This is a genomic window from Aliiroseovarius subalbicans, from assembly GCF_022678625.1.
GTDB lineage: Bacteria > Pseudomonadota > Alphaproteobacteria > Rhodobacterales > Rhodobacteraceae > Aliiroseovarius_A > Aliiroseovarius_A subalbicans.
The window spans coordinates 113,811-167,510 of sequence record NZ_JALBYQ010000001.1; the positions used below are offsets into that span (position 1 = coordinate 113,811).

Annotated in this window: 62 protein-coding genes (2 of these 62 running past the window's edge); 28 read left to right on the plus strand and 34 right to left on the minus strand. The window is 61.6% G+C overall.

The genetic code is table 11. The features are described from left to right. Nucleotides 1-198: the 3' portion of a succinate dehydrogenase assembly factor 2 gene (locus tag MN188_RS00535; RefSeq protein ID WP_242107310.1), read on the plus strand. The gene continues 24 nt to the left of window position 1, outside the view; the window shows 198 of its 222 coding nt (coding positions 25-222); its start codon lies beyond the left edge, outside the window; it ends in the stop codon at nucleotides 196-198. A gap of 93 nt (nucleotides 199-291) precedes the next feature. Beyond that, entirely contained in the window at nucleotides 292-789 is a 498-nt protein-coding gene (locus tag MN188_RS00540; protein WP_242104840.1) for a MarR family winged helix-turn-helix transcriptional regulator, read from the plus strand. Here MN188_RS00540 and MN188_RS00545 read toward each other — a convergent pair. From MN188_RS00545 to MN188_RS00560, 4 genes are read right to left on the minus strand one after another with little or no spacing between them, the layout of a single operon-like run. Continuing rightward, nucleotides 783-1,532, minus strand: coding sequence for a DUF1194 domain-containing protein (locus MN188_RS00545; RefSeq protein WP_242104841.1), 750 nt, complete (start codon nucleotides 1,530-1,532; stop codon nucleotides 783-785). The two genes, MN188_RS00540 and MN188_RS00545, sit on opposite strands and share 7 nt — an antisense overlap. Then, nucleotides 1,499-1,927: a VOC family protein gene (locus MN188_RS00550; protein WP_242104842.1), complete on the minus strand. Its 429-nt coding sequence runs from the start codon at nucleotides 1,925-1,927 to the stop codon at nucleotides 1,499-1,501. Before MN188_RS00550 ends, MN188_RS00545 begins: the two co-directional genes overlap by 34 nt. 56 nt (nucleotides 1,928-1,983) lie before the next feature. After that, nucleotides 1,984-3,345, minus strand: coding sequence for a tetratricopeptide repeat protein (locus tag MN188_RS00555; RefSeq protein WP_242104843.1), 1,362 nt, complete (start codon nucleotides 3,343-3,345; stop codon nucleotides 1,984-1,986). A gap of 10 nt (nucleotides 3,346-3,355) precedes the next feature. Next, nucleotides 3,356-4,333, minus strand: coding sequence for a hypothetical protein (locus MN188_RS00560; protein WP_242104844.1), 978 nt, complete (start codon nucleotides 4,331-4,333; stop codon nucleotides 3,356-3,358). 233 nt (nucleotides 4,334-4,566) lie between these two features. Here MN188_RS00560 and MN188_RS00565 point away from each other — a divergent pair, with 233 nt between their 5' ends. Beyond that, the gene (locus MN188_RS00565; protein WP_242104845.1) at nucleotides 4,567-5,370 is read left to right on the plus strand and encodes a thymidylate synthase; all 804 of its coding nucleotides are present in this window, start codon (nucleotides 4,567-4,569) and stop codon (nucleotides 5,368-5,370) included. 1 nt (nucleotide 5,371) lies between these two features. Next, nucleotides 5,372-5,854: a dihydrofolate reductase gene (locus tag MN188_RS00570; protein WP_242104846.1), complete on the plus strand. Its 483-nt coding sequence runs from the start codon at nucleotides 5,372-5,374 to the stop codon at nucleotides 5,852-5,854. A 93-nt stretch (nucleotides 5,855-5,947) separates the two neighbouring features. Here MN188_RS00570 and MN188_RS00575 read toward each other — a convergent pair whose 3' ends face one another. Further along, nucleotides 5,948-6,157, minus strand: a complete 210-nt coding sequence (locus MN188_RS00575; protein WP_242104847.1) for a cold-shock protein — start codon at nucleotides 6,155-6,157, stop codon at nucleotides 5,948-5,950. 218 nt (nucleotides 6,158-6,375) lie between these two features. Continuing rightward, entirely contained in the window at nucleotides 6,376-6,585 is a 210-nt protein-coding gene (locus MN188_RS00580; RefSeq protein WP_242104848.1) for a cold-shock protein, read from the minus strand. Between the two features lie 182 nt (nucleotides 6,586-6,767). Here MN188_RS00580 and MN188_RS00585 point away from each other — a divergent pair, with 182 nt between their 5' ends. Together MN188_RS00585 and MN188_RS00590 are read left to right on the plus strand one after the other, a co-directional pair. After that, nucleotides 6,768-7,103 carry an arsenate reductase family protein gene (locus MN188_RS00585; RefSeq protein WP_242104849.1) on the plus strand — a complete coding sequence of 112 codons (336 nt, stop codon included), beginning with the start codon at nucleotides 6,768-6,770 and terminating at the stop codon, nucleotides 7,101-7,103. Nucleotides 7,104-7,139: 36 nt separating this feature from the next. Then, nucleotides 7,140-7,496, plus strand: a complete 357-nt coding sequence (locus MN188_RS00590; protein ID WP_242104850.1) for a hypothetical protein — start codon at nucleotides 7,140-7,142, stop codon at nucleotides 7,494-7,496. Here MN188_RS00590 and MN188_RS00595 read toward each other — a convergent pair. From MN188_RS00595 to thrS, 5 genes are all read right to left on the minus strand, one after another. Next, nucleotides 7,474-8,043, minus strand: a complete 570-nt coding sequence (locus tag MN188_RS00595) for a DoxX family membrane protein (RefSeq protein ID WP_242104851.1) — start codon at nucleotides 8,041-8,043, stop codon at nucleotides 7,474-7,476. The two genes, MN188_RS00590 and MN188_RS00595, sit on opposite strands and share 23 nt — an antisense overlap. A gap of 6 nt (nucleotides 8,044-8,049) precedes the next feature. Then, nucleotides 8,050-8,799: an HvfC/BufC N-terminal domain-containing protein gene (locus tag MN188_RS00600; RefSeq protein WP_242104852.1), complete on the minus strand. Its 750-nt coding sequence runs from the start codon at nucleotides 8,797-8,799 to the stop codon at nucleotides 8,050-8,052. After that, entirely contained in the window at nucleotides 8,796-9,650 is an 855-nt protein-coding gene (gene bufB, locus MN188_RS00605; protein ID WP_242104853.1) for an MNIO family bufferin maturase, read from the minus strand. The genes MN188_RS00600 and bufB overlap by 4 nt, the downstream gene beginning before the upstream one ends. Before the next feature lie 54 nt (nucleotides 9,651-9,704). Then, nucleotides 9,705-10,007 carry a BufA1 family periplasmic bufferin-type metallophore gene (locus MN188_RS00610; protein WP_242104854.1) on the minus strand — a complete coding sequence of 101 codons (303 nt, stop codon included), beginning with the start codon at nucleotides 10,005-10,007 and terminating at the stop codon, nucleotides 9,705-9,707. 201 nt (nucleotides 10,008-10,208) lie between these two features. Continuing rightward, nucleotides 10,209-12,155 (minus strand): threonine--tRNA ligase, encoded by a 1,947-nt coding sequence (thrS, locus tag MN188_RS00615; protein ID WP_242104855.1) that lies wholly within the window; start codon nucleotides 12,153-12,155, stop codon nucleotides 10,209-10,211. A 165-nt stretch (nucleotides 12,156-12,320) separates the two neighbouring features. On the opposite strand from thrS, the gene MN188_RS00620 reads away from it, so the two are divergent. The 3 genes from MN188_RS00620 (at nucleotide 12,321) to MN188_RS00625 (ending at nucleotide 13,980) form a co-directional block, all read left to right on the plus strand. Continuing rightward, nucleotides 12,321-13,070, plus strand: coding sequence for an alpha/beta fold hydrolase (locus tag MN188_RS00620; RefSeq protein ID WP_242104856.1), 750 nt, complete (start codon nucleotides 12,321-12,323; stop codon nucleotides 13,068-13,070). Beyond that, entirely contained in the window at nucleotides 13,070-13,192 is a 123-nt protein-coding gene (locus MN188_RS17560; RefSeq protein ID WP_275116066.1) for a hypothetical protein, read from the plus strand. The genes MN188_RS00620 and MN188_RS17560 overlap by 1 nt, the downstream gene beginning before the upstream one ends. A 77-nt stretch (nucleotides 13,193-13,269) precedes the next feature. Further along, nucleotides 13,270-13,980, plus strand: coding sequence for an alpha/beta fold hydrolase (locus MN188_RS00625; protein WP_242104857.1), 711 nt, complete (start codon nucleotides 13,270-13,272; stop codon nucleotides 13,978-13,980). Nucleotides 13,981-14,013: 33 nt separating this feature from the next. Here the strand turns inward: MN188_RS00625 and phaZ are convergent, their stop codons facing one another. Next, nucleotides 14,014-15,297, minus strand: a complete 1,284-nt coding sequence (gene phaZ, locus MN188_RS00630; protein WP_242104858.1) for a polyhydroxyalkanoate depolymerase — start codon at nucleotides 15,295-15,297, stop codon at nucleotides 14,014-14,016. Nucleotides 15,298-15,404: 107 nt separating this feature from the next. Here phaZ and MN188_RS00635 point away from each other — a divergent pair, with 107 nt between their 5' ends. The 4 genes from MN188_RS00635 to MN188_RS00650 all read left to right on the plus strand — a co-directional run bounded on the left by MN188_RS00635 (nucleotide 15,405) and on the right by MN188_RS00650 (nucleotide 19,655). Then, the gene (locus tag MN188_RS00635; protein WP_242104859.1) at nucleotides 15,405-17,213 is read left to right on the plus strand and encodes a PHA/PHB synthase family protein; all 1,809 of its coding nucleotides are present in this window, start codon (nucleotides 15,405-15,407) and stop codon (nucleotides 17,211-17,213) included. Between the two features lie 134 nt (nucleotides 17,214-17,347). Further along, nucleotides 17,348-17,791, plus strand: coding sequence for a Phasin (locus MN188_RS00640; RefSeq protein WP_242104860.1), 444 nt, complete (start codon nucleotides 17,348-17,350; stop codon nucleotides 17,789-17,791). A 183-nt stretch (nucleotides 17,792-17,974) separates the two neighbouring features. Further along, nucleotides 17,975-18,538 (plus strand): polyhydroxyalkanoate synthesis repressor PhaR, encoded by a 564-nt coding sequence (phaR, locus tag MN188_RS00645; protein WP_242104861.1) that lies wholly within the window; start codon nucleotides 17,975-17,977, stop codon nucleotides 18,536-18,538. 154 nt (nucleotides 18,539-18,692) lie between these two features. Next, nucleotides 18,693-19,655, plus strand: coding sequence for a LysR family transcriptional regulator (locus MN188_RS00650; RefSeq protein ID WP_242104862.1), 963 nt, complete (start codon nucleotides 18,693-18,695; stop codon nucleotides 19,653-19,655). Here MN188_RS00650 and MN188_RS00655 read toward each other — a convergent pair. The 13 genes from MN188_RS00655 to secG all read right to left on the minus strand — a co-directional run bounded on the left by MN188_RS00655 (nucleotide 19,643) and on the right by secG (nucleotide 30,851). Next, on the minus strand, nucleotides 19,643-20,860 hold the full coding sequence (locus MN188_RS00655) for a DegT/DnrJ/EryC1/StrS family aminotransferase (RefSeq protein ID WP_242107312.1): 1,218 nt from the start codon (nucleotides 20,858-20,860) through the stop codon (nucleotides 19,643-19,645). The two genes, MN188_RS00650 and MN188_RS00655, sit on opposite strands and share 13 nt — an antisense overlap. Nucleotides 20,861-21,013: 153 nt before the next feature. Then, nucleotides 21,014-22,372 carry a glutamine synthetase family protein gene (locus MN188_RS00660; RefSeq protein ID WP_242104863.1) on the minus strand — a complete coding sequence of 453 codons (1,359 nt, stop codon included), beginning with the start codon at nucleotides 22,370-22,372 and terminating at the stop codon, nucleotides 21,014-21,016. Continuing rightward, complete coding sequence (locus tag MN188_RS00665) at nucleotides 22,372-23,052, minus strand: type 1 glutamine amidotransferase (RefSeq protein WP_242104864.1); 681 nt, start codon at nucleotides 23,050-23,052, stop codon at nucleotides 22,372-22,374. Before MN188_RS00665 ends, MN188_RS00660 begins: the two co-directional genes overlap by 1 nt. Before the next feature lie 173 nt (nucleotides 23,053-23,225). Beyond that, a complete protein-coding gene (locus MN188_RS00670; protein ID WP_242104865.1) occupies nucleotides 23,226-24,029 on the minus strand; it encodes an ABC transporter permease in 804 nt (267 codons plus the stop codon). Next, nucleotides 24,026-24,892 carry an ABC transporter permease gene (locus MN188_RS00675; protein ID WP_242104866.1) on the minus strand — a complete coding sequence of 289 codons (867 nt, stop codon included), beginning with the start codon at nucleotides 24,890-24,892 and terminating at the stop codon, nucleotides 24,026-24,028. The genes MN188_RS00670 and MN188_RS00675 overlap by 4 nt, the downstream gene beginning before the upstream one ends. A 62-nt stretch (nucleotides 24,893-24,954) precedes the next feature. Next, nucleotides 24,955-25,665 (minus strand): transporter substrate-binding domain-containing protein, encoded by a 711-nt coding sequence (locus MN188_RS00680; RefSeq protein WP_242104867.1) that lies wholly within the window; start codon nucleotides 25,663-25,665, stop codon nucleotides 24,955-24,957. Nucleotides 25,666-25,703: 38 nt separating this feature from the next. Then, nucleotides 25,704-26,474: an ABC transporter ATP-binding protein gene (locus MN188_RS00685; RefSeq protein ID WP_289053002.1), complete on the minus strand. Its 771-nt coding sequence runs from the start codon at nucleotides 26,472-26,474 to the stop codon at nucleotides 25,704-25,706. A 122-nt stretch (nucleotides 26,475-26,596) separates the two neighbouring features. Then, the gene (locus MN188_RS00690; RefSeq protein ID WP_242104868.1) at nucleotides 26,597-27,334 is read right to left on the minus strand and encodes a phosphate/phosphite/phosphonate ABC transporter substrate-binding protein; all 738 of its coding nucleotides are present in this window, start codon (nucleotides 27,332-27,334) and stop codon (nucleotides 26,597-26,599) included. Further along, entirely contained in the window at nucleotides 27,331-27,771 is a 441-nt protein-coding gene (locus MN188_RS00695) for a tellurite resistance TerB family protein (RefSeq protein ID WP_242104869.1), read from the minus strand. Before MN188_RS00695 ends, MN188_RS00690 begins: the two co-directional genes overlap by 4 nt. A gap of 33 nt (nucleotides 27,772-27,804) precedes the next feature. Next, a complete protein-coding gene (locus MN188_RS00700; protein ID WP_242104870.1) occupies nucleotides 27,805-28,098 on the minus strand; it encodes a DUF1330 domain-containing protein in 294 nt (97 codons plus the stop codon). A gap of 14 nt (nucleotides 28,099-28,112) precedes the next feature. Next, the gene (locus MN188_RS00705; protein WP_242104871.1) at nucleotides 28,113-28,556 is read right to left on the minus strand and encodes a tellurite resistance TerB family protein; all 444 of its coding nucleotides are present in this window, start codon (nucleotides 28,554-28,556) and stop codon (nucleotides 28,113-28,115) included. Between the two features lie 87 nt (nucleotides 28,557-28,643). Further along, a complete protein-coding gene (locus MN188_RS00710; RefSeq protein WP_242104872.1) occupies nucleotides 28,644-30,287 on the minus strand; it encodes a CTP synthase in 1,644 nt (547 codons plus the stop codon). 192 nt (nucleotides 30,288-30,479) lie between these two features. After that, nucleotides 30,480-30,851, minus strand: a complete 372-nt coding sequence (gene secG / locus MN188_RS00715; protein WP_242104873.1) for a preprotein translocase subunit SecG — start codon at nucleotides 30,849-30,851, stop codon at nucleotides 30,480-30,482. Between the two features lie 200 nt (nucleotides 30,852-31,051). On the opposite strand from secG, the gene MN188_RS00720 reads away from it, so the two are divergent. Together MN188_RS00720 and MN188_RS00725 are read left to right on the plus strand one after the other, a co-directional pair. Continuing rightward, nucleotides 31,052-32,347, plus strand: coding sequence for an adenylosuccinate synthase (locus MN188_RS00720; protein ID WP_242104874.1), 1,296 nt, complete (start codon nucleotides 31,052-31,054; stop codon nucleotides 32,345-32,347). 30 nt (nucleotides 32,348-32,377) lie between these two features. Next, complete coding sequence (locus MN188_RS00725) at nucleotides 32,378-32,650, plus strand: DUF2842 domain-containing protein (protein ID WP_242104875.1); 273 nt, start codon at nucleotides 32,378-32,380, stop codon at nucleotides 32,648-32,650. A 240-nt stretch (nucleotides 32,651-32,890) separates the two neighbouring features. On the opposite strand, the gene MN188_RS00730 is transcribed toward MN188_RS00725, so the two are convergent. Continuing rightward, the gene (locus tag MN188_RS00730) at nucleotides 32,891-34,906 is read right to left on the minus strand and encodes a hypothetical protein (protein ID WP_242104876.1); all 2,016 of its coding nucleotides are present in this window, start codon (nucleotides 34,904-34,906) and stop codon (nucleotides 32,891-32,893) included. Between the two features lie 225 nt (nucleotides 34,907-35,131). Between MN188_RS00730 and MN188_RS00735 the strand changes: the two genes are divergently transcribed. After that, nucleotides 35,132-35,797 carry a thiamine diphosphokinase gene (locus tag MN188_RS00735; RefSeq protein ID WP_242104877.1) on the plus strand — a complete coding sequence of 222 codons (666 nt, stop codon included), beginning with the start codon at nucleotides 35,132-35,134 and terminating at the stop codon, nucleotides 35,795-35,797. On the opposite strand, the gene MN188_RS00740 is transcribed toward MN188_RS00735, so the two are convergent. Continuing rightward, complete coding sequence (locus MN188_RS00740; RefSeq protein ID WP_242104878.1) at nucleotides 35,775-36,671, minus strand: DMT family transporter; 897 nt, start codon at nucleotides 36,669-36,671, stop codon at nucleotides 35,775-35,777. The two genes, MN188_RS00735 and MN188_RS00740, sit on opposite strands and share 23 nt — an antisense overlap. 181 nt (nucleotides 36,672-36,852) lie before the next feature. Further along, a complete protein-coding gene (locus MN188_RS00745) occupies nucleotides 36,853-38,232 on the minus strand; it encodes an L-serine ammonia-lyase (RefSeq protein WP_242104879.1) in 1,380 nt (459 codons plus the stop codon). Between the two features lie 164 nt (nucleotides 38,233-38,396). Between MN188_RS00745 and MN188_RS00750 the strand changes: the two genes are divergently transcribed. After that, a complete protein-coding gene (locus MN188_RS00750; protein ID WP_242104880.1) occupies nucleotides 38,397-39,032 on the plus strand; it encodes a DUF4332 domain-containing protein in 636 nt (211 codons plus the stop codon). Here MN188_RS00750 and MN188_RS00755 read toward each other — a convergent pair. The 3 genes from MN188_RS00755 to MN188_RS00765 all read right to left on the minus strand — a co-directional run bounded on the left by MN188_RS00755 (nucleotide 39,029) and on the right by MN188_RS00765 (nucleotide 40,861). After that, a complete protein-coding gene (locus MN188_RS00755; protein ID WP_242104881.1) occupies nucleotides 39,029-39,394 on the minus strand; it encodes a YbaN family protein in 366 nt (121 codons plus the stop codon). The genes MN188_RS00750 and MN188_RS00755 overlap by 4 nt on opposite strands. Nucleotides 39,395-39,503: 109 nt before the next feature. Continuing rightward, nucleotides 39,504-40,190 carry a glutathione S-transferase family protein gene (locus tag MN188_RS00760; protein ID WP_242104882.1) on the minus strand — a complete coding sequence of 229 codons (687 nt, stop codon included), beginning with the start codon at nucleotides 40,188-40,190 and terminating at the stop codon, nucleotides 39,504-39,506. Nucleotides 40,191-40,222: 32 nt separating this feature from the next. Continuing rightward, complete coding sequence (locus MN188_RS00765; protein WP_242104883.1) at nucleotides 40,223-40,861, minus strand: hypothetical protein; 639 nt, start codon at nucleotides 40,859-40,861, stop codon at nucleotides 40,223-40,225. 157 nt (nucleotides 40,862-41,018) lie between these two features. Between MN188_RS00765 and rpiA the strand changes: the two genes are divergently transcribed. Then, a complete protein-coding gene (rpiA, locus tag MN188_RS00770; RefSeq protein ID WP_242104884.1) occupies nucleotides 41,019-41,801 on the plus strand; it encodes a ribose-5-phosphate isomerase RpiA in 783 nt (260 codons plus the stop codon). Between the two features lie 324 nt (nucleotides 41,802-42,125). Here rpiA and MN188_RS00775 read toward each other — a convergent pair whose 3' ends face one another. Genes MN188_RS00775 through MN188_RS00785 form a run of 3 tightly spaced genes read right to left on the minus strand, consistent with a single transcriptional unit; the run spans nucleotide 42,126 to nucleotide 43,520 of the window. Next, nucleotides 42,126-42,527 (minus strand): carboxymuconolactone decarboxylase family protein, encoded by a 402-nt coding sequence (locus MN188_RS00775; RefSeq protein ID WP_242104885.1) that lies wholly within the window; start codon nucleotides 42,525-42,527, stop codon nucleotides 42,126-42,128. An 11-nt stretch (nucleotides 42,528-42,538) separates the two neighbouring features. Beyond that, nucleotides 42,539-42,832 (minus strand): DUF1330 domain-containing protein, encoded by a 294-nt coding sequence (locus MN188_RS00780; protein WP_242104886.1) that lies wholly within the window; start codon nucleotides 42,830-42,832, stop codon nucleotides 42,539-42,541. Further along, a complete protein-coding gene (locus MN188_RS00785) occupies nucleotides 42,825-43,520 on the minus strand; it encodes a GntR family transcriptional regulator (protein WP_242104887.1) in 696 nt (231 codons plus the stop codon). Before MN188_RS00785 ends, MN188_RS00780 begins: the two co-directional genes overlap by 8 nt. A 103-nt stretch (nucleotides 43,521-43,623) precedes the next feature. Between MN188_RS00785 and MN188_RS00790 the strand changes: the two genes are divergently transcribed. From MN188_RS00790 to MN188_RS00835, 10 genes are all read left to right on the plus strand, one after another. After that, the gene (locus MN188_RS00790) at nucleotides 43,624-44,226 is read left to right on the plus strand and encodes an amino acid synthesis family protein (protein ID WP_242104888.1); all 603 of its coding nucleotides are present in this window, start codon (nucleotides 43,624-43,626) and stop codon (nucleotides 44,224-44,226) included. After that, nucleotides 44,198-45,007: an alpha/beta fold hydrolase gene (locus MN188_RS00795; RefSeq protein ID WP_242104889.1), complete on the plus strand. Its 810-nt coding sequence runs from the start codon at nucleotides 44,198-44,200 to the stop codon at nucleotides 45,005-45,007. The genes MN188_RS00790 and MN188_RS00795 overlap by 29 nt, the downstream gene beginning before the upstream one ends. Continuing rightward, complete coding sequence (locus MN188_RS00800; RefSeq protein ID WP_242104890.1) at nucleotides 45,004-45,921, plus strand: flavin reductase family protein; 918 nt, start codon at nucleotides 45,004-45,006, stop codon at nucleotides 45,919-45,921. The genes MN188_RS00795 and MN188_RS00800 overlap by 4 nt, the downstream gene beginning before the upstream one ends. A 3-nt stretch (nucleotides 45,922-45,924) precedes the next feature. Next, a complete protein-coding gene (locus MN188_RS00805; protein WP_242104891.1) occupies nucleotides 45,925-46,962 on the plus strand; it encodes an LLM class flavin-dependent oxidoreductase in 1,038 nt (345 codons plus the stop codon). A gap of 21 nt (nucleotides 46,963-46,983) precedes the next feature. Next, nucleotides 46,984-48,447: an aldehyde dehydrogenase gene (locus MN188_RS00810; RefSeq protein ID WP_242104892.1), complete on the plus strand. Its 1,464-nt coding sequence runs from the start codon at nucleotides 46,984-46,986 to the stop codon at nucleotides 48,445-48,447. Nucleotides 48,448-48,836: 389 nt separating this feature from the next. Next, nucleotides 48,837-50,210, plus strand: coding sequence for a glutathione-disulfide reductase (gene gor, locus MN188_RS00815; RefSeq protein WP_242104893.1), 1,374 nt, complete (start codon nucleotides 48,837-48,839; stop codon nucleotides 50,208-50,210). 61 nt (nucleotides 50,211-50,271) lie between these two features. Next, nucleotides 50,272-51,423, plus strand: a complete 1,152-nt coding sequence (hflK, locus tag MN188_RS00820; protein WP_242104894.1) for an FtsH protease activity modulator HflK — start codon at nucleotides 50,272-50,274, stop codon at nucleotides 51,421-51,423. Next, the gene (hflC, locus tag MN188_RS00825; protein ID WP_242104895.1) at nucleotides 51,423-52,292 is read left to right on the plus strand and encodes a protease modulator HflC; all 870 of its coding nucleotides are present in this window, start codon (nucleotides 51,423-51,425) and stop codon (nucleotides 52,290-52,292) included. The genes hflK and hflC overlap by 1 nt, the downstream gene beginning before the upstream one ends. Nucleotide 52,293: 1 nt before the next feature. Continuing rightward, the gene (locus MN188_RS00830) at nucleotides 52,294-52,479 is read left to right on the plus strand and encodes a DUF2065 family protein (protein ID WP_242104896.1); all 186 of its coding nucleotides are present in this window, start codon (nucleotides 52,294-52,296) and stop codon (nucleotides 52,477-52,479) included. A gap of 255 nt (nucleotides 52,480-52,734) precedes the next feature. Then, nucleotides 52,735-53,700: the 5' portion of a Do family serine endopeptidase gene (locus MN188_RS00835; protein ID WP_242104897.1), read on the plus strand. 495 nt of this gene lie beyond the right edge of the window; only the first 966 of its 1,461 coding nucleotides appear in the window; it begins with the start codon at nucleotides 52,735-52,737; its stop codon lies off the right edge, out of view.

A 53,700-nucleotide genomic window follows, 5' to 3' on the forward strand; every position in this document is an offset into this window, starting at 1 on the left:
AAGGAAATGGATATTATCCTGTCGGCCTACGGTGACGCGCACCTTGCGGCGATGGATGACGCGGGGCTCACGCTTTACGATGCGCTTCTGAACGAAAATGATCAGGATCTGTATCAATGGGTCACGGGCCAGATTGGCGCGCCGGACCGTTTTGCCGCGCTGATCGAGGACATCGCGCAGCACGCTGGCGCGCGCTGACCGGAAAACTTTTCTACAATTTCCGGTCGCATTTAACTGAATGTTCTGATTCCTCCCCCAATGTCCCTTGCACGGATAAAGGCGGAGAAACGAATGAGTATGCATTCCCCTATCGGGCAGATCGCGAACAAGGGGTTCGTGGGGCAGTATCTTGATGCCCTGGCCCTGGTCGAACGATTGCACCGGCTGCTGCTGGATGTGATCAAGGATGAGTTCGAGCGGGTTGGCGTGTTGGAGATCAATGCCGTTCAGGCGCTGCTCCTGTTCAACATCGGCGAGAACGAAGTGACGGCGGGTGAATTGAAATCGCGCGGCTACTACCAGGGTTCGAACGTCAGCTACAACCTCAAGAAACTGGTCGAGATGGGCTATATGCACCATCAACGCTGCGAGATTGATCGTCGGTCAGTCCGGGTGCGCCTGACCGAAAAAGGGCGTGGTATTCGCGACGTGGTGGCGGGGCTGTTCGAACGCCACGCTGAAGGGCTGCAAGGCAAGGGTGTCTTGGGGCCAGAGGGGATTGAAGAGATCAACTCCTCCCTGAAACGTGTCGAACGCTATTGGACCGACCAGATCCGTTATATTTACTGAGCGTCGGGCAGGGTCTGAGACAGGGCCATGCCTTCGACCTCACGCAGAAGTTTGCGGATCATCGCGGCCTGGTAATCTGCGAAATCCTCGGCCACTTCGACAAAGGCGGCAGGGCCGCGGATGACGAGGCTGCGGAAATAGGTCTCAAGATCGCCGATCTCACCCGTGCGCACGCCGCCGCCTGGGGTGTCCGAGCCGATCACCAGCGCGTTCACCGTGATCCCGGCCAGAACCGGCTGATCGGCCACGTCCTGTGGACGCGGGCCGGTGTTCGATTTGCCGTCCCCAGAAATGTCCAGCGTGCGCTTCCAGCAATCAGGCTGCTGTGCCAGTTTTTGCGCGCCCCAGATTATCGCGGTGCCCAAAGCGGTCGACGGGTTCGCAGGTGTGCGCGTTGTGCCGCGCAGGGTTGCGGTCAGCTGGGCCAGCGTCGCGCTGTCAGGCACTGGCGTCCAGTCCAGCAACAGCCGCTGATCACGCGGGCCGCTCCATTCAAAGACCATGACCCGCACAGGGGTGCCGGGCATCGCCAGGATCGCGCTGGCCACGTCTGGGTGGTCCAGCGCTGCGGCCAGCCCGTCCAGTTGCAGCCGGTATTCGCGTTCGTTCACCGAGCCCGACACGTCCAGCCCCAGCGCCAGCGCCTGGCGGCAGGGATCTGCCAGCGCGGCGCCAACCACGCCACAGGTCAACGCAAGCGCTGCGGCGCCTACCAGTGCCCGGTATTTTCCATGCTGGCCCATGGCTCTATTGGCTCCTTCGCCTCGCCTGCCTGCAAAAGCTCGACCGAGATGTTGTCCGGCGAACGCACAAAGGCCATGCGCCCGTCGCGCGGCGGGCGGTTGATCACAACACCATTGTCCTGCAAATGCTGGCACATGGCATAAATGTCTTCGACCTCATAGGCGAGGTGGCCGAAATGACGACTGTCCGACGGCAACCCGTCGTCACCATCCCAGTTATATGTCAACTCCACCGGGCAATCGGGCTGCCCGGGCGGCGCCATGAAGATCAGCGAAAACCGCCCGGCCTCATAGTCGCTGTGTCGGGTTTTTTCGAGCCCCAACAGCTCGAAGAACCGGATCGTGGCGTCCAGGTCTTTCACCCGAACCATCGTGTGCAGATATCGGACTTGCATAGGTCTCTCCCGTGGTTTGCCATCACCCTATCAGAGGGCGCGCGGAGGAAAAGGGGTTAGAAGCTGGAGCGAAACCCGAGGGCCAGGCTGTTGGTCTGACTGGTGTAGAGCGACACGTTCGAGCGGATGCGAGTGTGATCGAGCGTCAGCACCGGCGAGAACCCGAAGTATTCCACCTGGGTCAATGTCATGTCGGCGCGCAGCGACACGCTGGTGTCCTTGCGCCCGACCGAAGTGTAGCGCGACACGTCATAGGACTTGTGCCCCATTTCGACCCCAACGGTCACGCGAGTGCCCAGGATCGGCTTGCCCAACAGGTAATCGGCGCCAAAGCTTGCCTGGCGGTATTCGCTGAAGACATCATTTGACAGCGCGGCGCGCAGGCCCAGGTTCAGGCGAATGGCATTGCCGTTGCCGGTAGGATGCAGAAGCTCCAGCCCCAGATCACCGACCGCGACGGCGGGAGTTGCGGCCGAGGCTGTGTCTTGTAGGTCGGCGCGGGCGGACAGGGTCAGGCGGTCTTTTTGGGCGACCGGCAGGCGCAGATCAACCCCCGCGCTGACAAAGTCGGACAGCCGCACACCGCCATACCAGTTCCGTCCGATACTGGCCGAAAACGAGAGCTTGCGCCCGCGTTTTTGCAACGCGCGGTCATGGTGAAATGTCAGTGCGACGGATTGGTAATCATAGGCCCCGGGGGGTACATCCGGGGCGGCGGCGCGGGCGCTGTCGGACAGCCACGTCTCGCGCGCATAGGCTTGAAGCCCGACCCGGCTTTGTGATCGTGCGGTTTCGGCGATGCGAAATGACAGGTCGACCGCGCCATGAACCTGGTATCCGGACAGGGCCTGGGCATCCGGTGACAGATCGAATGGCAGGCCGAACAGGGTGATTGTATCCTCGACGCTGCCCCCGTTGACGTTCGAGCTGGGGCTGGCCCCGAAATCGACTTCAAATCGCCAAGGGTTGCGCGCGCGAACATAGTTGAAATCGCGGCGCACCAGCGCACGTTCGCCGTCGCTGCGCGCGTTCTGGGCGGCGCGGCGGAGCCAGATCTGTGCCAGGGTCTGGTTTCCGCCCGAGGCGGTGGCCTGCGCCATGAGAAGCGCGACGGGAAACCTTTGTGCGGGCGTTTCGGCCAGCGCCCAGGCGCGTTTTGCCGCCACGCGGGCGTCGTCATTGCGCCCCATGTCCCGCAGGGCACGCGACATCAGAAGAAGTGCGCCCAGATTGTCAGGGTTCTGGGCCAGGACGGCCTGGGTCAGGGTCAAGGCCGCGCGGGGTTGATGTCCGGCGACGGCGCGCGCGGCCTCTTCGACCATCTGGGTCGGGGTCAGAATGATGATCTCCGCACGCGCACCTGTGCCGGCACCGGTGGCCAAACAAAGGGCGAGGGCAAGGGCATGAACCCAGCGCATCGGGCGGTCCTTATCGATAAAGGATGAAACCGCCGGTTTCGCGGAAGATGACGCCATCAGCGCGCGGGTCTTCCCCGGTCACAACGATGATCCCGGCGACTTCCATGTCAGCACCTGAGCCTGCAAGAACGGCGTAGTAGCTGCCTTCTTCATAGGTTTCCAGCGCACCGCCCAGGTTCACAAAGGCCGACGAGGCCGACCCGGTGATTTCACCGTTGGCGTCAATGGCGTCAGCCGTGACGGTCAGGTGCAGGGTGGGCAAAGATGCCACCCCCAACGCTGCCGTGACAGAATTCGTAACATCGACTCCATCCACGTTAAAGATAGCCCGGTTGCTTACCGTGCCCCTGACCGCATCGCCCGAATTGAAGTCGGAAAAGTCGATGGCCAAGTCCATGTCGCCAGTTGTGTATTCAAGCCCACCCTGGTTTTGGAAGTCACGAATACCGGCATAGGCGCCGGTGAAGCCTGCTTCGCCCTGGTCTGGAAGAACCACGCCGTCCGACCGCTTGTACATGAAGCCGCCGAAGCCAAAGCCGACATAGGCGCCGGTCCGCACGATCGCGAATTCCGTCACCGGCTCACCATCGCCATTCACATTGGTGCTGACACCGTAAAGGGCTTTGTGCGGCAACTGGTTGATCGGGGTGCCGGTCACATCGTCATTGTACACTTCGGCGTTTTCATAAACCCGGAACGGTCCAAGGCTCGGCACGACATCGTCGCGTGCATAGACGTTGTCGGCATCAAAGGGCAGGTTGTCGACCGAGAACGTATCGGCGCCGGCGTTGTAGGTGATCGACTCGGCATACCCGCTGCCGTTGTCATCGCGCGCTTCATAGCGCTCAACGTCCGAGTTCGAGGTGGGATTAAGGGTGCCCGGCGGAAGATCAGGGTTTTCCTGAGGGGGCGGACTGGTAAGCGGGTTGGTGTCGCCACAGGCGACCAGACCGAGGGCAAGAAGCCCGATGCCGAAAAAACGTTTCATGATGTTCTGCCTCATCAGTTTTTCTTTTTAGATTTGTTTTGCGCAATCAATCCATTGCCTGCGGTTTCTGTCAATGTTTCAAGGCCACGCGACGCTTTTTCGCGGGGGGTGTTGTTCTTTGGCTGCTACGCCATGTAGAGGCCCGGGTGGGAGTGGGTGCTATATATGGTGGTCATCGCCCCATTTCATGGGCTACACAGTGGCAGAGATTCCACCGACAAGCGGAGAAGCCCGTGCAGCAATATCACGACGCCTTGAGGACCATTCTGGACAAGGGCGAGGTCTCGACCGACCGGACCGGCACCGGCACGGTCTCATATTTCGGGCTACAGGCGCGCTATCCGCTGGCCGATGGCTTTCCGATGGTGACGACGAAAAAGCTGCACGTGCGCTCGATCTTTCATGAACTTTTGTGGTTCCTGTCCGGGGACACGAACATCAAGTATCTGAAGGACAACGGCGTTTCGATCTGGGATGAATGGGCGGACGAAAACGGTGACCTGGGGCCGGTCTATGGCCATCAATGGCGCCGCTTTCCCAAGGTCGGGCCGGACGGGATCGGTCATGTCGATCAGATTGCCGAACTGGTTGAGAACATTCGCAAAACCCCGGACAGCCGCCGGTTGATCGTGTCGGCCTGGAACCCCGGTGATGTGCCCGACATGGCGCTGCCGCCGTGTCACACGTTGTGGCAGGTGCGCATTCTGAACGGCAAACTGCATTTGCAATTGTATCAACGCTCGGCGGACATGTTTTTGGGCGTGCCGTTCAACATCGCATCGTACGCGTTGTTGCAGCATATGCTGGCCCATGTGACGGGCTATGAGGTGGGCGATTTCGTCCATGCGATTGGCGATGCACATATCTATTCGAACCACATGGAGCAGGTTGATGTGCAGCTGTCGCGCAGGCCCAAAGCGCTGCCAACCCTGACGATCAACCGGAATGTCAGCTCGATCTTCGATTTCAAATACGAGGATTTCGAGATCACCGGCTATGACCCGGACCCGGCGATTTCCGCGCCGGTGGCGGTGTGACATGCTGACCCTGATCGTTGCGCGCGACCGCAATGGCGCCATTGGCAAGGACAACGACATTCCCTGGCACGCGCCCGAGGACCTGGCGTTCTTCAAGCGTGAAACCCTGGGCGGTGCCATCATCATGGGCCGCAACACCTGGGACAGCCTGCCGTTCAAGCCTTTGAAAGATCGTCTGAATTTGGTCGTGTCCACGCGCGGGGTTGCGGCCGAGCACGTGTTCCCGTCACTTCCCGAGGCGATCCATGCGGCGCAGGGCATGGGCTATCAGCGGCTTTATGGTATTGGCGGGGCGCGGGTTTACGGCGAGCTGTTGCCGATCGCCGACCGGCTGTTGATCACCGAGGTCGATCTTGAGGTCGAGGGGGCCGACACCTTCTTCCCGATTGTGCCGGAGCAGGCGTGGGAGATCACCGGGCGCAGCCTTTTGCGCGCCGCAGATCCGCGCTGCGAAGTGGTGGAATACCAACGCCGCCGGGCCTGAGCCCACACGGCGATCCAGCACAAAAAACCCACAAAAAAACCCCGCGCGGCCGAAGCTGCACGGGGTTTCGTTTTCCCTTGCGGGAAGAAACGCTTAGTCGACCAGCGTCAGGTTGGTCGCGCTTTCGCGGCCGTCACGGCCTGCTTCCAGCTCGAACTCAACCTTCTGGTTGTCGGCCAGGCCGGTCAGGCCCGAACGCTCGACTGCCGAGATGTGCACGAACACATCTTTGCCGCCTGCGTCAGGTGCGATGAAGCCGAAGCCTTTGGTGGTGTTGAACCATTTTACGGTGCCAGTGGCCATATCCGTATCTCCTTTGGTGTGCCACCCACAGAATGCGGCGGCCCGGTAGCGCAGTCTTTTTTGGTATCAAGCCGACTGCTAGCAAAAGGAGGCGGGTAGATAGATCTGTCGTCACAGGGGTCACATGGGGCCATTGCTCGACGATTGCAAGGTTTATTGTTAGCGCCAGCGAAAAACGGCCCCGCATGCGAGGCCGTCTTCTTGTCTGTCAGGCCGGGTCAGTCGACCAGTTGAAGCTCGCCCGCCGATTGGCGCCCGTCGCGCCCTTCGATCATTTCGAAGCTGACTTTCTGATTGTCAGCCAGACCGGTCAACCCGGCGCGTTCGACCGCCGAGATGTGCACGAACACATCGTTGCCGCCTCCGTCCGGTGCGATAAAGCCGAAGCCTTTGGTGGTATTGAACCATTTCACGGTGCCAGTGGCCATTCCCGTATCTCCCTTGTCAGTAACCCGTACGCGCCATTGCGACGGGGTGGTGCAGCCATGTATCAGAAGTTCCGGCTGCCCCTTGCAAAGGAGGCGCTCGTCTGGAAAAGCTGGTCTCACGCGCGAAAGTCTGGACCTATGGGTCAAAAAATCAAGAAAAAGTTGAATGGGGGGGCTTTGTCATGCGGCTTTGGGGGCTAAAAAACTGCGACACCTGTCGCAAGGCGATGAAGGAGCTGCGTGCGGCGGGGTATGCGGTGACGCTTGTCGATGTGCGGGCGGATGGCATCGAAACCTCTGACCTGGAACGATTTTTCGAGACGTTCGGCGATGAGATCGTGAACCGGCGCTCGACCACCTGGCGCGGGTTGTCCGACGATGAGCGCGCCGGCGCGCCGGTTGCGCAAATCCTTGCCCATCCCGCGCTGATGAAACGCCCGGTGATCGAGGGCGGCGAAAAAATGACGCTGGGATGGGGTCAGGAAACCCGGACCCTATGGCTGGACAATGCCGGCTGAACTTCCTACCTGATCCCTCAGAGCAGGAGGACAAACATGCGCAACGCAGCATTGGTATTGGGCATCATCGCCGGTCTTTGGGGCATGTTGGTGGGTTTTTTCGGGTATGGATACACGGAATTCATCGCCTGGTTCGGCGAAGTGCCGGACATCGCAGAGCAGGTCGATCACCCTGGCCGGATCCGGTCGCTGGGCCTGATCGCGCCGATCCTGGCCATCGCTGGCGGCGCCATGGCACGCTCGCAGGCAATGCTGGGCGGGATCTTCATGATCCTGTCGGCGGTCGGCATGTTCTGGGCCTTCGGCTATGGCGTGTTCACCATGTTCCCGATCGCGATGGCCGGGCTGGGTGGGGTGCTTTCGATCGCCGCTAAGCAGCCAGACCCGTATTGACCCGCGACGCCAGCAGGCGATCCAGCGACAGGGGGCCTGCGCCCTTCACCACAAGGACGATCAGGATCGCAACCCAGAACAGGCGCTGATCCAGGATCAGGCTGTCGGAAAACCGGTCGAACCAGGCGCCCAGCGTGCCTTCGTGGGCAATGCCGCCGTGGGCGAACAGGTCGGTCAGGCTTTGCACCACGATGAAACCAATCATGCCAAGCGCGGCCAGGCGGGTGAATAGACCCAACAGGATCGCGAGCGGCAGCAAGACTTCGGCCCAGGTGCCGGCCAGCACGACCAGCGTGTGGAAGCCCGACAGGTTGTCGACGTTCCAACCCGCGGCCTCCATCGCGCCGGGGAATATCTGCGCATAGGCGCCCAGCGAGGGCGAAAACAAACCGGCGAGCCCATCGCCGAATTTCAGCGTCGCGGAGTGCCAGAAGTAGACCAGAAGCGTCGCAGCGAAGGTGAAGCGGGCGAGGGTCGGCAGCTGGTCCTCTAACCGCCGCTCAACTTGCGCGACAACGGAATTATAAAGCGTGATCAAGGCGTTCATGGCGTCTTATCCCTCGGAAATCTTGGTGATGGCTGCGCCGGAAATCAGCGTGCCCAGTGTTGTGGTCAGATCAAAATTCGCGGCCTGCGCGGTGGCCAGACCCAGCGCGGTGCCAAAGCTTTGCCCCTGCTGCAATGCGATGATGAACGCAGCCCCTCCGTCGGGCAGCGGGGTCAGAACCGGGTCGAAATCGGGCCGCGTGATCAGCACGTCCTGCCCCTGCATCTGCGGTTGCGGAGCACCTTGCATGTTGAACGCCCAGATCCCGTGGATAGGCCATTTCGACCGCACCAGACGCAGCGCAGGCGCCAGGATGATCCGCGCCGTCATCAATCGATCGGGCGGCAGGGATTGCAGCACGGCAGGCTCTGTGGGCGTGCCGTCCGCGGCGTGGTAGCTTTCGCGCATCGCCAGCTCCAGGCGCGCAATGTCGGGCAGATAGCCCAGGTGCTGCGCTGGCTCGAAGCCTTCCAAGAATCCCGGGAACGCGTCGCCATAATGCATCATCAGCGGGGATTTCGGCGGATGAATGCGCAGGTAAACCCCTGCCATCGCGCGAAAAAATTCCTCTCCCACCAATTTCAGAATGACGGGAAAGGCCGCTTCCATCGCCTCGGTCAGGCTGACCGCGACATTGTTGCGATAGACGTTGAACCGAGCACCGGCGGGGGCGCCCAGGGCATCCGTCAATCCGTTCGGAACCGGCAGGGCCGGGTCCAGCATTGCGGTGCGAAACTGGGTCTGATCAACGCTCATGCCGGCACCTGTTGGAGGTGCTTGGCAGCGCGGGCAGCTTCGGCCTCCAGCACCGGAAAATCGGGCACGTCGTTGTCCCATTCGATCAGGGTCGGACGTGCACCGCCTTGCGCAAGGGTATAGTCATACAGCGCCCAGACCGGATCGACGATCTCGGCGCCGTGGCTGTCGATCAACAGCGGGCGACCGTGGTCGTCTTCATCTTCGTCATGTCCGCCCAGATGAATTTCCTGCACCAGATCAAGCGGATAGGCATCGACATAGGCGCGCGGTTCAAAGCCCAGGTTGGTGGCCGAAACGAAGACGTTGTTCACGTCCAACAGCAGGCCGCAGCCGGTGCGCCGGGCAATTTCGCGCAGGAAATCGGGTTCGGACCAGGTGCTTTCGGCAAAGGCCAGGTAGGAGGACGGGTTTTCCAGCAACATCTGGCGGCCAAGCACCTCTTGCAGCTGATCAATGTGGTCGCCCACGCGGGTCAGCGTCGCGTCGGTATAGGGCAGGGGCAGCAGGTCGTTCAAAAAGGCGCTGTCATGGGTGGACCAGGCCAGATGTTCGGAAAAGCTGGCCGGTTGCAGCCAGTCGCACAGGTGTTTCAACCGCGCCAGATGGTCCGGATCCAGCGGGGTTTCGCCGCCGATCGACAGGCCCACGCCGTGCACGGAAATCGCGAACCGCTCGGCCAGGTGGCGCAGTTGCGCCAGCGGCCGACCCCCGTCGCCCATATAGTTTTCTGCATGGATTTCCAGCCACTTGACCGATCCGGGATCCTGCATCAAAGCGGCGAAGTGCTGCGGTTTGTAGCCGATGCCGGCGGCCGGGGGCAGGGGGGTGAAACGGGTCGCGTCAAGCATGGGGATCTCCGAAAAAAAGCGCCCCCGGAACGGATTCCGAGGGCGCGAAGGGGGTTAGCCCGCCATGTCACGCTCAAGCGCTTCAAGCGAGCCCATGCGTGCGGTACCGTCGGCCATTGCCGGCAGTTCCATGGTGGTGCAGGTGCCAGCGGCAACCACTTTCCAGGCATTGCCCTGGTAATCGACGGTCGAAGAGCCGGCGCAGGTGGTGCCGGGGCCGGCGGCGCAATCGTTCTGGCCAGCCAGAGCCACGCCAAAGCACTTTTCAGTGTCGGCAGCGGCGGCAGGCAGAGCGTGGGCAACAACAGCGGCAGCAACGGCACCGGCGACGGCGATGGTTTTCACGGGTTTGGTCATTGGGACATCCTCTTTTTCACATCCAGTAATTGGGTATCGCTGATTTGCGATGTGAAAGAGGTAGTCCGCCAAACCGATCACTGACCAATCACAGGCCCGTGCAGCACGCGCCTGTTATGGTTTTGAAACAAACGATTTTGTGAGTTGCATGTGAAAAGGGCGCCTCATGGACGCCCTTTCGTGTTTATTTTCAAATGGTTATTATTTCAGGTCCGGCGGCGTTGCTTCATCCGCAAGCTGCCTCACAACCTCGTCCAGCGACAGGACCTGCGATTGTTTCTGGCCCAGGCGGCGCATTGAAATAGTTCGGTCTTCGACTTCTTTCATCCCGATCGCCAGAATCGCGGGTACCTTGCCCAGCGAATGTTCGCGGACCTTGTAGTTGATCTTTTCGTTGCGGGTGTCGGCCTCGGCGCGCACACCGGCGGCCTTCAGCGCGGCGACGACGTCGTGCACGTAATCGTCCGCATCCGACACGATCGAGGCAACCACGACCTGGCGCGGCGCGATCCAGAACGGCAGTTTGCCTGCGAAGTTCTCGATCAGGATACCCAGGAACCGTTCGAAGCTGCCCAGGATGGCGCGGTGCAGCATGACCGGGCGGTGTTTCGCGCCGTCTTCGCCGATATAGGTCGCGTCCAGCCGTTCGGGCAGGACGAAATCGGCCTGGAACGTGCCCAGCTGCCATTCGCGCCCAATGGCGTCGGTCAGTTTGAAATCCAGCTTCGGGCCGTAAAAAGCGCCTTCGCCGGGATCAAGTTCGAAATCGTCGGTCACGGACCGGATCGCCGCCTCAAGCGCTGCCTCCGCCTTGTCCCAGACTTCGTCCGAACCTGCGCGGACTTCGGGGCGAGTCGAGAACTTGATCTCAAAGCTTTCAAAACCAAGGTCCTTGTAGATCGACGACAGCATTTGCAAAAACTGCGCCGTTTCGCTTTCGATCTGGTCCTCGGTGCAGAAGATGTGCGCGTCATCCTGGGTGAACCCGCGCACGCGCATCAGCCCGTGCAGCGCGCCTGACGGCTCATACCGGTTACAGGCGCCAAACTCCGCCATCCGCAAGGGCAGATCGCGATAGGATTTTAGCCCCTGGTTATAGATCTGCACGTGGCAGGGGCAGTTCATCGGTTTCAGCGCGTTGATCGATTTTTCACGCGCATGTTCCTCGTCCACTTCGACGATGAACATGTTTTCCTGGTACTTGTCCCAGTGGCCCGAGGCCTCCCACAATTTGCGGTCGACGACCTGGGGCGTGTTCACCTCGACATAGCCATAGTCGTGCTGGCGCCGCCGCATATAGTTTTGCAGGCCGGTATAGATGGTCCAGCCGTTCGGGTGCCAGAACACCTGGCCCGGCGCCTCTTCTTGCATGTGGAACAAGTCCATTTCGCGGCCCAGCTTGCGGTGGTCGCGCTTGGCGGCTTCTTCCAGCATATTCAGGTGCTTGCGCAGCCCGTCCTTGGACTGAAACGCGACGCCATAGATGCGTTGCAGCATGGCGCGATCTGAATCACCACGCCAATAGGCGCCGGCGACGTTCATCAGCTTGAACGCGTCGCCGGGCACCTGGCCGGTGTGCTGCAGGTGCGGGCCGCGGCACAGATCCTGCCAATGGCCGTGCCAATACATGCGCAGCGGCTCGTCGCCCGGAATGGCGTCGATCAGCTCGACCTTATAGGGCTCACCATTGGCCTTGTAATACTCGACAGCGCGATCGCGCTCCCAGATTTCGGTGGTGACCGGGTCGCGGCGGTTGATGATCTCTTTCATCTTTGCTTCGATCTCGGCCAGGTCTTCGGGCGTGAACGGCTCTTCGCGGTCGAAATCGTAATACCAGCCGTGCTGAATCACCGGGCCGATCGTGACCTTCACGTCGGGCCAGATCTCCTGCACCGCGCGGGCCATGATGTGGGCGGCGTCGTGGCGGATCAGTTCCAGCGCCTGTTCGTCGTCCTTCATCGTGTGAATGGCAATGCTGGCATCTTCGGTGATCGGCCATTGGAGGTCCCAATGCGCGCCGTTCACGGTTGCGGAAATCGCCTTTTTCGCCAGCGAGTTCGAGATCCCGGCGGCGATTTCGCCGGCTGTGATGCCGGCGTCGAAGTCACGTGCATTGCCATCGGGGAAAGTAAGGGAAATCTGGGTCATGCCCAAGCTCCTCGTCAGTTTGGCGCCCACGGAACGCCCGGTTGCGGGTTATGTGTCTGCGCTATTTGGCAATGGGTGGGGGGCAAGTCAACGGCGGTTTTCGCCTTTCGGGGGATTGCGGCGATTTGGCCACCGGGTAAGGTGGCGCAAAGTCAGGAGGGCAGCATGGCCACATCGTTTCTGGAAACGCCGCAAGGTCGGCGAATCGCCTATGTGAAAACCGCCGGCAAGGGGCCGTGCATCGTTTTTCTCAGCGGGCTGAAAAGCGACATGGAGGGCACCAAGGCCGTGGCGCTGGAGGCCTGGGCCCGCGCGCAGGGCCGCGCGTTTCTGCGGTTCGACTACTCTGGCCATGGGCAAAGCTCGGGCAGCTTTTCCGAGGGCAGCATTGGGGATTGGCATCAAGATACGCTGGCGGTGGTGGACGCGTTGACCGACGGGCCGATCGTGCCAGTGGGGTCGTCGATGGGCGGCTGGCAGGCGCTGCTTTTGGCGCGCGCGCGGACGGATCGGATCGCGGGCATGGTCACGATTGCGGCCGCACCGGATTTCACCGAAGACGGATACTGGGCCACTTTCAGCGACGACCAAAAGGCGGCGCTGGCGCGGGACGGGCAGGTCAGCCTGCCGTCGGAGTATGACGAGGATTATATCATCACCCGCCGCCTGATCGAGGATGGGCGCGATCAGTTGGTGTTGCGCACGCCGCTGACCCTGCCGTTTCCCGTGCGGTTTCTGCAGGGCACAGAGGATACCGCCGTGCCGACCGCAACCGCGATCCGGTTGCTCGACCATGCCGAAGGGCCGGACATGCGCCTGACCCTGGTGAAAGGGGCGGATCACCGGTTCTCGGACGACACCTGTTTGACTCTGATCGAAAAGACGGTGGAGAAAACCCTGGCACGGGCCGGGTGATGCGCCAGTTTGTGTGGCGCAGCGTGATCCTTCTGACCGCTATCACAGCGGCTTATCTGACCTTCACACCGCAAGGGGCCAGGCTGCTGGAGCGGGCCGGAATCGGCGCGGCGGGTGACTGAGCGCGGGCGGGTAATTCGCCCTTGCGTGCCGGCACGCGTGCGGGCAGGGTGCGCAAAACTCAACGAATGAGGCAGGCATGAGCGACCCCCTGGTTCTGGTCCCCGGAATGATGTGTGATGCGCGGCTTTTTATGCCGCAAATCAAGGACTTGTCTCGGGATATGGCAGTGCAGGTTGCCGCCATTTCCGACGGCGCCACGATCCGTGAAATGGCCAGTCTGGTGCTTGCCGCCGCACCCGAACGCTTTGCGCTCGCAGGGCTGTCGATGGGCGGTATCGTGGCAATGGAAGTGCTGCGCCGCGCGCCTGAGCGGGTCTCGCGGATTGCGATGATGTCGACCACGCCGCTGGCGGAAACGCCGGAACAGGCGGCCTGGCGTGAACCGCAGATCGTGAAGGCCAATGCGGGCCGATTGGATGAGGCGATGGTGGCAGCGATGTCGGCCGACAATCTGGCGCCGGGTGTCGGGCGCAACGCGATCCTGCACCAGATCATCGACATGGCCTATGACTTCGGCCCGACGGTGTTCATCCGTCAGTCCCGCGCGCTACAACGCCGCCCGGACGCGCAGAAAGTGCTGCGTCAGATGAAGGTGCCGACACTGGTTCTGTGCGGCGCGCATGACAAACTGACCCCGGTGAAACGCCATGAATTCATGGCCGAGCTGATTCCGTTTGCCGAGCTTGAGGTGATCGAAGACGCCGGTCACCTGCCAACGTTGGAAGCGCCAGAGCAGGTGAATGCAGCGCTGCGCCGGTGGATGGCGCAGCCGTTGGTGTTGCGCTGAGGCGCGCGCGCTTCGCTGCGATGTGGTCGGGTCTCAGACCGCTTTCAATCGCGCCTTTTTCTTCTTCTCGGCCTGGGCCGCGTGACGACCGGCGTTGGCGTCGATGAAATCCAGTACCAGCGGCCGGATGTTGCGGCGCCAGGATTTGCCCGCGAAGATGCCGTAATGTCCGGCGCCGTCCTCAAGGTGGTTGGCCTTCTTGTCCTCGGGCAGGCCGGTGCACAGATCCAGCGCCGCGACGCATTGGCCGGGGGCCGAGATGTCGTCTTTCGAGCCTTCGACGGTCTTCACCGCCACATCGGTGATCTTGCCGATGTCGATCTTGTGCCCGTTCACGGTGAACTCGTTCTTCGCCACTTCGAGGTTCTTGAAGATCCGCTCCACCGTCGACAGGTAGAATTCCGCGGTCATGTCCATCACGGCCAGGTATTCGTCATAGAACTTGTTGTGCTTGTCGTGGTCCGACGCTTCGCCCTTGGCGACGCGCATGATCTGGTTCTGGAACGCCTTGGAGTGGCTCTCCATGTTCATCGACATGAAGCCCGCAAGCTGCAGCAGGCCCGGATAGACCATGCGCCCGGCCCCGGCGTATTTGAAGCCGACGCGCTGAATCGCGAGCTCTTCAAGCTGGCCCATCGTGACGCGCGCGCCGAAATCGGTGACGTCGGTCGCCGCGGCGTCCGGGTTGATCGGCCCGCCGATCAGGGTCAGGGTGGCCGGCTGCGCCTCGGGGTCGATCTCGGCCAGGTAAGCGGTGGCGGCCAGCGTCAGCGGGGCCGGCTGGCAGATCGCGATCACGTTGATGTCCGGGCCCAAGGCGCGCATGAAATCAACAAGATAGAGGGTATAGTCTTCGACGTCGAACTTGCCTTCCGACACCGGGATGTCGCGCGCGTTGTGCCAGTCGGTGACATAGACTTCGCAGTCAGGTAGCAGGCTGGCCACGGTCGAATGCAACAGCGTGGCATAGTGGCCCGACATCGGGGCAACCAGCAGCACCCGGCGCTCTTTCAGCGGGCGGTCGTTCACGTTGAAATGGATCAGGTCGCCGAAGGGGCGTTCGACCAGCTTGTGCACGGTCACGACGTGGTCGCGGCCGTCTTCGCCGACGATCGTGTCGATGCCCCAGTCGGGCTTGCACACCATGCGGTGGAAACTGCGTTCAGTCACTTCGCCCCAAGCCGCCATCATCTGGAAGATCGGGGAGGGAAACAGCGCAGTGGCCGGATAAGAGCCCATGGCGGTCGCGGTCGCGCCCAGCCATTGATTCGTGTTGCGAATGGTCTCCATCAGATCGTAAGTGGCCATGTATCGCATGCATTTACCCTTTGCTTTTTCGCCCGTAGCTCCGCTATGCCTTATTTGAACCAAGGCAGTGTTTGACGATGCTGCAGTTGCAGCAAGACTAGTGCGGAAATCTGAATATGACAACTGATCAAAATGAATCGGGCACCGAAACAGGGGGCGACACCGAGAAGTTGACCGCCAATTTGGCCCGAATTGAAGAGCTGACCGCGCGTTTGACCGCTGCAATGCAGAATCGCCAGCCAGTGCGCCAAAGCCTGCAGGGACCGAACCAGGACCTCTATATGAAGGCCGCCGCCGCCTACATGTCCGAAATGCTGTCCAATCCGGGCAAGATGCTGGAACATCAGATATCCTATTGGGGTAAGACGCTGAAACACGCCGTAGAGGCGCAACATGCCCTGGTCGCGAAAGAGGCAGCCCCCGAGGATCCGACCCCGAAGGATCGCCGGTTCGCCAACCCGTTGTGGGAAACCAACCCTTACTACAACTTCCTTAAGCAACAGTATCTGTTCTCGGCCGAGGCAACGATGGGTGCGGTGAAGGACCTGGACGGGCTGGAGCAGAAGGACCGCAACCGGCTGGAATACTTCAGCCAGCAGATTGTTGATCTGATGGCGCCGACCAATTTCCTGGCCACCAACCCCGAGGCGCTGGAGCGCGCGGTGGAGACCGACGGGCAATCGCTGGTCGATGGGCTGCAGAACCTGGTGCGCGACCTTGAGGCGAACGAGGGCGAGCTGGTGGTCAGCCTGGCCGATGACAGCGCCTTCACGGTCGGCGAAAACATCGGCGCTACGCCCGGCGAGGTGGTGTTTCGCAACCGGATGTTGGAGCTGATCCAGTACACGCCGACGACCGAGCAGGTGTACACCACGCCGCTTTTGATCTTTCCGCCCTGGATCAACAAGTTCTATATCCTGGACCTGAAGGCGCAGAACAGCCTGATCAAGTATATCGTGGATCAGGGCTATACCCTGTTTGTGGTCAGCTGGGTGAATCCCGATGCGTCCTATGCCGATGTGGGCATGGGCGATTACATCGAAGACGGGTTCCTGACCGCGATCGATCAGGTCAAGACGATCACCGGGCAAAAGCAGATCAATGCGGTGGGCTATTGCATCGCTGGCACCACCTTGCAGTTGACCCTGTCGCTGATGAAGAAACGCGGTGACAAATCGCTGAAGTCCGCCACGTTCTTCACCACCATGTCCGATTTCTCGGACCAGGGCGAAGTGGGTGTGTTCCTGGATGACGATTTCGTCGACGGGATTGAAGAAGAGGTGAAAGAAAAGGGCGTGCTGGAAAGCTTCTTTATGTCGCGCACCTTCTCCTACCTGCGTTCGAACGACCTGATCTATACCCCTGCGATCAACAGCTACATGCTGGGCAAGGCGCCGCCCGCCTTCGATCTTCTGTACTGGAATGGTGACGGCACCAACCTGCCGGCTAAAATGGCGGTCGAGTACCTGCGTAACCTTTGCCAGAAGGACCGGTTCGCCAAGGAAGGCGACGCTTTCCCCCTGTTGGGCGAGGCATTGTCGATCGAGGACGTGGACATCCCCCTGTGCGCCATCGCCTGCGAGACCGATCACATCGCCGCGTGGAAATCGTCCTATCGCTCGATGTTCAAGACCGGGTCGAAGAACAAGACCTTCATCCTGTCTGAATCGGGCCATATCGCCGGGATCGTGAATCCGCCGTCTAAGAAGAAGTACGGTCATTATACCAATGACGATTGGCAGGAGACGCCCGAGGAATGGCTGCGCCACGCCCAGTTCCACGACGGGTCGTGGTGGCCGCGCTGGGAAGGGTGGCTGCGCAAGCGCTCGGGCAAGAAGATTGCGGCTCGCGTTCCGGGCGATTCGGGCGTGGAACCACTCGCCCCGGCGCCGGGCACCTATGTGGTGGCAAAGCCAAAGGTCTGATTTCTAACGATTTCCGAAAAATCTTCATGCTGCAGTGCAGAAAAAGCTTGAAATGCTGCACTGCAGCACGCATATTGTTTGCAGTTGCAGAAAACACGGAGCCATACCGGTTCCCCCGAAGCTGGAGATGACCAATGACCAAGACGCAAGATTATAGCAAGATGATGCAGGAAATGATGGGTTCGTTCCCCGTGGACATGACCGCCATCACCGATGCGTTCAAAAACCAGGCCGCCATGGGCGAGAAAATGTCGAAAGTCGCGCTGGAAGCTGCTGACAAGTCGGCCGAGATCTCGACCGCATGGACCAAAGAAACCATCGCCAAAATCGGTGTTGTGTCGACCGCCAAGGACGACGCTGCCGACTACACCAAAGCGATGACCGACTTCGCTTCGGCTCAGGCCGAGCTGGCCGCACAGAACATGGCTGCCTTCGCCGAAGTTGCGAAAAAAGTCCAAGCTGAAACGGTTGAGCTGATGCTGGCCGCTGGCAAAGAAATGGGCGACGAAGCCCAGGCTGCTGTCAAGAAAGCCACCGACGACGTGTCGAAGGCCGCCAAGAAAGCGACCACCAAGTAAATTGGTTTGAGATCGCTGGCGCCCTCCTCCCTGCCGGCTTGATCTTCTGGGCGACCCTCTTGGGTCGCCCTTTTTCGTTTGCGGTATGCCGCGACTTGCTGCCGCAGGGCTTGCCTTTTCTTTCTGCACTGGCGTAGGCTTTTTCTGCACTGCGCAGATGGCGCAGAAATTGGGGGGAAAGACATGGCCGCGAAACAAGATCCGTTGCTGATCAAGCGCTATGCAAGCCGGCGGTTGTACAACACCGAAACGTCCGATTACGTTACGCTGGACGATATTGCCGGGTTCATCCGGGAAGGCCGTGAGGTTCAGATCATCGATCTGAAATCCGGCGACGACCTGACGCGGCAATACCTGTTGCAGATCATTGCCGAACACGAAAGCCGTGGCGAAAACGTCTTGCCAGTGGATGTGCTGACCGACCTGGTCCGGTCCTATTCGACCCAGGCGCAAAGCGTGGTGCCGCAATTCCTGGCGGCAAGTTTTGACATGCTGCGTCAAGGCCAGTCCAAGATGATGGAAGGTTTCGGCGGCATGCCCAACCCGATGGCGCAAATGCCCGGGTTCGATGCGATGCAGGCCCAGCAAGAGGCTTTCATGAAGGCGATGATGGGCGGTTGGACCCCCGGCAGCGCGCAAGAAGGCGAGGCCGAGGACAGCGCGGGCGCGGGCGGGAAGTCCGAAGAGCTTGACGCGATCAAAAAACAGCTGGCCGAATTGCAGTCGAAACTGTCCGGGCTGGGCTGAGAATACCCGCCCGGACGTCGGGCGCTTTGCGCGTTCCTGTCCGGTCGGGCGCCTCGTCGCATCCGGCGCCGGGGACCGCTTCGCAGCACATTGTGCCTTCGGCGAAGAAACTTTTTGAAAAGTGTATGACCGAAGCTGCCGTCAGGGAGGGATCATGGTCGAGACAGCCGGGCGCATCACCCTGTGGGGGATCGAGGTTTTCGTGGCCACCGCCGATGAGCGGTCGATCTCGGCCGCGGCGCGGCGTCTTGGGGCAAGCCCGTCGGCTGTGTCACAGCAGTTGAGCAACCTGGAAAACGCGGTGGGGGCGGTATTGCTGGACCGGTCGGCCCGCCCGGTGTCACTGACCCCGGCGGGTGAGTTGTTTCGCAGGCGGGCGCAGTCGATCCTGAACGAAGCCGAACAGGCGCGCGCCGAGCTGGCGATGCAGGACCTGTCCAGCCTGACGCGGTTTCGCCTGGGCGTGATCGAAGATTTTGATGCCGATGTGACGCCGCGCCTGTTGTCGGACATGGCGGGGGAGCTGAAATCGACGCAATTCCTGTTGGAAACCGGCGCCTCGCATCGCCTGTTTGATTTGCTTGATGCGCGGGCGTTGGACGTTGTCGTAGCGGCGGAAATGGGCGCGGCGGCGGAGTGGATGGAAGTTCATCCCTTGATGGAGGAGCCGTTCGTGGCGGCCGTGCCAAAGGGGCACGGAGCCCGGTTGACCGATCTGCGAACCTTGCCGCTGATCCAATACACCGCGCGTCACCACATGGGGCGCCAGATTGCCAGCCACCTGGCGCAGCTGAACCTGCGGTTGGATCACCGGTTTGAACTGGACAGCTATCACGCGATCATGGCGATGGTGGCGGCGGGCGCGGGTTGGACGATCCTGACGCCTCTGGGGTTTCTGCGCGCGCAGCGGTTCCGCGCCCAGGCCGACCTTGTGGCGCTGCCGTTCGATGCGTTTTCACGGCGCATTTCCCTGACCGCGCGGCGCGAGGTGCTGGGTAAGATGCCGCGAGAGGTGGCCGCACGGCTGAGGCCTGTGTTGCAGGAGATGATCGTCGACCCGGCGCGCGAAAAGATGCCCTGGCTGGGCGAGGACCTGCGCCTGCTTCAGGTGCCGTAGGCGCGCGCGTCGCCCTTCACGTCTTCGGCGGCGGCGACAAGTGCACCTGCGATAAAATCCAGATCTGGCTGTTTCAGGCGCACGGGCAGCCGTGTGTCACAGGCGCGCATCAGCATGTCGCGGGTCTGGGGCAGCGGGCCGGGGTCAGCGATGAACTGCCAGTTCCAGAAGGCCCGCGCATTGTCTTCGTTCAGGCCGAACACCTGCACCGACACCCCTCGTGCCTTGGCGGTATCGGCGAAGGCGAAAACTTCCTCATCCGACATGCCGACCAGGTTGAACTGAATCGAATCCGGGGCGCGGGTTTCCGGCGCCAGCGGCGGCGGCACGTCGATCCAGGGGCTTTGGTTCAACAGCTCGGCGACATAATCGTGGTTCTTCAGCCCGTCGGTCACACGGCGGGTCAGCTCGCCCAGCTGCGGGCGGATGACGGCGGCGGACAGGTTCGACAGGCGGGTGTTGTAAAGCGGCAGTTTGTTCTGCCAGCGGGCGAAGGCGTCGGCCAGGTCCGCGGTGTTGTCGCCACGCGGTGTCTTGTGCTTTTGCCAGTTGTGTTCATAGGCGCCCGACATGATGACCGCGCGCGCGATCAGCTCAGCGTCGTCGGTGATCAAAATGCCACCTTCGCCCGCGTTCAGCATCTTGTAGCTTTGGAACGAGAAACAGCCGATCTTGCCAATCGTGCCGATCTTGCGCCCGTGCCACAGCGTGCCCAGAGAATGCGCCGCGTCTTCGATCACCGGCACGCCGGCGGCGTCGCACAGGTCCATGATCGCGTCCATGTCGGACGTGTGCCCGCGCATGTGGCTGATGATGACCGCGCCGATCTCATCGGTCAGCTTGGCCGCGAAATCCGCCATGTCGACGCGGTAATTCGGGCCGACATCAACCAGCACCGGCTGGCAATCGGCATGCACGACCGAGGAGGGCACCGCGGCGAAGGTGAAGGCCGGGATCAGAACCTTGGCATCGCGCGGCAGGTCCAGCGCCTTTAGCGACAGAAACAGCGCGGCGGAACACGAGGCCACGGCCAGCGCGTATTTCGCGCCCATCAACTCGGCGAACTCGGCTTCCAAAAGGGCCACCGGCGCATCCTGGGGCGCAGTATAGCGAAACAAGTCGCCCGATTGCAGCAGGCGGTCGATTTCGGCGCGGGCGGCTTCGGGAATGGGTTCGGCGTCATAGACGTTGGGGGCAAGGGTCATGGCGGCTCCGTTCTTGGCGTCGTTCATGCATCTTTGGATAACATGAAAACATCTTTCAGGAAATCCGTAAGTTACTCCACCCCTGAATGCGAGCAAAAAATGCCCGCCGGACGCAGGGTCGGGCGGGCATTTGGACGCAATTTGTCGTGCGTGTCAGACGTTGAGCAGCAGGTGCTCGCGTTCCCACGGGCTGATCACCTGCAAAAACTCGTTGTGCTCGGTGTGCTTCACGATCGAATAGACGCGGGCAAATTCCGGGCCGAGGATCTTGTGCATCTCGGTGGCCTCGTCGAACATGTCCAAGGCGCGGCCCAGACCCGAAGGGATCGCCTCTTCACCCTCATAGGCGTCGCCCTTGAACTGGGCAGTCGGGCGTTCTTCCTCGATCAGGCCCAGGTATCCGGCGGCGAGCGAGGCAGCGATGCCCAGGTAGGGGTTACAATCCATCCCGGCGATGCGGTTTTCCACCCGACGCCCTTTGGGCGAGGACAACGGCACACGGATGCCCGTGGTGCGGTTGTCGCGCGCCCATTCCAGGTTGATCGGCGCTGCGTTGTCTTTCACATAGCGGCGATAGGAATTCACGTAAGGCGCCAGCACCGCGATCACGCTGGGCAGGTGGTTCTGCATGCCCGCGATGAAGTGGAAAAAGGCATCTGTATCGCCGCCCTGCGGGCCGGAAAAGATGTTATCTCCGGTCTCGCGATCAAGGATCGAGTGATGGATGTGCATCGCAGATCCCGGCTCTTCGGCGATCGGTTTGGCCATGAAAGTGGCGAAACAATCGTGGCGCAGCGCGGCCTCGCGGATCAGGCGTTTGAAGTAGAACACGTCATCGGCCAGTTTGATCGGGTCGCCGTGGACCAGGTTGATCTCTAACTGCCCGGCGCCACCTTCCTGGGTGATGCCGTCGATCTCGAACCCCTGCGCTTCGGCGAAATCATAGATGTCGTCGATCACCGGGCCGAATTCGTCCACTGCCGTCATCGAGTATGCCTGACGTGCGGCGGCGGGGCGGCCTGAGCGGCCCATCATCGGCTTGATCTTTTCCGCCGGATCAATGTTGCGCGCCACCAGGTAGAATTCCATTTCCGGCGCGACGACGGGTTCCCAGCCCTTCTTGCGATACAGCTCCACGACGCGCTTGAGCACATTGCGCGGGGCGTATTCGATCGGGTCATCGTTGCGGTCATAGGCGTCGTGGATCACCTGCAGGGTCCAGTCGCCGGTCCAGGGCGCGGCGGTGGCGGTGGACATGTCAGGTTTCAGCACCATGTCGCGTTCGATGAAGCCTTCATCGCCCGCCGCTTCGCCCCAGTCCCCGGTGATGGTCTGGTAATAGATGCTGTCGGGCAGGTGGAAATAATCCTGCTTGGCGAACTTGTTGGCCGGCACGGCCTTGCCACGGGCAATTCCTGGCAGATCCGAGACGATGCATTCAACTTCGTCCAGTCGGTTGCCATCAACATACATCTGTGCCGCTTCGGGCAGTTTCTTGATCCAATCGGCCATCACTTGGCCCCCTTCTTGAAGAACGCCGCCATGCGGTCGGCGAAGGCGTCATTTGCGGTCGGTGTGTCCAGCGCGCCTTGGGCCGCACTGATCAGGTCGTCGGGCACGTTGCCTCGACCACGATAGGTGATCAGCCCGTCGATCATCTGCGCACCAAACTCGGGGTGCGGCTGGATGGTCAGGATGCTGTCGTTGATCACCAACGCTGCGTTTTCGCAAAACGCGTTCGAGGCGATGACCTGCGCGCCTTCGGGAAGCTCGGTCACCTGGTCCTGGTGCCAGGCATTCAGGGCCAGAACTTCGTCGCCAAAGTCGTATTCCTGGCGCCCGACGGCCCAGCCCTTGTCAAACTTCTCGACCTTGCCGCCCAGGGCCTGGGCGATGATCTGGTGGCCGAAGCAAACGCCAACCAGCGGGGTGCCTTGATCGCGAATGTCGCGGATCAGCGCCTCAAGGGGCGGGATCCAGGCGTGGTCCTCATAGGCACCATGTTTGGAGCCGGTGATGAGCCATCCGTCGGCGGCCCCAGGGCCGTCAGGGAAGGTGCCATCCACCACGTTGTATGTGTCAAAGTCGAAGTCCCGCCCGGCCAGAAGCCGCTGGAACATGTCTGTGTAGTCACCAAGCGCGCCCAGAACTTCGTCGGGGGCGTGGCCGGTCTGAAGGATGCCGATCCTCATGAGTCACCAAATTTGATCAAATTGTGAGGCGACCCTAGCCGAGGAGTGGAAACGGGGCAAGGGGGGATTGGCACGGATGCAGATCGGAGAGGTGGGCGCCGCAGCCGACCAGCCGTCTTCCTCCGAGCGCGCCAGCGTCCCGGGGCCGAGGTGAACCCATATCAGGGAGAGGTTTATCGGATGAGGTTGGGTCGTACCCGCAGGCGCTTGCGCCGTTCCTGCGGCAGGTGTCGGTTCAGCCGTTTGTTCATCACCCCGAACAGCCCGATCACCCCCAGCGTCAGCAGGATGAAGAACCCGGCAAGAATCGGGTAGGGCACGAAGGGGTTGAACGTCTTGTCGGCGAAGTAGTTCGCGTAGTAGAGCGCATCACCGCGTTGCTGCCAGGTCGGAAAGCCGGAAAAGAACACCAGCGTGGTCGCGTGAAACAGAAAGATCGCTTCGTTCGTATAGGCGGGCCAGGCCAGGCGAAGCATGGTCGGCCAGGTGATGCGTTTGAACCGGGTCCACCCGGTGATGCCATAGGCATCCGCCGCCTCCATGTCGCCGCGCGGCACCGAGCGCAGCGCGCCGAAGAAGATCTCGCCGCTATAGGCGGCCGTGTTCAGGATCAGCACGACCAGTGCGCCTGCTTGCGCTGAGGTCAGCCAGGTCACGTAGCCCAACTGCTTCAGTTTCAGAAACAGGAAATAGGCAAAGAAGAACTGGATGAACAGCGGCGAGCCGCGGAAGATGAAAATAAACCATTCTGCCGGCTTTCGCAGGAACGGATTGCGCGCATCTTTACCCATCGCCAAACCGCTGGCGATGAAGAACCCGATCAGCAGTGCCAGCGCCCCGAAATAGATGTTCCAGATCATACCCGAGCCGATCAGCGTCACCTGCTGGCAAATCGTGAAATCGGCCTTGGGAAGAAGCCGCTCACCGATCCCGATCGAGCGCAGGGCATAGTCCTGGATGGTGACCCAGCAGCTCATGCGCCCGCCCCCACAATGGCCTGGCCGTGGCGCAGGCGTTTGTTCAGGCGTTCAATCAGGATTTCCGAGACGCGGGTGAAGGCCAGGTAGAACACCAGCAGCGCCAGGAAATACCACAGCCGCCAGTCGCCATGCGGATAGTCGGTGAAACGCGGGTTGATCGTTCCGCCCAGTTCGCGGGCCCAATAGACGATGTCTTCCACCCCAAGAAGGAACAGCAGCGGCGTGGCCTTGATCAGGATCATCCACAGATTGCCCAGTCCGGGCAGGGCATACATCCACATCTGCGGCACCAGCACGCGCCAGAAGGTCTGGCGGTGGGTCATGCCATAGGCTTCGGCGGTTTCCATTTGCGCGCGCGGCACGGCGCGCATGGCGCCGAACATGACATTGGCCGCAAAGGCGCCGAACACGATGGCAAAAGTCAGCACCGCCAGGAAGAAGCCATAGACCTCGTGCACCCATTGCGGTGAGGACGACAGCGGCAGCTTGGCGTCGGGGCAGACCAGGAAATCGTTGCCCTGGCGGATCGGATCGGTCCAATCCGGGCAGAACGCCTGGTGACGCATCCATTCGAAGCCTTGGTCAAGCGCGATCACGAAAAACAGGAAAAACGCGATGTCAGGCACGCCGCGCACGACCGAGATATAGGCCTGGCCCAGCCAACGGACCGGCGCGACCTGCGCGCGGGCGGACATGGCGCCGAGAAACCCGAAGGCCAGCGCGGTGGGGGCGGTGATGAACAACAGCACCAGCACCGTCACGAAAGACCAGTAAAAATTGATGTGTTTGCCTGTTGTGAGGTAACAGGACAACCACCGGAGCCCATCCAGCGTTTCGGGATCTGTGCAATACTCAAACATCGCGGGTCCGGTTGGGTGGCCCCGCGCGACGTGCGCGCAGGGCCGTTTCAGTCAGGTGGGCCTTAGAAGGTCGAGGCCACTTCCCACTTGGTGATCAGTTCATTCAACGAACCGTCATCCTTCATCGACTGGATCGCCGCGTCGAAGGTGGCTTTCAGGTCACCGTCGCTTTCGCGCACGCCCATGCCGACGCCGCCGCCGATCTGCTCCATGCGCTCCAGCATCACCAGGCCGTCGGTGCCGACCACGGTGTCAAGAAAGCTCTTGTCGGCCAGAACCGCATCCGCTTCGCCCGAACGGACGGCGGCAACGGTTTCTTCCGGCGTGGCGAATTCAACCAGCGTGGCGCCCATTTCGGCGACGAAGGCCGCCTGAATGGTCGAAGTCTGGGCGGCAATCACCGCGCCTTCCACGTTCACGTCCATCGACATCGCGGCATAAGCCGAGGGGTCGGGCGGCGTGTAGGGCTGGGTGAAGTCGATGACTTCGTCGCGCTCGTCGGTGATCGACATGCCGGCGATGATGGTGTCGTAGTTGCCCGACACGAGGTTCGGGATGATCGAATCCCACTCGTTCGTGACCCATTCGCAGGTCAGTTCGGCGCGCTTGCACAGCTCGTCGCCCAGCTCACGCTCGAACCCATCGACTTCGCCAGCGTCGTTGATGAAGTTCCACGGCGCATAAGCGCCCTCGGTGCCCATGCGCACGGTGTCGGCCATTGCGACCCCCGCGGTCAGCGCCAGGGCGGCGGTGGAAAGGATAAGCTTTTTCATATGGTTACTCCCTTGGTTGTTGTCGTTTTTCTCGTTTTTCAAGTCGGCACGGTGGCCGACAGAAACTGTTGCAAGCGTTCGGTCTTAGGGTTGCCGAACACCTCGTCCGGCGCGCCCTCTTCCTCGATCTTGCCCTGGTGCAGGAACACGACATGTTCGGCGACGTCGCCGGCCAGCCGCATGTCATGGGTGACAATGATCATCGTGCGGCCTTCGGCGGCCAGATCCTTGATCACCTTCACGACTTCCTGTTCCAGTTCGGGGTCCAGCGCCGAGGTCGGTTCGTCGAACAACAGCGCCTTGGGCTCCATGCACAGCGCGCGCGCGATCGCGGCACGTTGCTGCTGTCCGCCAGACAATTGCGCCGGCCAGGCGTCGCACTTGTCGCCAATGCCCACCTTATCAAGATACTTGCGCGCGGCGGCCTCGACCTCATCCTTGTCGCGTTTCAGCACCGTCACCGGTGCTTCCATCACGTTTTGCAGGATGGTCATGTGGGACCACAGGTTGAACTGTTGGAACACCATCGACAGGTTGGTGCGGATGCGGGTGACCTGGGCCCGGTCGGCGGGATGGCGGTTCAACCCCTCGCCGCGCCAGCTGATCGGCTCGCCCTCGAAAAGGATCTCGCCCTGCTGACTTTCCTCAAGCAGGTTGGCACAGCGCAGGAGCGTGGATTTGCCCGAGCCGGACGACCCGATAAGCGAGATGACATGGCCGCGCGGCGCGACAAGGTCGACCCCCTTCAACACTTCGAGCGCGCCGAAGCTTTTGTGAAGGTCGCGGATTTCGATGACAGGTGGGTCTATGGTGGACACAGGCAGCAGCTTTGGTTGTTTCAGGGGAGGAGTAGGGCGCACTTTCGACGCGAATGCAACGGCGAAATGCCGGTTTCCCTTGGGGAATATGGGCGGAATGAGAGTTATGCCTGCTATATCACCGGAGCTGGCGGGATCGGTTGCGCCAGGTAGCTGGTCGCAGGAATTCGTGTCAGCCCGGTCAGGTGCAGCGTGCTGCGGTCATCGGGCGAGAGCGCCATTAGTGCCACCTCGATCGCCGCGTGCAGCCGGCCTGCATCCTGACCATGCGCGGTGATCAGCGGCAGGCCTGGCGTGGGCGCGGTGCGCTCGACCACACGCAGCTGGGCAGTGAACGGATCGTGACGCTGCATCAGGGCAAAACTGACCGCATCCAGCGCGGCAAAACTCGCGCGTCCTTCGGCCACCACCTGTGCCGAAACGCGGTGCGCGCCGGTCTGGAGCAGGCTGTCAGGGGTCAGGTCCTGGGCCGCAAGATGGGCTAACGGTGCAGCCCAACCGGATTGCGAGAGCGCTTCGTTGAACGCAAACACGCCCCGGCATAATGCAGCAAGGTCACGGTCATCCTGCGCGCGGGCGACGATGACGCTGTGATAATACCCCGGCGGCGTATCGGGCAGGCCATAATCTGGCGTGGCCACCAGGGTCACTCTCTCATGAAGCCGGGCGCGGAACGGCAAGCCGCAGGTCTGCGCCAGCAGAAGGTCAGGCGATTGCCAGATGTCCCAGGGGTCGGCGTCGCGGGTCAGGTTCTTCGGCCCGTATCCGAAGGCGTCTTGGATCAGGGTCCAAAGCCGATCATGCGCCGGGGCGGTTTCGGCCCGGTCATACATCGGCAGGGCGGCGATCATGGCGCCTTTTGCGCGCGCTGCCGGGCGATGTTGCTGTCGCGGTCATTCACGCCCAGAAGCGAGGCAATCATGCGCATCAGCGCGTCTTCTTCATCCGCGCGCGCGCCGTCGACCAGCACGACCTCCCAAGCTGCCTCGACCACGCTTTCGCGGTCCTCGTAAGGCACGGCTTCTTTGATGGCGCGGGTGAAACGCACGGTATCGGGCGCGGTTTCCTCGAACAGCTCGGCGCTGTGGCGCAACTCGTTCGCCTCATCGGCGCTCAGGTCATAACGTGCGCGCAAGATGCGTTCGATCCGTTCGACCTCGATATGGGCATAGTCGCCATCCGACCGCGCGATACGCACCAAAAGCGCGCTCAGCGCCAGTTTGGCGTCGTGATCGGGAAGCGGGTCGGGCGTGGCGCCGGTCAGGCGCTGAAGAAGCGATGCAAACATGAAAACCGATATAGGGGCTAAGGCGGGAATTGCCTAGCCGTCATAGCCTTCGACGATGACGATATCACCCTCCGACACCGGATCGCGCAACGCCTTGGCGGCCTGGTATTCTGGGCTGTTGTAACACTCCAGCGCCACCTGGTAAGAGGGAAACTCGATCACAACATTGCGCGAGCGTGACGTGCCCTCGGGGTTTTCGAACTGCCCGCCACGGATCAGAAACCTTGCGCCGAACTTGTCGAAGGCGACCGCGTTGGCCGCCACGTATTTCTTATATGCGTCCAGGTCGTGCACATCGACCCGCCCAATCCAGTATCCTTTGGTCATGTCTTGTCCTTTTCTCAGCCGATTCCGTTGTGGTGCTGCCGGATTTCCTCTGCCCTGTCAGCGTCAATGCCCAAGGCCGTGGCGACATCGCCCAGGAATGCCTCTTCCTCGGGTTTTAGTACCCGGTCGGCCAGGCTGACCTGCCACAAGCCGTCCAACAAGCGTGCGCGTTCGGCGTGGTCGACATTGGCCTGCACCATGGCGGTAAAGTCGGCGGTGTCAGGCGCCTGGGCCTCAAGCTTTTCGCAGGTGGCGCGGGCCTTGGCGGCCTCGACCGGGTTCAGCCCCTGGTCACGCCCCAAAAGCGCGTCTATGCGGGCGATTTCCTCGACCGCGTAATGCTGGTCGGCCTTGGCCAGCCGCACCAAAAGCGCGCCGACCGCCAACTGCGCGTCCAGCGCGGGCAGGGGCTCTTCGGCCCTGCGGCTGCGCAGGCGTTTGAAAAAGTCGTTGATCATGGCGTTCCCGGTTGCTTTGGAAGGAGCCTAGCGACGCCGGCCCGCACGGGCAAGCGCGCCGGGGCGGGCGTGGGATCACACATGGGCTTACACCAGGCGTTCGACCTCGATCGCGGCACGAACGAAATCGGCGAACAGCGGGTGCGGCTCGAACGGTTTCGACTTCAGCTCCGGGTGGAACTGCACGCCGATGAACCACGGATGGTCGGCCCATTCGACGATCTCGGGCAGACGCCCGTCAGGGGACATCCCGGAGAATTGCAGCCCCTTGGCCTCAAGCGCCTCGCGATACTTGGTGTCGACCTCATACCGGTGGCGATGGCGCTCTTCGATCGTGGTGCCGCCATAGATGCGCGCCACGTTCGAGCCTTCGGCCAGTGTCGCATTATAGGCGCCCAAACGCATCGTGCCGCCCTTGTCGTCGCCCACTTTGCGTTTCACGGTGTAATTGCCCTGCACCCATTCCTTCAGGTGGTAAACCACGGGTTCAAAACGCTTTTCACCGGCCTCGTGATCAAATTCCTCGGATCCGGCCTCGGGCATCCCGGCCACGTTGCGGGCGGCTTCGATCACCGCCAACTGCATGCCCAGGCAGATGCCCAGATAGGGGATCTTGCGGGTGCGGGCGAACTCGGCCGCCTTGATCTTGCCTTCCGTGCCACGTTCGCCGAAACCGCCGGGCACCAGGATGGCGTGGAAGCCTTCCAGATGTGGCGCGGGGTCGACGGTGTCGAACACTTCGGCATCGACCCATTCGACGTTGACCTTCACCCGGTTGGCCATGCCACCGTGGGTCAGCGCTTCCTTGATCGACTTGTAGGCGTCCTCAAGCTGCACGTATTTGCCGACGATGGCGATGTTCACCTCGCCCTCGGCATGGTGAATACGGTCTTCCACGTCCTGCCACCGGCTCAGGTTCGGCTTCGGCGCCGGGTTGATCTGGAACGCATCCAGCACGGCCTGATCCAACCCGACATTGTGATAGGCCATGGGTGCCTCATAGATCGACTTGAGGTCATAGGCCGGAATGACCGCTTCCTGCCGCACGTTGCAAAACAGGCCAATCTTGGCGCGTTCCTTGTCCGGAATCGGATGTTCCGACCGGCAGACCAGGATATCCGGCGCGATGCCGATCGAGCGCAGTTCCTTCACGCTGTGTTGCGTCGGTTTCGTCTTCAGCTCGCCCGAGGCCGCCAGGTAGGGCAGCAGCGTGAGGTGCATGAAAATGCACTGGCCGGGCGCCTTGTCCTGGCTGAACTGGCGGATCGCTTCAAAAAAGGGCAGGGCTTCGATGTCGCCCACGGTGCCGCCGATCTCGCACAGCATGAAGTCGACCTCATCATCACCGATGTTGATGAAATCCTTGATCTCGTTGGTGACGTGGGGAATGACCTGGATCGTCTTTCCCAGGTAGTCGCCGCGCCGTTCCTTCTCCAACACGTCCGAATAAATTCGACCCGAGGAGACCGAATCCGTCTTGCGCGCCGCCACGCCGGTGAAGCGTTCATAATGGCCAAGGTCCAGGTCGGTTTCGGCGCCATCGTCGGTCACGAACACCTCGCCGTGTTCAAACGGACTCATCGTGCCGGGGTCGACGTTCAGGTAAGGGTCAAGCTTGCGCAGGCGAACCGAAAAGCCGCGCGCCTGCAAAAGCGCGCCCAACGCGGCCGAGGTCAGGCCTTTGCCAAGGGATGAAACAACGCCGCCGGTGATGAAGATATATCGTGCCATTTGGTTGGCTGCCCCCGTTTTGTTTGACCAGTGAATTTGGTCTTGTCAGGCCTGCGATTCGGCGAAAACCGTTAACGTCCGAATCCGTATCCCACGGGAGTTAAGACATAACGGAAAAGCACTGCCCGCGCAACCGGACCGCAACATGATGGGGCGAAAAAATCGCCCTGCTCAAGGTATTGTAGCTGTGGATCAGTCCGCGCGCGGCGGGGTCAGGCTGTCGTCGCCCAGAACCGGCGGCAGAAGGTCGGTCACATCCGGAGTGACCGGGGCCGTTTCTTCGGTTGCCGGAACGCCGCTACCCAGGGCATCGACGACCGAGGTATCGGACGAATTGCGCGCCGCCAGGATGGTCAGCGAGATCGACGTGACCAGAAACGCGATGGCGAAGATCCAGGTGACCTTGCCCAGGGCCGTGGCTGCGCCACGTGACGACATCACGCCACCGCCGCCACCACCACCGCCGCCAATGCCAAGGCCACCGCCCTCAGAGCGCTGAAGCAGCACGACACCGATCAGGGCCAGGGCCAGGATCAGGTGAATGACGAGGAGGACGTTTTCCATTGCGCGGTTCCGTGGTGTTGATCTGATGGGCTTATCTAGGGGCTTGTCGCAAAACCCGCAACCCCAAAGGCGCGGCCTGTTGCGCGACGGCTTTCGCGACGAAACCACGCAATCGCACCTTGTTATGTGAAATAGGTGTTCCCCCCCGGCCGCCCGGCGGCTATACGGGCGCGGGTTTTCTTTGCTGTCAGGAATAGAACATGGCCAACGTTGTCGTCGTAGGCGCCCAGTGGGGCGACGAAGGAAAAGGCAAGATCGTGGACTGGTTGTCCGAACGCGCCGATGTGATCGCGCGCTTTCAGGGCGGCCACAATGCCGGGCACACGCTGGTCATTGACGGCAAGGTCTACAAGCTTCACGCGCTGCCCTCGGGCGTGGTGCGCGGCGGCAAGCTTTCGGTCATCGGCAATGGCGTGGTGCTGGACCCTTGGCACCTGCTGAGCGAGATCGAGACAATCCGCGGGCAAGGCGTTGAAATCACGCCTGAAACGCTGATGATCGCTGAGAACACGCCGCTGATCCTGCCGTTCCACGGCGAATTGGACCGCGCGCGGGAAGAGGCCGCCTCGAAGGGCACCAAGATCGGCACCACCGGGCGCGGCATTGGTCCGTGTTACGAAGACAAGGTCGGGCGCCGGGTGATCCGGGTTGCGGACCTGTCAGACGACGCAACGCTTGAAGCCCGCGTGGACCGGGCGCTGCAACACCATGACCCGATGCGCAAAGGGCTGGGGGTCGAGCCGATTGATCGCGATGCGCTGATTGCCAAGCTGAAGGCGATCGCGCCGGAGATTTTGAAATTCGCAGCCCCGGTCTGGAAAGTGCTGAACGAAAAGCGCAAGGCGGGCAAACGCATCCTGTTCGAAGGCGCCCAGGGCGCGCTTCTGGATATCGATTTCGGTACTTATCCGTTCGTGACCTCGTCCAATGTGATCGCGGGACAGGCGGCGACCGGCACCGGGATCGGCCCGGGTGGCATCGACTATGTGCTGGGCATCGTGAAGGCCTATACCACCCGCGTTGGCGAAGGCCCGTTCCCGACCGAGCTGGACGATGACGACGGTCAGCGTCTGGGCGAACGTGGTCACGAATTTGGCACCACCACCGGGCGCAAGCGCCGCTGTGGCTGGTTCGACGCCTGCCTGGTGCGCCAGACCTGCGCCACTTCCGGCGTGAACGGCATTTCGCTGACCAAGCTCGACGTGCTGGACGGGTTCAAAGAGCTGAAGATCTGCGTCGGCTATGAGCTGGACGGGGAAATCCTGGATTACCTGCCCACTGCCGCCGACCAACAGGCGCGGGTGCGGCCAGTCTATGAGACGATGGACGGCTGGGACGAAACCACCGAAGGTGCGCGCAGCTGGGCCGATCTGCCCGCCAACGCGATCAAATACGTGCGCCGGGTCGAGGAACTGATCGACTGCCCGGTGGCGCTTCTGTCGACCTCGCCCGAGCGCGAAGACACGATCCTGGTGACCGACCCGTTCGCCGACTAAGCTTGCACCGATCTGCCGAAAGGGACCTTCATGGCGCTATCTTACAAAGCCCGCAAACGCTGGTCGCTGGTGATCCTTGTGATCGGCCTGCCGATTTACATCATTCTGGCGGTGGGCATCGTGGCCTTGTTCGAACGCCCGCCTATTCTGGTTGAGCTGGGCATCTATGTCGGCCTGGGATTCCTGTGGATCATGCCGTTCAAGAAGGTGTTCATCGGCGTCGGGAAACCAGACCCGGACGCGGATCCGCGCAGCTATCCGCATGATCCCGCCGGGAAATACGGGTTGGACGACGATAGTTGACACAGCGGTGTCGCTGGCGCGACGCGGTATGCCGCGCAGCCCCTGAGGCTGCTCAGGCGGGTTCTGGCCGCACGCGGGCTGTTCTAAGTCCAACCTTACGGTTTACCGCCAGCGCCCGCCCAAGATTTCCCATCGGGGGCAGAAGAAATCGAGTGCGCTGTGGGCCCCTCTTTGGGATGCGCCTTGCCTAAAAAAAAAGGGGCCCGTCAGGGCCCCTTTGCACTCGTACAAAACAAAAGATCAGGCGCTTTCACGCCGCACCTCAGGGTCCGAGCGGGTGGCTTCGGTGATCACGAACTGACCACGCTTGATCTTCTTGAACCGCCCTTCGCGCAGGAGTTTACCAAAGGCACGCAGGCCCTCTTCGCGTGAAAAGGTGCCTTCGGGATCATAGGCCAGGACCTGTTTCATGATCTGCGGGCGGGCGAAATGCGGCCTGCCTTCGACCTGGGTCGCAAAGGCTGCGGCGGCTTCAAGCAGTTCGCTCATGCTCTCCGCGCCGCGTTGTTCGGCATAGGTGGCAAAGTCGTCACTGTTGTCAGGCATCTCGACCTGTGCTTCGGCCTCGGCTTGTTCGGCCTCCAACGCCAGATTGCCCTTGGTCACACGGCGCGGGCGCACCACGGCGGGGGACTGTGCATCCGCTTCGGCCTCAGGGGCATCGATGCGTTGTTCCGAGACCAGCATCAGCGGCGCCAGGCGGCGCGATGCGTGCTTGTCTCCGTTTCCACCCAACCGACGCGGCCGCACCACGCGGGCAAGATCGCCGCGATAGGATTCGGTGTCGTCGTCGTCGGGTGTTTCCCCGGCCTCGTCATCGGCGCGCTTGGCTTGAACCGCGGCTTTCAGATGGGCGATGGCCGAGCGGCGACGGCTGACTTCCGTGCTTTCCATCTTGGTGTTGGTTTCTGCCAGGATGCGATCAACGGCGACGTCGCTTTCGTCAAAACCCGCGTCTTCGAAGGCGGGCCGTTGGCCAGTTTGTTCGTCTTCATCAGTCGCGTCGCGCTCGACCTCGGCCAGTTCGGCCATCAGGTCGGCTTCCTCCTCGGGGGTCAGCAAGCTGTCTTCGTTGTCTTGCTTTTCAACAGGCTCCAGATCGGCGCGTTTGACCTTCACAACACGGGCGATGGCGACGGGGCGAGGGGTGTCGTCCTCGGCAAAGACGTTTTCGTCTTCCTCGTCGGCGATTGCATCAATGTCGTCACCCAGAGCGATGTCGTCGTCTTCGTCGATCTCATCTGCCAGGGCGCTCTCGTCGACCTGTTCGTCTTCGGCAACCAGTCCGGCGAGGACCGAGTCGATCGCGTCATCTTTTTCCGTTTTTGCGACGAATTCTTCTTCGGCTTCATCTGCGACCGGGGCCTCGTCGGAAATCGAGCCCAGAAGTGCGGCCAGGGTGGCATCATCGCCATCGGCTTCGTCTTCATAGGTCTCGTCATAGGCCGCGTCGTCTGCTTCCGCGTCGTCCAAAGCGTCCGAGATCGCCTCGACCTCGTCATCCAGTTGCGCGTCGTCGGTGTCGAAATCGGCCTCAGGGGCGTTGTCGATCTCGGCTTCAATCGCATTGTCCGATTCGATCTCGGCCTCGTCCTCCTCCTCGGCGCGCAAATCGTCGGCGTCCGGTTCGTCGGCGTCAGTCAGATCCGAGTCATCCAGATCATCGGTGTCCAGATCGTCTTCTTCCAAGCGATCCGGAGCCATTTCGGCATCATCCGGAACAGCGTCGAATTCGGCTTGGGAGTCGGTGTTGATCTCGGCTTTCGCATCGACCTGGACATCGTCCAGCGAGGCTTCCGCGTCAGCGAAGAAAGCATCCGCGTGCTGGTCCTCGACATACTCACCCGTATGGTCTTCGTGCCCCCGATCCACCACGGCGCGGATGCGCTGCAACTTGGCGGCAATGGAATCGGCTGGCATGTCATCCGTAGGCAAGTCGCCGGAATCCAAAGCTTTTTCAGTGCTTTCAATGGGTTCTGCCGGGGTGAAGGTGGCAGCGGCTTCAGTCGGAGCCTCAACCTGGTCCAGCAGGGTTTCCCCTGGGATCAGCGTGGCGGCGGCGGGTTTGATGCGGGGCGCGTCGGCATCGGCCTGGCGCAGAACAACTTCGTCGTTCTCGACACGGGCTTCGACACGCTTGTGAATTTCACGTTCAGCGATCCGGTGCAGCATTTCGGCATCCGGCGTCGGCGGCTCGGCTCCGAAGTAGCGATCATCGGCCGCCAGATCGCGGAAATACTCCGCGATGGACTTCATCGTGTTGAAAGGTTCGTCAAACCCTTCGAGCGTGCACGAAAAAGTGCCGTATGATACAGTGAGAATCTTACTCGTGCTCACCATGGTTAACTCGCTTTCTCCCCCGATCCAGCAACAGTGTGTTTACCATGTATTGGTTCGAAATTTGGAACAGAACCGGGATATTGGCGGTATTTTTTCTGGGCGGGAATGTGTCAAGTTTCCAAAATGGAGACAATAACGAGGATGAAACCGGATTTTTTGCCATTTTACGAAACAGTAACCCTTGTTGGTGGGGGGGAGTGTAGCCACGCGATCCTTGACGAAGTGTTGACGCTTGCGCCGATTCTGGTAGCGGCGGATGGCGGGGCGGATCGAGCGCTGGCCTGTGGGCATGTCCCGCAGCGCGTAGTGGGCGATCTGGATTCCCTTTCGCAGACTGCGCGTGAGGCGCTGGGCGCCGATCGGCTGCAACGGATCGAGGAACAGGACAGTACCGATTTCGACAAAGCGCTGCGCTCGCTCGGCGCGCCTCTGGTGCTGGGTGTCGGTTTCCTGGGTGGACGGCTGGATCACGAACTGGCCTGCCTGAATGCCCTGGTGCGCCACGCGGATCGCAAATGCATTCTGGTGGGGGAACAGGACATCTGTTTTCACGTGCCCAGGGAAATCGTGTTGGAGCTGCCCGAAGGCACGCGCGTGTCGCTGTTTCCGCTGGCCGGGCTGCGCGCGACGCTTCACGGGCTGCGTTGGTCGTTTGACGACCTGCAGCTGGCGCCGTGGGACCGGGTTGGCACATCGAACGAGGTGGCGGACGGCCCGGTGCGGCTGCGCTTTGACCGCCCGGGCATGGTGGTGATCTTGCCGCGGGCCGCGCTTGGGGCGGCGATCAGGGCGCTGGAGGCGGCGTGACGCGAACGTTGCGTTCACGGGCGATGACGTAAAGCCCGGCGGCGATGGTGACGGCGATGCCAAGGGTGGCCAGCCCGTTGGGCAAATCGCGAAACACCAGCCAGCCGATGATCGTGGCAAAGGGAATTTCCAGGTATTGCATCGGGGCGAGCGTGGCTGCGGGGGCAAAGCGCAGGCTCCAGGTCATCAGGAGGTGGGCCATCGTGCCAAGGGTGCCAAGCGCGATCAGGAGCGCCCAGTCCCGTGCGCCGGGCAGGATGATCCCGGTGTCGGGGACAAGCAGGATCGCGACCGGGATCAGCACGGCGCTGCCCATCAAGCCCGAGATGGCCTGAAGGCTGATCGGGTCTACGTCCTTGGCCATCTGACGTGTGACCAGCATGAACAGGGCAAAAACGACGGCCACGCCCAGGGGCAAGAGCGCGGGCGGGCCGACGGCGGCGAAATTGGGCTGGATCACCAGAAGCGTACCCAGAAAGCCGACGATGGCGGCGCCAAGCCGGTGTGGGCCGACCGTTTCCCCCAGCACGTATTTGCCCAGAAGCAGCATGAGGAAGGGCATGACGAAGGCGATGGCGATGGCATCGGCAATGGGCAGGTATCTGAGCGCTGTGAACATCATCCCGATGCCCGCGATGTGCAAAAGCGTGCGGATTACAGTGAGTTTCAGAAGCCGCGGGGTCAGGGCCAGACTGCGCTGGCTGAACGCGACGATGGGCAGCAGGATCAGCGCCTGAATTCCGAAGCGCACAACCAGAAGCTGGTTCAGTGGCATGTGTCCGCCCAGAACTTTGGCGATACTGTCGCCCATCGGGGCGAGCAGGCAAAAGCCGAGCATCAGGAGAATGCCGAGCAGGGGGCGGTCATGGGTCATCGCCGGAGCCTAGCCTGCCGCTCGCGTTTCAAAAAGGGGTCGCGTGCCGCGACGCATGATGTCTCGCGGGGGTGTGACCCCGCTCGGGATTGGCGCGCGCGTCAGGCCGGGTGCCAAATCTGAGCGCGTCTGCGCGAGGGATCGAGTGTCGCGGCACGCGACCCCTTCGGATCACGCCGCTTCAACAGTTCGGAACGTTGACGGCCAGACCACCCAGCGAGGTTTCCTTGTATTTCGCGCTCATGTCCTGACCGGTTTCGAACATGGTGCGGATGCAGGCGTCCAGCGGCACAAGGTGGGTGCCATCGCCGCGCAGGGCCAGGGACGCTGCCGACACCGCCTTGATCGCGCCCAGCCCGTTGCGCTCGATACAGGGCACCTGAACCAATCCGCGCACGGGATCGCAGGTCAGGCCCAAATGGTGTTCCAGCGCGATCTCGGCCGCATTTTCGATCTGTTCAGGCGTGCCGCCCATCACAGCGGCCAGCCCCGCGGCGGCCATCGCCGAGGCGGACCCGACTTCGGCCTGACAGCCGGCTTCAGCTCCTGAAATGGACGCGTTGTGCTTCACGATGCCGCCGATCGCGGCGGCGGTCAGCATGAACTCTTCGATCCGCGAAGGGGCCGCGCCGGGCACGTGGGACAGCCAGTATCTCATCACGGCTGGCAGCACGCCCGCCGCCCCATTTGTGGGCGCGGTTACGACCTGCCCGCCGGCGGCGTTTTCCTCGTTCACCGCCATCGCATAGACGCTCATCCAGTCGTTGATCGTGTGCGGCGCGGCCAGGTTCAACCCTTGTTCGGCCTTGAGGCTTTTGTGGATCGCCCCCGCGCGGCGTTTCACCAACAGCCCGCCGGGCAGGATGCCGTCGCCGTCCAGGCCGCGGGTGATACAATCGTCCATCACCTGCCAGATCCGCGCGATCCCGTCGCGCAGGGTTTGCGGGCCGCGATGGGTCAGCTCGTTCGCGCGCTTCATCTCGGCGATGCTTTTGCCCGAGGCCTTGGCCATTTCCAGCATCTGCGCGGCGGTCTCAAAAGGATAGGGGTGGGATTTCGCGTCGCGCGCATCCATCTGCGGTTCAGCGCTCTGTTCCGCTTCGGTCACGACAAAGCCGCCGCCGATGGAGTAATAGGTCTCCTGCACCAGAATGTCGCCCTGCGCGTCCAGCCCCATCAGGATCATGCCGTTGGCGTGGCCGGGCAGCGGGTGGTCATAGTCGAAGACCAGGTCTTGTTTCGGCGCGAAGCTGAGCGTGGGCAAGCCGTCGGGGGTCACCACCCCAGAGGCCTCGATCTGCGCCAGCACATGTTCGGCGCGGGCGGCGTCATAGCTGTCGGGCAGGAAGCCTGCGAGCCCCAGGATGGTTGCGCGGTCGGTGGCGTGGCCGACCCCGGTGAAGGCCAGCGACCCGTGCAGCGAGGCGCGCAGGCCTGCGACCTCGAACGGCTGCGCGCGCAAAAGCTCCAGGAACCGCCCGGCGGCCACCATCGGTCCCATCGTGTGGGAGGACGACGGGCCGACGCCCACCTTGAACATGTCGAATACAGACAGAAACATCGCACCCTCGCGCTTGTGATGGGCCCAATGTGCGACATGGTGCACGGGCGGGGCAGCCTGAAAGCGACGCTTTTGCGCCGCTGGCCGGAATGTGGCCTGTCCCTTGCGGTTGCGCAAGGTTACGCAGTGATGGCTGTGGTAGACTTGGGAGTAAGGAGAGGACGATGGCTTATCATCTGGATGCACGCAAGATGGGTCTTGAGGACGTTGTTCAGCGATTGCGGGGGACCGACCTCATTCCCAGCCAACTGCCGCTTTTGGAGGATTTGCCCGACAACATAGCGGCGCTGGAGCGAGTAGGCATGGTGACCGTTGCCGACCTGCGTGCCGCGATGAAGAATCCCGGGATGGTGCAAGACTTGGCAAAGGTGAGCGGCGTGGACGCGGACTGGCTGATCCTGCTCAACCGGGCGCTCAAGGGGTTCTTTCCGAAACCCCGCCCGATAAAGGAATTCGAATGGGTGTCCGCGCCCTTGCGCACGCAATTAAAGGCGGAGGGGCTGACGAACAGTGAACTTGTGTTTGAGACTTATAGCGAAGCGTTGCCTGAAGGCGGCGAGGTGGAAACCTTGCTGGCAACCTGCGACCTGTGTCGCATTCAATGGGTCAGCCCGTCCTTTGCACGCGCGCTTGTGGCGTCGGGCTTTGTGACTGCCGCTGACCTGGCGCGGGCCGATCCTGAGGACGTCGCGACGGCCCTGGCCAAGGTCAACGTGGACGGGCGGTTTTTCAAGGGCAAGGTCGGGTTGCGCGACATCCGGCGGCTTGTCGTGGCGGCGCAATATGCACCGCAGAGCTAGCGGCGCGGTCCGTCGGGCCGGGTCAGGATGAACGCAGCACCCGCACCCATCAGAACCGCCTGCAACACCAGCACGAAACCTGGGGCGCCCAGGATCAGGCTGACTGCGAACACCAGAGTCATCATGCTGACTGCCAGCATTTTTGCACCGCGCGAAATGGCACCGTTTTCTTCCCAGTTGCGGATTGATGGACCGAAATGGGCGTGTTCGATCAGCCAGGCCCGTGCGCGAGGACTGCCTTTGCCAAAGGCAAATGCGGCGACCAGCAGGAATGGGGTCGTTGGCAGCACCGGCAGAACAACGCCGATCAGCCCCAGCCCAACGGCCAGCCAACCCAGTGTGATGAAGAAGACCTTGCTCATGTGTGTTGTCATGATGGGGGGTTACACGATCCGTCTGTCCAGTTTCCGCGGATCGTCCACTTTCACAGCCCAGAAGTCCACCGTTCGTGGGGAAGAACGCGGCGGGGCGTCAGGTCGCACTTCCTTCTGGCGGGGTGGCATAGCGCGGGGCAGTTAAGGGCGTTGGGCCAAGACCTTCTGCCTGTTGCGCCGCTTGCATTGACGGGCGCGTTTCCAGTCGCGCGGCCAATTTGTGCAAGCTGGGCCAGTCAGACAAGGTGAACCAGTCGGTCCGCCCCTTGGGAAAAAGCGCAAGCCAGCGCAGCAGTACGCCGACATAGAGGTCGAGACCCGAAGGCGCGGCGGCGGCGAACCAAGCATGCTCGGCTGTGGCCAGAACCTCCAGCCGGTCCAGATGCGCCCGGACACGGCCCACCGTCAGAGCGCGGTGCCCGTCCAGATCCCCGGGGGCGTATTGCGCGCCGTAAAACAGTTGCCGCATGTCCGTGTGCAGCCCGTTCGAAACGGCGAACAGCCACGACAGGAAGGCGGCGCGCATGTGGCTGCCGGGGGTAGGGGCCAAGCCACCGTGACGGTCGGACAGCCACAACAGGATCGCGCCAGTTTCGAACATCGGTCCGTCGGGCGTTTCCAGCGCCGGGATCAATCCCATCGGGTTCACAGTCAGGAAGGCCGCGCTTTTGTGCGCGTTTCTGGCACGATCCACCAACACCGTTTCATACGGCGTCAACAACTCCTCCAGCACAAGGCGGACGATCAGCGAGGCGTTGTCGGGGGCATAGTGCAGGCGATACATGGGCCAAGCATAAGGTGCTTTGCCACGCGGTTCTATCGTTGAAGAGTCACCCCGCCCACGCGGTCGACGATGACCCCCTGGCCGGTTCCCTTCCAGGTCCAGAACCCGAACAGGTAATCGTCGGCTAGCACGATGAAGCGCATAGTGTGATTGATCGGATCACCCTGTTGCGAATGGGTGAGGAAGCCGCCTTCGAGGCGCGGCAAATCTTTGTTGTGGCAGCCTGTGATCAGCAGAATTTCGTCCGGTCCGACAGACGCTTTCGGGTCGTCAGGCAGGGTCAGAACCTCGTCGTTTCCCCAGGCCCAGTTCGGTTCGCTGCTGGCGACCTGCACGAAGGCGATGTCAGGTATCGGGGTGGGCATGCCGCTCAGCACAAAGCCGTCACCGGCCCCGCCCACCGCGGACAATGTCACCTGACTTTGCCCCGGTGTGCCCGCGTATGTGGGGACATTCGCAGTCTTCACGAGGAAAGCTGACACATGGATGGTGAAATCGCCCTCCAGGCGCTCAGGCGCCAAGGCCCCGGCGTGACATTTGGCATTCAGTCCGGTGTCCTCGTCTTGAACCATGGAATCGTACAGGTCATCGAAATCGCCGCTGGTGGCCATCACGGGCAAGCAGGCCAGACTGAGCGTCCAGGCCGCCACGAAAGCTCTTGCGTGTTTCATGTCATCCCCCTTTGCCCGCATCCTAGCATGTTGGCGAGGTCTCTCAAAATCCACGGGGAACCGCGCGCAGTTGGTTTTGCGCGAAAAACGTGCCCGCCCCCTCGCAAGCGCTGCGCATCTTACCTATAACCTTTGCAGGTATAGGAGAGTCGCTGCCATGTCCGGGGAACTATCGCCCATCGATACCGCTAAATTCGTAGCCGCCAAACGCGCGGTGGAATTCGTCCAGGACGGCATGCGCGTCGGCCTTGGCACCGGGTCCACCGCAGCCTGGATGGTGCGCTGCCTGGGCGAGCTGATCCGCGAGGACGGCATGAAGATCACCGGGGTGCCGACCTCTAGCCGCACCGCCGAGCTGGCCCGCCAGGTTGGCATCAACGTGGTCAGCCTGGACGAAGCACGCTGGCTGGACCTGACGATTGACGGCACCGACGAATATGATTCCGACCTTTGCCTGATCAAAGGCGGCGGCGGGGCGCTGCTGCAGGAAAAGATCGTGGCGACCGCGTCCGATCAGATGATCGTGATCGCGGACCCTACCAAGCAGGTCGATACCCTGGGCGCCTTCCCGCTTCCGGTCGAGGTCATCCCGTTCGGTTGGCAGACCACCAAGGCACTGATCGAGGAAATGCTGGTGAGCATGGATGTGCTGGGCCAGCAAAGCAGCCTGCGCATGAACGGTGACGCGCCTTTCGTCACCGACGAAGGCAACCACATCGTCGACCTGCACCTGCAACGCATCGGCAACCCGCGTCAGCTCTCGATGGTTCTGAATCAGATCCCCGGCGTGGTCGAAAACGGCCTGTTCATCGACATCTGCGATGTGGTGGTGATCGGGCACGGCGATGGCAGGGTCGAAGTCACTGACATCAACGAAGGCACGCACGAAGAAGACCGGATCGAGTTCGTCGATACCACCAACCTGTTTGCGGATATCTGAGGACCGGGTGAAGACCAGCCGTCGTTGGCAATGGGCCTCCCGTGAGCGCGAATGCCTGCTTGGCGGGACATCTTGCCATTCACCGTGACAGTCCCAACGTCTTCGCTGGTTGTACCAAACCAAAAGTGGTCGTGGTCACTGGGGACACAACGTGGCAATTGGGGCCGAACGTGATGCCTGCACAAATGTGGCAGGATGCTTCCCAAGGGCGTGTGTAAACGAAGGTTGACCGTTTACGGGCGTGCCCACCTTTCATTGAGCCTGGATTGCACCCGTTCGAAGTGTGACCCGCAGTATTGGCCCGCGCCCAAGCATATGCAGCCGTTACGGAGCGCCCAAATCAGAGGCTTCTTCGCCCAACACTTTTTGGGCCGCTCGGAAGCATTCCAGCCCCTGAGGGACACCGCAATAGATGGCAACCGCGTGAATGATCGCGCGGATTTCTTCCTTTGTGACGCCGTTGTTGACGGCGCCACGACAATGAAGTTCCCATTCAGTCATTTTCCCCAAGGCGCCTATCATTGCCAGATTCATCATCGAACGGGTCTTGGCATCGATCACCTCGTCGCCCCAGCCAAATCCCCAGCACCATGCTGTCATGGCCTCTTGAAAGGGCCGTGTGAAATCGTCTGCTGCGGCAAGGTTCTTTTCCACATATTCTGCGCCCAGGGTGGCTTTGCGCTGCTCCAGACCCTTTAAGAACAGGTCTTCATCAAAAGTAGCCATTGTGTGTTCCTTCACCTGGCAAGGCCTTCGGTTATGACGATATTCGCGGTGCAGGCCGTGTCACGATGCGCGCGCGCCGATTGATACTCCGGTGAATGGTAGCAGGACAAGGCTTCGGCTTTGCTCTCAAATTCTATGACCACATGGCGATGGAAGGGCTGCCCTTCCAGTGTTTCGCCGTCATCGCCTCGCACCAGAAACCGTGCGCCGTACTTGGCGAAGGCGGCCGGCGCGTGTTTCTGATAGCCCGCATATCGGGCGGGATCGGTGATGGTGACGAAGGCGATCCAGTATCCCTTAGGCATCTTTCCCCTCCGGCTCAGACCTGTTTAGAAACCCCTGTGCCGTTTTCGCGGCGTCAGAGATATGCGCTTCCACAGCGCGGCGGGCGGCGTCGGAGTCGTGGCTGAGAATGGCGTCGTGGATCGACGTCATATGGCTCATCCCCGAGGTTTCGCGGTCGCGCGCGGCAATCGTCAGGGCGCGCAGACGGCTGATGCGACCGTTCAGGCGCTGCACGATCTCCCAGGCGACAGTGTGGCCCGCTTCGCGGAAGATGAGCTCGTAAAACCGTGTGGTCGCTTGCAAAAGGTCGGCCCATTCGATGTCATCCATCTTGGCTTCGACGGCTTTGAGGGCGCGGGTCAATTTCGGGCCGAAATCCTTGCTTTGCGCCAGGGTGCAGGCCGATGTGGCGGCGCCTTCCAGCAACAAACGCACGTCATAGATCTGCTTTGCCTGGTCCCAGTTCAACGTGGCAACGATGGGGCCGCGGTTGGGCACGATCTCGACCAGCCCTTCGGCTTCGAGATACCGGATGGTTTCTCGGATAACGGTGCGACTGACGCCCAGTTGGTCGCACAAGGGGCGTTCCACAAGGCGTTCACCCGGCGCAAAGTGGCCAGCGATGATGGCCTCGCGCATCCGGTCCTGCACGATGTCGCGCAGGGTTTGCGGGGCTTTGTCGATCTTTTGCAACGGGGACGTGGTCATGGGCTTGTGTTTATCAGGGGGGTCGGGCCGCTTCAAGTATTCTTGACATATCGTCATATGGTATACCATGATCTGCTGCGACTCACCAGACCAAGGAAATGCCATGCCCGCCGACATTCGCAAAACGCTGCTTCACGTTGAGCACACGCTGATCGAAGGCGGCCGGGCTGCGCCGACACCGCTGACGATGATCGCAGCAGTGGCGGTTATTCGAAACCCGTGGGCAGGACAGGGCTTTGTCGAGGATCTTCGCCCCGCGATCCATGATTGTGCCCCCGGTCTGGGCGCTTTGCTGACCGAGATGGTTCTGGAGGCGGCTGGCGGTGGCGACAAAGTCGAAGGGTACGGAAAGTCTGCCATCGTCGGGGTGAACGGCGAAGTCGAACATGCCTCGGCGCTGATTCATACGCTGCGGTTTGGCAACCATTACCGCGAGGCGGTCGGTGCCAAGTCTTACCTGGCCTTCACCAACACGCGCGGGCCTGCCAATGCACCTTTGCAAATCCCGTTAATGGACAAGAATGACGGTGGTAGACGCAGCCATTACCTGACCATCCAGCTGTCCGTAGCGGATGCGCCCGGCGCGGATGAGATCGTCATCGCCCTGGGCGCATCCATCGGTGGGCGTCCGCACCACCGGATCGGTGACCGTTATCAGGATCTTAAGGAACTGGGCCATGACGCTGACAACCCTGCCGCTGTCTGAGCCTTGTGGCACGCTGACCTATCGTGAGGCAGGCGCCGGTGCGCCGGTGGTGTTGATTCATGGAGTCGGCATGCAGTCAGCGGCCTGGACACCGCAGATCGCCGCCCTGTCGGCAACCCATCGCGTGATTGCAATCGACATGCCCGGGCACGGGGGCTCGTCCGCGCTGCCATCCGGGTCGCAACTGCCCGCGTTCGTGGCCTGGCTGCACGCGGTCTTCGCGGCGTTGGACCTTACGAACGTCAGCCTTGTAGGTCACTCTATGGGGGCACTTGTGACGATGGGATACGCAGTGACCCATCCAGATGCTCTGGCGCGGGCGGCGGTGTTGAACGGTGTCTATCGCCGGTCCCCCCAAGCCCGCGCGGCCGTCACGGCGCGTGCCGATCTGATCCGCACCGGCAGGTTTGACCTGCAGACCCCATTGGCACGGTGGTTTGGCGACCGCCCAGAGGATCAGGCGGCGAAGGATCAGGTCGCGGCCTGGCTGCGAGATGTCGATCCAGACGGCTATGCCACCGCCTATGGGGCGTTTGCGCGCGGGGATGACATCTATGCCGACCGTTTCGGCGACATCACATGCCCGTTTCTGGCAATCACCGGCGAAGGTGATCTGAATTCGACCCCGGACATGTGCAAGGCCATGGCCGCAGCGGCCCCCGATGGCCAAGCCGTGGTGATCGCTGGGCATCGCCACATGGTCAATCTGACCGCCCCCGACGCCGTGAGCAACGCCCTTGCAACCTGGCTGGCCTCTTCATCGGAGAAAGTCCCATCATGACCCAGATTGACCCCCGCGACCTGCGCAATGCCTTTGGTGCCTTCATGACAGGCGTGACTGTTGTCACCGCACATGATGAGCAGGGCAATCCCTTGGGATTTACGGCCAATTCGTTCAGCTCAGTCTCGCTTGACCCGCCCCTGGTGTCGGTCTGCCTAGCCAATACATCGCGCAACTTCGTCGCACTTTCCAAAGCCGATGGTTTCGCCATCAACGTGCTGTCTGAAACGCAAAAAGAGGTTTCAAACATTTTTGCCCGCCCCGTCGAAGACCGGTTCTCGGCGGTGAATTGGCGCAAGGGGCCGTTTGGATCGCCCGTGTTCGACGACGTGTCCGCATGGTTTGATTGTTCGATGTTCAAAACCGTGGAGGCGGGCGACCACCTGATCCTGATTGGGCAGGTCGAGGCGTTTGAAAACAGCACCCATCCCGGGCTTGGCTATGCGCGCGGGGCCTATGTGACCCCCGCGGCTGAGGCCGAAGCGCTTTGCAACAATGCCAATCTGGTGGTGTCGGCATTGATCGAACATCACGGCAAGGTGTTGTTGGTGGACAATGGCAGCGGGCAGCTTGATCTGCCGAACACCAAGGTCTCAAAACAGGGCGCGACCGTGGCGTTGAAGCAGTTGATAACTGCCAGTGGTGCCTTGGCCGAGCCAGGTTTCATCTATTCCGTTTACGAAGATGAAGCGCGCGCAACACAACATATCTCGTTCCTCTGTCAGGCCAGCGGAGAAACCGCCGCTCAAGGCACCTTTACCGAACTTACCTCCTCAACCCTGATGGACATCTCGGACCCTGCGGTCCGCACCATGCTGGAACGATTTGCGACGGAAAATCGGATGGGAAATTTCGGGGTATACTATGGCAATCAATCCAGCGGAAAAGTCCGCGCGATGGCATCAGGGAGTTGAGGCATGAAGTTCTCGCTTTTTGCGCATATGGAGCGCATTTCTTCGGATGAGGATCAGAAACAGCTTTATGATGAGTTCATCGAGCTGTGCAAAATCGCCGACAAGGGCGGGATGCATGCGGTGTGGACCGGTGAACATCACGGGATGAATTTCACTATCGCACCGAACCCGATGCTGAACCTTGTGGACATCGCGCGCCACACCAAAAATGTGCGCTTGGGCACCGGCACGGTGGTCGCGCCGTTCTGGCATCCGATCCGCCTGGCAGGCGAGGCGGCGATGACCGACATCATCACCGATGGCCGGTTGGAGCTTGGCATCGCACGCGGTGCCTATTCGTTTGAATACGAACGGTTGATGCCCGGTATGGACGCCTGGGAAGCCGGTCAGCGGATGCGCGAACTGGTCCCAGCAGTTAAGGCGCTGTGGAAAGGCGATTTTGCCCACGACGGGGAATTCCACCAATTCCCGAAAACCACGTCGGCCCCCCAGCCGGTCCAACCCGACGGGCCACCAATCTGGATCGCCGCGCGAGACCCCAACAGCCACGAGTTCGCCGTGCAGCAGGGCTGCAACGTGCAGGTCACACCCCTGTGGAACGGAGAGCCGGAAATCGCGGATCTGATCGACAAATTCAACAATGCCTGCGCGAAATACCCGGATCAGCCACGCCCCAAGATCATGTTGCTGCTGCACACCTATGTCGGGGACAGCGACGAAGACAGCAAACGGGCGGCAGTCGAGCTGAACCGGTTCTATTGCTACTTTGGCGCGTGGTTCATGAACAAGCGCGATATCAATCAAGGGCTGATAGCGCCGCTGACGGACGAAGAAATCGCCGCCCACCCGTTTTATTCGCCCGAGGCGATGGAGCGTGATCTGGTGATCGGGACACCCGAAAAGGTGATCGAACGCCTAAAAGTATACGAGGCACAGGGCTATGATGAGTATTCGTTCTGGATCGACAGCTCCATGCCGTTTGAACGCAAGAAAGCCTCGCTTGAGCGGTTTATCAGTGACGTGATGCCCGCCTTCGCCTAACGGCCTGACAAGGATCAAAAGATGAAGAGTTTTCAGCAGTATATCGGCGGCGACTTTGAGGATGGAGAGACCCAGTTCGACAGTCTTGATCCGGCAACGGGCGCGGTTTGGGCCAGAATGCCCGAGGCGTCGGTGTCGGATGTGAACCGGGCTGTGGACTCGGCTGAACAAGCATTCCTTGGGTCCGAATGGGCTGGGATGACGGCAACGGCGCGTGGAAAGCTGTTGATGCGGCTGGCGGACCTGATCAGCCAGAACGCCCCGCATCTGGCCGAGTTGGAAACCCGTGACACCGGTAAAATCATTCGTGAAACCAGCGCGCAGATTGCCTATGTCGCGGACTACTACCGCTACTACGCTGGCCTCGCGGACAAAATTCAGGGCGCGCATCTGCCCATCGACAAGCCTGACATGGAGGTCTGGTTGCGCCGTGAGCCGATCGGCGTGGTCGCGGCCATTGTGCCGTGGAACTCACAATTGTTCCTGTCAGCGGTCAAAATCGGCCCAGCTCTGGCAGCGGGCTGCACGGTGGTCTTGAAAGCCAGTGAAGACGGCCCCGCGCCGATGTTGGAATTTGCCCGAATCTTTGAACAAGCCGGGTTCCCCAAGGGTGTGCTGAACGTGATCACCGGCGGCCCCGCGGTTGGTGCGACCCTGACCAGCCACGCCAAAGTGGCTCATGTCGCCTTCACCGGAGGCCCGGAAACCGCACGACACATCGTGCGCAATTCGGCTGACAATCTGGCGTCGACCTCGCTTGAACTTGGCGGAAAATCTCCGCTCATCGTGTTTGATGATGCGGATTTGGAAAGCGCCGTGAACGCACAGATTTCGGGCGTGTTTGCGGCGACCGGCCAAAGCTGCGTCTCCGGCTCTCGGCTGGTGGTTCACGCGCGAATCAAGGACGCCTTTCTTGCCCGCCTCACGGAAAAAGCCGAAGCCATCGTGATCGGCGCGCCGGGGGACATGGCAACCGAAATCGGTCCGCTCTGCACCGTGAGACAGCAGGAAAATTCCGTGCGTTTGACTGAACAATCGGTTGCCCAGGGTGCAAGGTTGATCACCGGCGGTCAGATCTTGGAGCGGGACGGGTTCTATTTCCCGCCCACCATTCTGGATTGTGACCCCGCGCCCGAAGCCGCATGTCTGAGCAACGAGTTTTTCGGCCCCGTCTTGTCGGTGGTCAGCTTTCAGGACGAAGGCGAGGCCATCGAGATCGCCAACAACACGCAATTTGGCTTGGCGTCTGGTCTGTTCACCCGCGACCTGACGCGCGCGCACCGAATGATCCGGGCCATTCGCGCCGGGATTGTCTGGGTCAACACCTATCGCGCCGTCAGCCCGATTGCGCCATTCGGCGGCCACGGATTGTCAGGTCACGGTCGTGAAGGCGGGATCGAGGCGGCGTTGGATTACACCAAGATCAAATCCGTTTGGTTGCGAACCAGCGACGCACCAATTCCCGATCCTTTCGTGATGCGCTGATGGAGTCATGCCTGAAAACCCGGCTTGAGGCGGCAAAGGCGGTCGCAAAGCTGCGTGGGATACCGAAGCGCTCTCAATATCATCCCTTTTAAACAATCCAGGGATCCACCGGCAGGCTGTGGTGTTGCAGGTCCGATTTCCACTCTTGTTGCCGAGTGTCGAAGATCTCCTTCAGGAACGGGGATTGATTCAGCAAAGAAGCAATTGTTGTGCAGCATCGTTCGCTTTGGGCTCGAAACCGCCGCTCGCTGCGCAGCGTTAGGGGCTCGATGTCGGGACTGCACGCGGTTCCTTTCGGCGCGCGACCTTGCGTCGGGGGCTTTCCCTTGCCCGTCAAAGCAACTACATCACGTGTGAACTGGGGCTATGCCCACAAAAGGTGAAGAACAATGGCATTTGACTACGATCTTTTTGTCATCGGTGGCGGCTCGGGTGGCGTGCGTGCGGGGCGTGTGGCGGCCGAGACCGGGGCCAAGGTGGGCCTGGCCGAGGAATTCCGCATGGGCGGCACCTGTGTGATCCGCGGCTGTGTGCCGAAAAAGCTGATGGTGTTTGCGTCCGGCTATGGCCCGGCGGCCGCCGAGGCACGCGCCTATGGCTGGGACTATGACGGCGGCACGTTCAACTGGGACCGCTTCAAGCCGATGCTGGATGCCGAGCTTGAGCGCCTTGAGGGCATTTATCGCAAGAACCTGGGCGGGGCCGGTGCCGACATCTTTGATGCGCGCGCCGTGGTAAAAGACCCGCATACGATCGAGCTGTCGACCGGCGAAAGCTTTACTGCCAAGCACATCCTTGTGGCGACCGGCGGGCGGCCCTTCGTGCCCGACACAACACCGGGCGCGGCCGAGTTGGGGATCACCTCGAACGAAGTGTTCAACCTTGAGACCTTTCCTGAACGTATCCTGATTGTCGGCGGCGGCTATATCGCCTGTGAATTCGCCTGTATCTTCAATGGTCTGGGCGCAGATGTGGCGCAATGGTATCGCGGCGCGCAGATCCTGCGCGGCTTTGACGACGAAGTGCGCGGTTTCCTGGCCGAACATATCGCCGAGCGCGGCGTGGATCTGCATGTCGGCCTTGAGGTCGAGCGCATGGAGAAGCGCGACGAAAATGGCCGTGACCGGATCTGGGTCAAGGGCACCGACGGGCGCGAAGAGGTGTTCGACCAGGTGCTGTTTGCCACCGGGCGCACCGCAAACACCGACGGGCTGGGTCTTGAAGATGCCGGCGTCACTCTGGGCCGCTGGGGTGAGGTGGTCGTGGATGAGTATTCGCAAACCTCTGTGCCGTCGGTCTATGCGGTGGGCGACGTGACCAACCGCATCAACCTGACCCCGGTCGCGATCCGCGAAGGCGCAGCCTTTGTTGACACCGTGTTCAAGGGCATCCCGACCAAGCCCGACCATGAAAACGTGGCCAGCGCCGTGTTCACCCAGCCCGAATACGGCACCGTGGGGATGAGCGAAGAAGAAGCCCGCGCCAAGGAACCGGTGGACGTCTATTGCGCCGCCTTCCGCCCGATGCAGAAAAGCTTTATCGGGGTGAATGAACGCGTATTGTTCAAGCTGATCGTCAGCCAGGCGACCCAGAAGGTTCTGGGCTGCCACATTGTCGCCGACGGCGCGGGCGAAATGATCCAGCTGGCCGCCGTGGCGGTGAAGATGGGCGCGACCAAGGAAGACTTCGACCGGACCGTGGCGGTGCACCCGACGATGTCCGAAGAGATCGTTTTGATGAAAACACCGACCCGCACGGGTTGAAAAAACACTTTCGCGGGGCCAGTTTTGGCAGAACCCGCATGACGAGGAAGGATAGGACCAGATGGCCAGTGACAATGGCGGACCCTGGGGCGGCGGTGGAAACCGCGGCAACAATGGCTCGGGCGAAGGCCCGGGTGGGCCGAAGCGTGGCGGAGGCGGAAAACGCCCCGGCGACGACGGCCCGCAGATCCCCGAGATCGACGAGATCATGAAGAAGGGCCAGGAACAGCTGCGCGTCCTGATGGGCGGGCGCGGCGATGCCGGGCGCCGCAATGGCGGCGGCGGCGACGGAGGCGGCGGTATGCCCAGCTTCGGTCGTGGCACCATCCTTCTGGTGCTGATTGCGGCCATTCTGGTCTGGGTCTTTGCCAGCTTCTACCGGGTCGACACCTCCGAGCAATCGGTCGAGCTTCTGTTCGGCGAACGCTATGGCGTCGGGCAGGAGGGTCTGAACTTTGCCCCCTGGCCAATCGTGACCAAGGAAATCCTGGCGGTGACGCGTGAAAACGTGGAAAACATCGGCGTGGGGCTGGACGAAGGCCTGATGCTGACCGGTGATGAGAACATCGTCGACATCGACTTCCAGGTCGTGTGGAACATCTCGAACATCGAGGAGTTCGTGTTCAACCTGGCCGAGCCGGTGGACACGATCAACGCGGTGTCGGAATCGGCCATGCGCGAAATCATCGCGCGCTCGAACCTGGCGCCGATCCTGAACCGTGACCGTGGTGTCATTGCGCAAGAGCTGGAGGAACTGATCCAGGCGACGCTTGATAGCTATGAGTCCGGTGTGAACATCGTGCGTGTGAACTTCGACCGCGCCGACCCGCCGCGTGAGGTTATCAACAGCTTCCGCGAAGTGCAGGCGGCTGAACAGACCCGCGACACGTTCCAGAAACAGGCGGATGGCTATGCCAACCAGGTTGTTGCTGGTGCCCGAGGTGAGGCCGCACAGCTTCTGGAAGAGGCCGAGGGCTACCGCGCTCAGGTCGTGAACCAGGCCGAAGGTGAGGCCGCGCGCTTCATCGCCGTCTATGACGAATACGCCAAGGCCCAGGACGTGACGCGCAAGCGCCTGTATCTGGAAACGATGGAGCGTGTGCTGTCGAGCGTCGACAAGATCATTATCGACGAAGGCGCCGGTGGCTCGTCGGGCGTCGTGCCCTACCTGCCGCTGAATGAACTGCGCTCAAACACCGGAGGGTCGAACTGATGCGTCGCACTCAACTCCTTCTTGGCGTCGTTGTTATCGCCATCGTGGCCGTGATCAACTCGGTCTATATCGTCGACGAACGCGAAAAGGCGCTTCGCCTGTGGTTCGGTGAGGTCACTGCGGTGATCGAAGAGCCGGGCCTGAACTTCCGCATTCCGGGTCTGCATGAAATCGTCAAATACGATGACCGCATCCTGCCGCTGGACACCCAGCCGCTGGAGGTCACGCCGGCCGACGACCGCCGTCTGGTGGTCGACGCGTTTGCGCGCTGGCGCATTGCCGATCCGGTCAAGTTCCGTCGCGCGGTTGGCGCAAGCTCGATCTCGGGCGCGCGTCCGCGTCTGGAACGCATCCTGAACGCGGAACTGCGTGAGGTTCTGGGTGGTGTCGATTCCGGTGCGGTTCTGTCTGCTGACCGTGTCGCGCTGATGAACCAGATCCGCGACCAGGCCCGCAGCCAGGCCAATGCGCTGGGCGTCGAAATCGTCGACGTGCGTATCAAGCGCGCCGACCTGCCCGAGCAGAACCTGGAAGCGACGTTCGAACGGATGCGCGCCGAGCGGGAACGCGAAGCGGCAGACGAAATCGCACGTGGTAAGGAAGCCGCACAGCGGGTCCGCGCCCAAGCCGACCGGACCGTGGTGGAAACCACATCCGAGGCTGCCAAGCAGGCCGACATCATCCGCGGTGAAGCGGACGCGTTGCGAAACGCGATCTTTGCGGAAGCTTTCGGGCGTGACCCGGAGTTCTTCGCCTTCTACCGCTCGCTGTCAGCCTATGAGACTTCGCTTCAGGGCGGCAACTCGACCATGGTGATCACACCGGACAGCGAGTTCTTCGAGTATCTGAAGTCGGACTCGGGCGAATAAGATGGACATGATCCTTCTGGGCCTTGGCCTGGTTCTGATCATTGAGGGGCTGGTGTTCGCACTGGCCCCTTCGCGTCTGGACGATCTGGTGGCGGCGATGGCCGCACTCAGCCGTGACCAACGCCGCTTGATTGGCCTGGGTGCACTGACGCTGGGCGTCGTCTTTCTGTGGCTCTCCAAACTCTAGGCAGGGCGCGATGCCTTGCACGGAAATCGGACCGGTGGTTTTTGAAAGACTCCGCCGCGGTCGGGCTTTGTGGGCACCCTAACGCCCATTCACAAACCGGTGAGGCAGCGCGGCCAAAGTTTGCGTTGCGCATCCGCGCTCCTATCTAGAGACTATGCGACAATCCCCGGGGCACATTTTCCCCGCAAGAACCAGTCGAAGGAGACCGGAGTGAGACCACAGGCACTGTCCATCCCCGCAAATTCCCGTTCTGCCATGCAGATTACCCTACAGGCCCTTGTGGCGCTGGCCATGGCCGTGGCCCTTGTCATGACCACAGCGGCGCAGGCCAAGGCGCGCGGGACACCCGAAAGCTTCGCCGATTTGGCCGAACAGGTCAGCCCGGCGGTGGTGAACATCACCACTTCGACCCTGGTGGCGCAGCAGACCGGCCCGCGTCCGATGGTGCCTGAAGGGTCCCCCTTCGAGGACTTCTTTCGCGATTTCCTTGAGCGCGATCACGGCAATGGGGACGATGGGACCAATGGCGACCGTCCGCGGCAGCGCCGCAGCCAGGCGTTGGGGTCGGGTTTCGTGGTCTCGGAAGATGGCTTCATTGTCACCAACAACCACGTCATCGAAGGCGCGGACGAGATCCTGATTGAGTTTTTCGACGGCGGTGAACTGGTGGCTAAAGTGATCGGCACCGACCCGAATACCGACATTGCCCTCCTCAAGGTCGAAAGCGATACGCCGCTCGAATATGTGCCGTTCGGTGACAGCGACGTGATGCGTGTGGGCGATTGGGTCATGGCAATGGGCAACCCGCTGGGCCAGGGCTTTTCGGTTTCGGCTGGCATCATTTCGGCCCGTAATCGCGAACTGTCGGGCACCTATGACGACTACATCCAGACCGATGCGGCGATCAACCGGGGCAACTCGGGCGGTCCGCTGTTCAACATGGATGCCCAGGTGATCGGCGTGAACACCGCGATCCTCAGCCCCAATGGCGGCTCGATCGGGATCGGTTTCGCGATGTCCTCGGCGGTGGTCGAGCGGGTGATCGACCAGCTCAAGGAATACGGCGAAACCCGCCGTGGCTGGCTGGGTGTGCGCATCCAGGACGTGACCGATGACGTGGCCGAGGCGATGGGGCTGGACAGCACCGCAGGCGCCCTGGTCACTGACGTGCCGGAAGGCCCGGCGATGGAGGCGGGCGTGGAAGCAGGTGACGTGATCCTG

Bases quoted from the DNA above. Each gene is read 5' to 3' on its own strand.
- thrS (WP_242104855.1), bottom strand. From the start codon at position 12,155: ATGACCCAGATTTCCCTTACTTTCCCCGATGGCAATGCACGTGACTTC.
- MN188_RS00750 (WP_242104880.1), top strand. From the start codon at position 38,397: ATGGCTTATCATCTGGATGCACGCAAGATGGGTCTTGAGGACGTTGTT.
- MN188_RS00785 (WP_242104887.1), bottom strand. From the start codon at position 43,520: ATGACCACGTCCCCGTTGCAAAAGATCGACAAAGCCCCGCAAACCCTG.
- MN188_RS00640 (WP_242104860.1), top strand. From the start codon at position 17,348: ATGACCAAGACGCAAGATTATAGCAAGATGATGCAGGAAATGATGGGT.
- MN188_RS00625 (WP_242104857.1), top strand. From the start codon at position 13,270: ATGAGCGACCCCCTGGTTCTGGTCCCCGGAATGATGTGTGATGCGCGG.
- MN188_RS00650 (WP_242104862.1), top strand. From the start codon at position 18,693: ATGGTCGAGACAGCCGGGCGCATCACCCTGTGGGGGATCGAGGTTTTC.
- rpiA (WP_242104884.1), top strand. From the start codon at position 41,019: ATGTCCGGGGAACTATCGCCCATCGATACCGCTAAATTCGTAGCCGCC.
- MN188_RS00670 (WP_242104865.1), bottom strand. From the start codon at position 24,029: ATGAGCTGCTGGGTCACCATCCAGGACTATGCCCTGCGCTCGATCGGG.
- secG (WP_242104873.1), bottom strand. From the start codon at position 30,851: ATGGAAAACGTCCTCCTCGTCATTCACCTGATCCTGGCCCTGGCCCTG.
- MN188_RS00735 (WP_242104877.1), top strand. From the start codon at position 35,132: ATGAAACCGGATTTTTTGCCATTTTACGAAACAGTAACCCTTGTTGGT.
- MN188_RS00705 (WP_242104871.1), bottom strand. From the start codon at position 28,556: ATGATCAACGACTTTTTCAAACGCCTGCGCAGCCGCAGGGCCGAAGAG.
- MN188_RS00585 (WP_242104849.1), top strand. From the start codon at position 6,768: ATGCGGCTTTGGGGGCTAAAAAACTGCGACACCTGTCGCAAGGCGATG.
- MN188_RS00800 (WP_242104890.1), top strand. From the start codon at position 45,004: ATGACCCAGATTGACCCCCGCGACCTGCGCAATGCCTTTGGTGCCTTC.
- MN188_RS00610 (WP_242104854.1), bottom strand. From the start codon at position 10,007: ATGACCAAACCCGTGAAAACCATCGCCGTCGCCGGTGCCGTTGCTGCC.
- MN188_RS00745 (WP_242104879.1), bottom strand. From the start codon at position 38,232: ATGTTTCTGTCTGTATTCGACATGTTCAAGGTGGGCGTCGGCCCGTCG.
- MN188_RS00575 (WP_242104847.1), bottom strand. From the start codon at position 6,157: ATGGCCACTGGCACCGTAAAATGGTTCAACACCACCAAAGGCTTCGGC.
- MN188_RS00595 (WP_242104851.1), bottom strand. From the start codon at position 8,043: ATGAACGCCTTGATCACGCTTTATAATTCCGTTGTCGCGCAAGTTGAG.
- MN188_RS00790 (WP_242104888.1), top strand. From the start codon at position 43,624: ATGCCCGCCGACATTCGCAAAACGCTGCTTCACGTTGAGCACACGCTG.
- MN188_RS00740 (WP_242104878.1), bottom strand. From the start codon at position 36,671: ATGACCCATGACCGCCCCCTGCTCGGCATTCTCCTGATGCTCGGCTTT.
- phaZ (WP_242104858.1), bottom strand. From the start codon at position 15,297: ATGCGATACATGGCCACTTACGATCTGATGGAGACCATTCGCAACACG.
- MN188_RS00545 (WP_242104841.1), bottom strand. From the start codon at position 1,532: ATGGGCCAGCATGGAAAATACCGGGCACTGGTAGGCGCCGCAGCGCTT.
- MN188_RS00810 (WP_242104892.1), top strand. From the start codon at position 46,984: ATGAAGAGTTTTCAGCAGTATATCGGCGGCGACTTTGAGGATGGAGAG.
- MN188_RS00755 (WP_242104881.1), bottom strand. From the start codon at position 39,394: ATGAGCAAGGTCTTCTTCATCACACTGGGTTGGCTGGCCGTTGGGCTG.
- MN188_RS00780 (WP_242104886.1), bottom strand. From the start codon at position 42,832: ATGCCTAAGGGATACTGGATCGCCTTCGTCACCATCACCGATCCCGCC.
- MN188_RS00765 (WP_242104883.1), bottom strand. From the start codon at position 40,861: ATGAAACACGCAAGAGCTTTCGTGGCGGCCTGGACGCTCAGTCTGGCC.
- MN188_RS00710 (WP_242104872.1), bottom strand. From the start codon at position 30,287: ATGGCACGATATATCTTCATCACCGGCGGCGTTGTTTCATCCCTTGGC.
- MN188_RS00555 (WP_242104843.1), bottom strand. From the start codon at position 3,345: ATGCGCTGGGTTCATGCCCTTGCCCTCGCCCTTTGTTTGGCCACCGGT.
- gor (WP_242104893.1), top strand. From the start codon at position 48,837: ATGGCATTTGACTACGATCTTTTTGTCATCGGTGGCGGCTCGGGTGGC.
- MN188_RS00655 (WP_242107312.1), bottom strand. From the start codon at position 20,860: ATGACCCTTGCCCCCAACGTCTATGACGCCGAACCCATTCCCGAAGCC.
- MN188_RS00690 (WP_242104868.1), bottom strand. From the start codon at position 27,334: ATGATCGCCGCCCTGCCGATGTATGACCGGGCCGAAACCGCCCCGGCG.
- MN188_RS00540 (WP_242104840.1), top strand. From the start codon at position 292: ATGAGTATGCATTCCCCTATCGGGCAGATCGCGAACAAGGGGTTCGTG.
- MN188_RS00695 (WP_242104869.1), bottom strand. From the start codon at position 27,771: ATGTTTGCATCGCTTCTTCAGCGCCTGACCGGCGCCACGCCCGACCCG.
- MN188_RS00590 (WP_242104850.1), top strand. From the start codon at position 7,140: ATGCGCAACGCAGCATTGGTATTGGGCATCATCGCCGGTCTTTGGGGC.
- MN188_RS00620 (WP_242104856.1), top strand. From the start codon at position 12,321: ATGGCCACATCGTTTCTGGAAACGCCGCAAGGTCGGCGAATCGCCTAT.
- MN188_RS00795 (WP_242104889.1), top strand. From the start codon at position 44,198: ATGACGCTGACAACCCTGCCGCTGTCTGAGCCTTGTGGCACGCTGACC.
- MN188_RS00680 (WP_242104867.1), bottom strand. From the start codon at position 25,665: ATGAAAAAGCTTATCCTTTCCACCGCCGCCCTGGCGCTGACCGCGGGG.
- MN188_RS00560 (WP_242104844.1), bottom strand. From the start codon at position 4,333: ATGAAACGTTTTTTCGGCATCGGGCTTCTTGCCCTCGGTCTGGTCGCC.
- MN188_RS00600 (WP_242104852.1), bottom strand. From the start codon at position 8,799: ATGAGCGTTGATCAGACCCAGTTTCGCACCGCAATGCTGGACCCGGCC.
- MN188_RS00550 (WP_242104842.1), bottom strand. From the start codon at position 1,927: ATGCAAGTCCGATATCTGCACACGATGGTTCGGGTGAAAGACCTGGAC.
- hflC (WP_242104895.1), top strand. From the start codon at position 51,423: ATGCGTCGCACTCAACTCCTTCTTGGCGTCGTTGTTATCGCCATCGTG.
- MN188_RS00730 (WP_242104876.1), bottom strand. From the start codon at position 34,906: ATGAAGTCCATCGCGGAGTATTTCCGCGATCTGGCGGCCGATGATCGC.
- MN188_RS00830 (WP_242104896.1), top strand. From the start codon at position 52,294: ATGGACATGATCCTTCTGGGCCTTGGCCTGGTTCTGATCATTGAGGGG.
- MN188_RS00720 (WP_242104874.1), top strand. From the start codon at position 31,052: ATGGCCAACGTTGTCGTCGTAGGCGCCCAGTGGGGCGACGAAGGAAAA.
- MN188_RS00580 (WP_242104848.1), bottom strand. From the start codon at position 6,585: ATGGCCACTGGCACCGTGAAATGGTTCAATACCACCAAAGGCTTCGGC.
- hflK (WP_242104894.1), top strand. From the start codon at position 50,272: ATGGCCAGTGACAATGGCGGACCCTGGGGCGGCGGTGGAAACCGCGGC.
- MN188_RS00665 (WP_242104864.1), bottom strand. From the start codon at position 23,052: ATGAGGATCGGCATCCTTCAGACCGGCCACGCCCCCGACGAAGTTCTG.
- MN188_RS00675 (WP_242104866.1), bottom strand. From the start codon at position 24,892: ATGTTTGAGTATTGCACAGATCCCGAAACGCTGGATGGGCTCCGGTGG.
- MN188_RS00775 (WP_242104885.1), bottom strand. From the start codon at position 42,527: ATGGCTACTTTTGATGAAGACCTGTTCTTAAAGGGTCTGGAGCAGCGC.
- phaR (WP_242104861.1), top strand. From the start codon at position 17,975: ATGGCCGCGAAACAAGATCCGTTGCTGATCAAGCGCTATGCAAGCCGG.
- MN188_RS17560 (WP_275116066.1), top strand. From the start codon at position 13,070: ATGCGCCAGTTTGTGTGGCGCAGCGTGATCCTTCTGACCGCTATCACA.
- MN188_RS00700 (WP_242104870.1), bottom strand. From the start codon at position 28,098: ATGACCAAAGGATACTGGATTGGGCGGGTCGATGTGCACGACCTGGAC.
- MN188_RS00635 (WP_242104859.1), top strand. From the start codon at position 15,405: ATGACAACTGATCAAAATGAATCGGGCACCGAAACAGGGGGCGACACC.
- MN188_RS00805 (WP_242104891.1), top strand. From the start codon at position 45,925: ATGAAGTTCTCGCTTTTTGCGCATATGGAGCGCATTTCTTCGGATGAG.
- MN188_RS00570 (WP_242104846.1), top strand. From the start codon at position 5,372: ATGCTGACCCTGATCGTTGCGCGCGACCGCAATGGCGCCATTGGCAAG.
- MN188_RS00725 (WP_242104875.1), top strand. From the start codon at position 32,378: ATGGCGCTATCTTACAAAGCCCGCAAACGCTGGTCGCTGGTGATCCTT.
- MN188_RS00760 (WP_242104882.1), bottom strand. From the start codon at position 40,190: ATGTATCGCCTGCACTATGCCCCCGACAACGCCTCGCTGATCGTCCGC.
- bufB (WP_242104853.1), bottom strand. From the start codon at position 9,650: ATGCTTGACGCGACCCGTTTCACCCCCCTGCCCCCGGCCGCCGGCATC.
- MN188_RS00660 (WP_242104863.1), bottom strand. From the start codon at position 22,372: ATGGCCGATTGGATCAAGAAACTGCCCGAAGCGGCACAGATGTATGTT.